Genomic DNA, 57,285 nt, shown 5'->3' on the forward strand with positions numbered 1-57,285 from the left:
GGAAGCTTCCGCCATAATCTGGTTACCCTTGTTCGTGGCTTCGGAAACGATATCGGAGCTTTGTTTTTGGGCTTCGCGGATAATAATTTCAGATTCCTTTTGCGAGTTGGCCTTGACCTTGTCAGCAGCCTCTTGAGCAACCAAGATGGATTGGTTCAAGGAGTCCTTCAAGTCATTGAAATACTTGAGTTTTCCGTTCGCCGCATCAAGTTGTTCCTCTAATTCTTTGTTGTGATTCAACGTGATTTGGTAATCCTTGATCACCTGATCTAAGAAATCATTGACCTCATCAACGTTGTAACCACGCATCTTTGTACCAAACTCTTTATTATGAATATCTAATGGACTAAGTACCATCGCACTGTTCCCTCCGCATCTATTTCTTCAGTACCGCTAGGGTGACCCGAATTTTTTCCTTTTTGGTGCGGCCACCGACTTCATCCAACCGGATTCGGCCGAAGCCCCGTACGGAAACGATATCGGCTACGTCTAATTCATAGTCGGGCTTCATCGTTTCCGCCCAGTTCAATCTAACACGCCCAGCCTCAATCAGTTCCTTGGCCCGGTGTCGTGATAAATGGAAGCCCGTCCCCACGATGTTGTCTAGCCGCAGCGATGAGAGCGATGCGCCCTCTGATTCCCATTCATTCAACGGCGCCACCAAGGTATCCCAGCTCGTCGTCACTAATCGGGATTTTACCCGACCAATGTGATCGACCTGACCAATCAAGTAGTCCGCCATAGAACGTTCCGTAATGACTTGCCAGACTTCGCCGTCCGTCAGGATATCACCCAAGATTTCTCGTTCAATTCCGGCCCCTAACAACGTTCCCAGAATTTGGCTGTGATGAAGGGTCGCAAATTTCACGGGATAATCGACTCGCATTAAAGTGACTTCAAAGTCCTTCTCAGCCGGTTCGTAGTAATCCGGGTAAAATAGTGCGCGCTGCATCTCAGCGTGTTCGTGGCCCCCACTAAACGCCACGTGCATGTCCGCACGCCGCGCCAGAGTGGTCGCAATGTAAACTTGTCGGGGGTTCAAAAAGTGAGTGAGAACTGGACGGTATTCGTCTTGAACTTGCTGGATCCAGCCGCCAATTGCATCAATGAACGGCCCCTCATCAGGCCGAAAATGCTGCAAGACATTCTCATCCACAGTCGTTTCTCCCTTCAGGTTAAGTAAACAATACGCGCAGAACAACCATTTCGATTGCCTGAATCCCGTATTGCACCAGCGATAGGACGATAATGGCCACAACGGGTCCAAAACCAATTGGTCCTAACGCCACAAAATTAAAGTATTTCAAGAATGGTTCCACCAGTCGCACAATGATTTGACCAATGCGAGACTGATAGCCACCAGGTAGCCAACTGAGTAACGCGTAGATTACGATCAATAAGATGTAAGCCGACACGCCCCAGTTCAACGCTTTAAAAAGATAAAGTACAAGTGTTAGCACAACGTCGCTCCTTTACTGCTTAAACTGCGTTCCTAAGTTAGCTGCGACGTCTCCGCTGACCTCAAAATTATGAGGGGTGCACAGAAAAATCTGTTCACCGATGCGTTTGATTTCACCGCCCACCGCAAACGCGGTCCCGTTCAGGAAGTCCACGATCCGCTGTGCTTGCGTTTCATCGACCCGCGCAAAGTTTACCAGAACGGCATCACCGTTAGTAAGCTGTTTGGCAATCGACTTCGCATCTGAGTAAATTCGCGGTTCGCAGATGGCGATGTGACTCGTATTTGGTTTCGCTGTCCGCATGGCAACCACCTTTCGACTATCGTTCGGTCGACTTGGGGCAGCTGATGTTGGCTTAGCTACCGGGGTTGGGTCCTCTTGATAGTCTTCGTCATAATCATCGTTCATTCCGAAAAACTTACTAAGACTAAACTTCTCCGCCATGGTTGGCCACTCCTCTCACAACGAATTTTTTGACGAGGTTACTTGCGCCGCCGCTTGAAGAATGGTGGCGTGTCTTCACCCTTGTTATCATCACTAGCTGAGCTCTCAGTTGATGAGCTAGGGTTGAAAATGTTGAAATCAGGCTTGTCAACACCGGCAAATTCATCATGCCCAGTTGCTTGGCTTTCTGGTGCTGGCCGGTGAGCTGGTTCGCGAATGTCCCAGTTTCCAAATGGATCCTGCTCAGTTTTCTGAGCAGCTGATTCATTGGCTTGGTCTGCTTGCCGTGGTTGGCTGGCTTCACGCCGAGCAACCCGACTGTGTTGAGCAGCTTCACGTTCTTCCTTCTTCTTATCGATCCCGGTAGCAATTACCGTGACCCGGACTTCATCGCCAAGGTCTTCATCGATAGACGTCCCGAAGATGATGTTGACATCGCTGGTAGCAGCGTCAGACACAATCTGTGAAGCAGCTTGGGCTTCAAACAAGGACAGGTCCGGTCCACCGGTAATGTTCAACAGAACTTGTTCGGCACCGTCGATGGAAACTTCCAACAATGGTGAAGAAATTGCCTTCTTGGTAGCATCTTCCGTCCGGTTTTCACCGTTAGCGGAACCGATACCCATTAAGGCAGCCCCTTGGTCCTTCATAACCGTCTTCACATCAGCAAAGTCCAAGTTAACGTAACCAGGACTCGTGATCAGGTCGGAGATTCCTTGAACCCCTTGACGTAACACGTTGTCGGCTTCTTGGAAGGCTTCCATCATCGGCGTCTTCTTGTCCACGATTTCTAACAAGCGGTTGTTGGCAATGACGATCAACGTATCCACGTTTTCCTTCATTTCCGCAACCCCTTCGGCAGCGAAACGACCGCGCCGTGGGCCTTCAAAACTAAATGGCCGCGTGACGACCCCAACGGTCAAAGCGCCACTTTCTTTAGCGATTTTAGCCACGATTGGTGCAGCACCGTTACCAGTACCACCGCCCATACCGGCAGTCACGAAGACCATGTCGGCACCTTCTAAGGCTTCGGTGATCGCTTCTTCGCTTTCTTCGGCGGCCTTGGCACCAACCTCAGGGTTAGCACCGGCACCCAAACCCTTGGTCAGCTTCGGCCCGAGTTGGATCTTGGTTTCAGCCTTTGAGGCCTCCAGGGCCTGCACATCCGTGTTGGCCACGATAAATTCGACACCTTTGACGTCTTCAGCAATCATGCGGTTAACAGCGTTGTTACCACCGCCACCAACACCGATCACCTTAATGATTGCGCCGTTATTTTGCGCAGAATCTAGTGAGTATTCCATTTGTGTATTCCTCCATCTCGCGTTAGTCGAAGAAGTCGCTGAAGAATTTTTTGAACCCTTCTGTCCGATTTTTCTTCTTCTTTGGTTTTGGTTGCTTACCCTGACTCGAACGTGCCGGATTGGCTACAGGTGACTCTTCAGCCTGCTCACGGTGACGAATCTCGTCGGTTTCATCGGCTAGTTGGGTGGAGCCCGTCAAGGCACTCTTGATGAGCAAATCAATCTCACTCAGCCCCCCAAAGTATTTCACTAAGGCCAACGCCAACGTAAATGACGGGTGGCGTAACCCCATTTGATCTGGCACGTAGACCCGAACGTTAGTATCGAACTCTGCGGTTGCCAGTTCAGTAATTCCTGGTAAGGCGGCGACCCCACCAGTCAAAACGATACCCCCAGGTAGTTCGAGGGCCTGAACCTTGTCGAGGTTCGTCCGGAGACGGCCAAAGATTTGGTCCAACCGGGCCTCGACGATTTCTGCTAAGTATTTTTCTGAAATGGGCGTTGGCTGACTCTGACCGACCACGTCGACCGGAAATTCATCCTCGTCACTTGCTTGAGCAGAATCGGCGTAACCGTAATCACGCTTCAACTTCTCCGCACTGTCTAGTGACGTATTCAACACAACAGAAATGTCCTTTGTGATGAATTGGCCACCCTCCTGATCAACATCAATGTACTTGAGTTGGTGATCATGAATCACAGCAGCAGTTGCTTGACCACCACCCAAATCAATCAGGACAGTCCCAAAGTCTTGTTCACCATCGTTCATGACCATCATCCCTTGAGCCATTGGGTTGATCACAGTCCCGCGAATGCTCAAGCCGGCTTGTTCAACGGCCTTGCGGGTATTATGCATAATGGTCTTGGGACCGGTAAAGAGCGTCCCCCGGAGTTCTAAGCGAACACCGACCATGCCTCTAGGATCTTTGATGCCATCAAAACCGTCAACGATAAATTCGTCGGCAAGAATTTCAACCACTTCACGTTCCGGTGGCAAGCTTTGAATCAAAGCCGCCTGAGCAACGTTCCGTACGTCTCGGCCAGTAATCTCCCGAGACTGATCGTCAATGGCAATCATGCCACTGCAAGGTTCAATTTTTAACATATTTGCGGGTATTCCCACAATCACATCGTGAATTTCAATGCTGGCCTTCTCTTCGGCTTGCCGAACGGCCCGTTGAATTGCTTCAGCGGCTTTGTCGATATCCACGATCACACCGCGGCTAACACCGTTCGAACGTTCGTTTCCCACACCAATAACGTTCATTTGCCCTTTAACATTCTCAGCAACAATGACTTTTATTGAGGTGGTTCCTATATCGAGGCCAACGTACATCCCTGAATTATCCATAGAAAAAGGAACCTCCTAAGTTAATCTATCTATAACACTGCATGAATTCGCTTTTTCCCTAATTATTTTACAGTTTACCACATTTACTAGGGGTTAAAAAAGCCTTTATGACGCTTTTTCTTTGCTGCAATCAAAATGAAATTATTTTTTAAAGGCGTATGAGTAAGCGCCCACTTCCAAATTGACCACACCCTTGTGTTTCATCTTGGCCGCAATGCTTGGATAATAGGCCATTTTCTTGGCAAAACTCGGGATGCTAGCGTAGACCTCATTGCCGTCATTCATGAAAAGATGGATACGGTTGGGGTTGTCTTTGGTTGGGGAATCTTGAATCTCACTGATACTACTTTTGATTTCACTATCTAACTTTGCATACTGCAGAATCATTCGGTGCAGCTTCTGGGTCCGTTTAAAACTGCCGTAGACTGGCGTACCACTCTTGGGTTGGGTCACGGACTGTTGACTCACAATGCCGTTCTCCAACACTTCATAGTACCGGTCCTGCTTCATCACGTACCCCGCCGTCGCGTACTCCACCACCCGAATCGTGGCGTGATTAGGCTGCCGAAACTGAATCTTGACGGTTTTTAACCGTGAATTCCGTTTAACTGCCTGCCGGGCGAGTTGCTGCTGATGGCCCACCACATTGTAAATGGAATCGCCGGGACGTACCCGCACAGCCTTTTGTACCTGCTTGCTCGAGAGCGCCTCGGCTCCCATCACCCGTACCGTCTTGAAATGACTTAACGGTGACACCAGATAGACCATGGCCAGAATCACCACGGTGAATGTGGTGAGTAGAATCGTCATGCGGCGAATGAGTTTCCGGTTACGCTGGTGCTTTAATCGGGGCAGTTTATCCCCAATTCGTTTGGCCTTGTGCACCCACTTAGGGGCCTTGTCCTGCTTACGCTTCCGTTCCGCCTGGGCTTGGTACTCCTCCCAGGGCGTCATCGAACGCTGTTGTTTAGAATCGTCACGGTTTAACCGAAATTTCATGGCTGCACACCTCCCATTCGCTGGATTTGCGTGCTAGTCACGCTTGAGTTCGAGAACCACGTCCAAGACACGATCAGCTGCATCAGGAACACCCAATTGTTTGGAGGCCGCTGCCATATCCTGACGTAAAGCGTCGTCGTTCATCAGTTGGTCAGCCTTCTTAACTAACGTTTCACCAGTCAAATCAGCTTCCGTAATAATCTCGGCGGCACCGACCGTAGCCAAGGACTTGGCATTCTTGGTTTGGTGATCGGCCGTCACGTACGGACTAGGAATCAAAATTGAAGGAATCCCATCCGCTGTGATTTCAGCCAAGCTGGTTGCGCCAGCCCGACCCACAATAGCGGCCACCTTTGGTAAGACCTCAGGCATGTTCGGAATGTAGGGTTTAACCACCACATTGGCCGCAATCTTCGTATCCTTCAGTTGGTCCATAACGCCATCATAGCGCTTCTGACCCGTGACAAAGACGACCTGGTACTTACGGTCATTGAACGCGGGAATCGCTGCGACGGTCGCTGAATTGATCTTCAAGGCCCCTTGGGACCCCCCGAAGATCAATAAGGTTGGGACGTCGTCTTGCAACTGGTATTCGGACCAGCTAAAGTGACTCACGACCTCGGCCGCTTCTTGGGCCCGAGGATTCCCAGTCTTCACCATTTTATTAACTGGTAGTTGATCCAAAGCGGCGTCAAAAACGTACGCAATCCGGTCAACGTAACGACTGAGGAAGCGGTTGGTCACCCCAACCACACTGTTTTGTTCATGGATCAACGTTGGCACGTGTAACCGAGCAGCGGCATAAACCACGGCGCCAGAGACGTAGCCCCCCGTTCCCACAACAACATCGGGCTTAAATTCCCGAATCATTTTCTTGGCGGCGTGCACGCTCTTCAAGAACAAGTAGACCGTCTTGAAGTTTTCTAACGACAGTGAACGCTTGAAGCCTTGAATTCGGGTGGACTTGAACGGAATCCCCTTAGCTGGGACGATGGAACTTTCCAATCCCCGTTCGGACCCCACGTACATGACTTCAGCGTTTGCGTCGCGTTTCTTTAAAGCTTTGATGAGGGCGAGTGCCGGGTAAATGTGCCCCCCGGTGCCGCCACCCGATACCATTAATCGCATTACTTTTCCTCCTGCTGACCAGTGAGCTGCTCAACGGCCTTAATAAAGAGGTCGCCCCGCGTTTCAAAGTTCGGGTATTGATCCCAGCTGGCGTTGGCTGGTGATAGAAGAATGATATCGCCCTCATCACTTAAGTCGTAAGCCAATGGAACGGCAGTTTCAACGTTCTCAGTCATTTTAATTGTTTTAATGCCAGCCTGCTTGGCCGTATCTTCCAGTAACTTCGCTGTCTGACCAAACAGAATGATTGCTTTGACGTGTTCCTTGAAGGATGGAATCATCTTTTCAAAGGTGTATCCCCGATCCAAGCCACCAGCTAATAACACAACTGGTGCCTTGAAGCCCTTCAAAGCCATTTCAGTGGCTTCCATATCCGTTGCCTTGGAGTCATTGTAGTATTGACGGCCCTCAGCCTCTAACACGAATTGCGTCCGGTGACGGACCCCACCGAATGACCGCAGGACAGCGACGATAGCCGCCGTGCTGACACCCTTGATCTTAGCTACTGCAATGGCAGCCAGGGCATTTTCAACGTTGTGGTCACCAGGAACCTTAATCTCACTGGCAGGCATGATTTTTTCACCCTTAAAGTACAGATCGCCATCTTTTTCGTAGGCCCCATCTTCCGTCACATCTTGCCGGGAGAATGGGACCACTTGAGCTGCCGTTAGCTTACTCAAATCACGCCATTCCTGCGTGTCGTAGTTAATGACAAAGTAGTCTTCGGCCGTCTGGTTAGCCGTAATCTTCATCTTGGCTGCAACATAGTTAGCTCGCGTCTTGTGATAGTCCAAATGATTGGAGAAGACGTTGGTTAGTACAGCAATGTGGGGATGGAACTCAGTTGTTCCCACTAACATAAAGCTGGACACTTCCAAGACCAGCGTATCGTCAGCACTGACTTCTTGGGCTACCTTGCTAGCTGGAATGCCAATGTTCCCGGCGTAAACCGACTTACCTGCCTGACGGTCGTGCGCTAACATCTTTTGAATCATGGTCGTGGTCGTCGTTTTCCCGTTACTCCCGGTCACGGCAACCAGTTCAGCCTCGGCCACCTCACTAGCCAATTCCATTTCACTGATAATGGGGAGCTTCAACTCCTGAGCCCGCTTAACGGCGGGAACGTCGTAAGTGATCCCAGGGTTTTTGACCATGAGGTCGTAACCAGCATCCAAGAGGTCAGCGGTTTGTTCACCTGTGATAACGGTGAAACCGGCTGCCTGCAAGTCCCGCGCATCCTGATTGTCGGCCAACGGCTTCACGTCGCTGACGGTCACTTGCGCCCCCAAGCGTTTCAAAAGTTTGGCCGCGTTGACCCCACTCTTGGCAAGTCCGAGGACTAATACCTTTTTATCCGTATACGTTGTGATCTGCTTCATGATTACCGTTCGCTCTCCATTCATTTCTGATTATTTTACTAGTTTTAATTTGGTCGACCCCACTCCAACCGGTAACCCGGCCAAAGGACAAACAAAAAGGCCAACTTGACCCGTCAACGAGCAAGTTAGCCCATTAGTCGGTCAGACCTGTTACTTTGCTAAGATGACCCACACACCACTTAACGCGGTTACCAAGCCAATTCCCCAGAAAGTGAAATCAATCTTCCATTCACTCCACCCCTTCATTTCGAAGTGGTGGTGAATTGGACTCATCAGGAAAATCCGCTTACCCGTTAACTTGAATGAGGCAACTTGCAAAATAACACTCGCCGTCTCAATCACGAAGACCAGTCCAATCCACAGTAAGGATAATTCGTGGTGCAACAAAATCGACACTGCGGCAAGGGCCCCACCTAAAGCAAGGGAACCCGTGTCACCCATGAAGATTTTGGCTGGTTTGTGATTAAAGATGAGAAAGCCGAGCAGACTGCCAACTACGGCAAAACAAAAGATTGCAATATTTAGTTGCATTTGGTGCCAGGCAACAACCCCGTACGCCAAGAATGCAATGCTAGCTAACCCGCTGACCAGCCCATCCAAACCATCGGACAGGTTGACCGCGTTACTGAATCCAACCAGCCAGATGATAATGAAGACGGCATACCAGCCACTCATATGCCAGTTACCCATCCCCGGAACGTGCAACGCCATTGGGAGATGTTCGTGGGTGTAGACCCAAAATAGGATCAACGCCCCAACGATTTGACCGAGCAATTTTTGCCAAGCCTTGAGGCCTTCATTTTGACGGTGGAACAGCTTGATGCTGTCATCCCACGCGCCCAAGGCCCCATACAGGACCAAGATGAAGACCAAGATCCAAGTGGTCGACAGAACATGGTGTGGGGCTAACAGCCAGCTAGTTGCTAGTGTCATCACAGCAATGGCAATGATGAATAACAGACCGCCCATCGTGGGTGTCCCGGACTTTTTCTCGTGCCAGGTCGGACCTTCGTCACGAATCATTTGCCCTTCGTGGCGGGCTCGGAAGTACCGAATCAGTGCTGGCATAAACGCCGCGGTAATTATAAATCCACCCAATAGTGGCAGAATCACATTCATCATTTTCTTACTCAATCCTCATTCTCATTTATTTTGTTTCAACGTTACAGACAGCGTGGCGCCAGAACCAACAGTGGTTCCCGCCTTCACGCTTTGCTTCGTGACGTACCCATCACCGGAGACAGTTAGCTTCAAACCTTCTATCTGAGCTAATTTTACCACATCACCCTTGGACCAGCCTACCAAACTTGGCAGAGAAACGGTCCCACCGGTCGTTAAGAACACACGCTGAGCTTGATATAACGTTGTTCCAGTCGAAACCGATTGTTTTTGAACCTTACTGCCAGTTCCTAGGGTGGTCACGGTCGCGCCGGCCTTCTTCAAGGCAGCGGTCGCCTGGGTCACACTTTGACCGGTGACATCTGGCATCTTGCTGATGTTGTTAGATTTTGTCTGGACGTCCTCTTGGAGGGCTCGTGCCATGACTGGTTTCATGATTGAAGCCAGTAGCTGCGTAGCCGTCTTGCTGCCCAGATGTGGTTGTTTCATGGTGATGTACATCACGTACTTGGGATTGCTGGCGGGTACCATAGCAGCCACGGAGTACAGGTAGTTATCATCCCCGGAAAGATACCCGGAACCATTGCTGACCTGCGCGGTACCAGTCTTAACGGCCACCCGCTCGCCACTCATCTTATAGTCACTCCCGATACCGTAACTCTTGTACACGACGTCTTCCATGTGCTTGCGAACAGCCTTAGCCGTTGATGCCGCAATGGGATGACCAACTGTCTTTGGTGAATACTTGGCGACCGTCTTGTTGGTATTCGGGTCCGTAACCTTACTGATCACGTAAGGCTTCATCATTTTACCATTGTTGCTGACGGCCGTTAAGCCTTGTAGCATTTGGAAAACGGTGACTTGAATCCCTTGACCAAACGACGTGTCGGCCTGTTCAATCGGCCGCTTGAACGCAATGCTCCCGGACATTTCACCTGGCAAACCCGAATTGGTGCTCTTCAGGAACTTAAAGCGGTCAATGTACTTCTTCCAGGTCTTGGCACCCATTTGTTGTTCCAAGTGGGCCATGGCCACGTTACTGGAGAGAGCAAACCCTTTGTTGTAGGTAATGGTCCCCCACCCGGAGGTGTTCCAGTCAGGGACAGTTTGATTCCCGATAGCGTATTTCCCGGATTGATAAGTCGCATTCCCATTGTAGTGACCACTATCAATGGAGGATGCCAGTGTGAAGACCTTCATGGTGGACCCTGGTTCATAAGCATCTTGAACCAAGGTGTTCCGCCAAATTTGGCTTAGCCCTTCCTTGGTAGAAGCGTTAAACGTTGGCCGTTGCGTAGCGGCCAGAATAGCCCCAGTTTTAGCATTCATTAACACAGCGTTCATTGAGTTGGCCTTGACCTGACTCTGAACGCTACTCATTTCGGTTTCCAATAAAGTCTGGAGACGGGTATCCAACGTGGTGTAAACGTTGTCGCCATCCTTAGCCTTCTTATACTTTTGTTTCGTGCCGGGTAATTGGTATCCGTACATATCTTTTTTAATCTTTTGCGACCCATTAGTCCCGGTCAGTTGCTTATTGAAAGCCTGTTCGAGTCCCATGCTTCCTACTAAGGAAGTCTGACCATTCTTATCCGTCTTTTGCTCAGCCAACCCTACCAAGTGAGAGGCAAAGATACCGTTAGGATAGAGGCGGGCCTCCTGTTGAACAAAATTGACCCCAGTCAGATGGGCTTTTTGAATCTTCTGCTTAGTCGTCAGTGAAATGTTTTGCCCCGCCGTCCCAAACTCAACCTGGAATGGATGACCCTGGCTAGGATTCAGCGTGGTTAACACTTTTTTTCGACTGATGGGCAGGTACTTTGACAATACCGTCGCCATTTTTTCTTTGTTCGTGGCGTACAATTTCTGACCGTTTAGCCCCACCTGACGCTTGTCCAGCACCACGTATATAGAATACACACTGGTATCCTCAGCAATGGCCTGGCCGTTAGCGTCGTAAATGGTCCCCCGCTTGGCCTTGAGGGTCTCGTTGGCCGTATATAGCTTCTGGGCTTGCGCGCTCAGATTAACGTTCTGCACCCGCTTACCGATGGCGATATACGAAAAGCGACCAACGATGATCACAAACACCAAAAGGAAAATGAAAAACAGAAACTGGCCAAAATGCTTCCGGTTTCTGCGTGGTTGCTTATTTATCGTTTGTCGCTCTTGGGAATCTTTCATTATCTGTTAACATTCCTTATTCTAGCATTTTCTAAATTGAGACCTTGCTTTTTGGCAATTTTATCAAGCCGACTCCGACTCTGCAACTCATTTATCTGTTGTTGGTCGTTTGTGTTGTGGTTTTGATAAGTGGTCACTTGGCTGTTAACACTTTGTAAGTTGTGTTGCGCATTGGAAAGAGAAATCTTGGAAGACACGACCAGTACCATCATGCAAGCTAGCACGAGGCCCAGGACGGTCATTAAGCATTTTTCGAATTTAGAAACCGGCAGCTTGTCCCCCCGTGGATTTTGTTGGGGAGCACTTTGCGGTTGAACCCGCCGCTGTGGTTGTTCTATGTTTGGGCGTTGTTGGGGTTCCTGCGTGAGCGGAACGGCTTCAGCTAAACTATTTTGCGCCATAAATAATCATCTTCCTATGTCGATATTTATTATTTGGTTTAACTACTTAATTTTTTCTAAAATTCGTAACTTTGCACTATGTGCCCGGTGATTCTCTGCCAATTCCTCTTCTGAAGGAAGAATTGGTTTGCGATTAACTAACTTGTAATCTGGTTGCAGATTATCAGGAATTACGGGAATACCGTGAGGAAGTTCCGGTAAGGACGATTGTTCGCGGAACATGGTCTTAACCAACCGATCCTCTAGGGACTGGAAAGTAATGACGCTGATTCGGCCGTTCAAATCGATCAGGGAGACAGCTTGTTCCAAGGAATCCTCCAGGGCCCCTAATTCGTCGTTAACGGCGATTCGAATGGCTTGGAAAACCTTCTTAGCGGGATGACCACCGTGCCGACGAGCGGCAGCGGGAATCCCTTCTTTGATGATTTCAACTAACTGGCCCGTGGTATCAATGGGTGCCGTTGCTCGGTGCCGTTCAATGGCCCGGGCAATTGGCTTTGCAAATTTCTCTTCGCCATAGCGATGGAAGATCCGCATTAAGTCGTTGAATTCCCACTCATTGACCACAATCCAGGCTGTGAGTTTTTGACTTTGATCCATCCGCATGTCCAGCGGTGCGTCGTGCTGGTAACTAAACCCGCGGTCGGCTTCGTCGAACTGTGGTGAGGAGACTCCTAAGTCGTACAGAATACCGTCGACCTTGGTAATCCCCCGTTGTGCAAGTTCTTCTTTAATTTGGCGAAAGTTACTCTTGATAAAAGTTAACTTGCCTTCGTCTAAGTACTTTTTTAAATGTTCCTCGTTATACGTAATTGCGGTCTGATCCTGGTCAAACGCGTACAGGTGACCAGTTGTCAGCTGTTCCAGGATACGTTGGCTATGGCCACCACCGCCGAGAGTGCAATCAACGTAGACTCCCGTGGGGTCGATATTCAAGCCAGCGACCGCTTCTTTAAGTAAAACTGTAACGTGATGAAAGTCCTCCATGAACACTCTCCTTTCCTGGTTCTACATCCCAAAATCAATCAGATTTTCGGCAATATCATCGAAATCTTCTTCTGCTGAGGTGGAAAAGTCCTGCCACCGCTCTGCGCTCCAAATTTCAAACCGGTTAGCCACCCCGACAATCACGCACTGTTTAACTAACGCTGCGTGGTCCCGTAATGACTTAGGTAAATTGATTCTTCCCTGTTTGTCGAGCTCACATTCGGTCGCTGCGGAATAGAAGAACCGGACAAAGGCCCGGGCATCCTTCTTATTAACTGGCAAGGCTTTCAATTTTTCTTGCAAGGCAGACCACTCGGTCATCGGGTAGCCGAATAAACAACCATCCATCCCCCGAGTAACCACAAACTGGTCGCCCAGTTGATCTCGAAATTTGGCGGGAATGATTAACCGGCCTTTGGTGTCAATTGCGTGTTCAAATTCGCCCATAAACATAGCCAATCACTCCCATTTGTAACTATCACCAAGTTTACCACATGCCCCCACTTTCTACCACAACGTTTCCGAATTTTTATAAATTTCCCCACAAAGGCCAAAAAAGCCGTGGCGAACAAGTGTTCACCACGGCTTAACGGCCTTCACAGCGCTTACTAAAAATGAGTCAAAAGTCAAAATAATTAATATTTATGCATAAAATCAGCTGATAGCCACAATGAAACAGACGACGAATCCGATAATCCAATAAAGATCTGTCAGCCGCCAAAATGTCCGAAAAAATGTGGGATAAAGCAACTCTTTGTTGTGAATCGCCTGAATAAGTGTCACCATGATGCCAATTGCCATCCAACCGATGACTAGCCATGGTAATAGCGTCCCCGCCCCATGCGGAATCAAGAGCAGTGAACATAGCAGTAGTAACGGCGTCATCAGGTCCCACGTATTCACTTGTGCTGGCCAGTGTTTGCCAAATACCCGCTTCACCAGCCGAATCAGCAACCATCCCACTGCTAAAATCGCTAGTTGGGCAACGGGTGAGTCCCAGAACGCCATTTAACTTCCCCCTAATAACTCGTTTTTTTCTAATTATAGAGATTTCTTTTGGGAGTTGCAATTCTACTTCAAAACCTTAAAACCAAGATGGCCGCCTCCGGCTGCCAGGGGTGAGGCCTGCTGTGGGGACCGGAGAAAGCCACAGCCCGGTCTTTCTCCTGGACTTGAAACCTCGGCAACCCACCGAGTTTTCAAGCTCCTCCCACGCTGTAACCAGGCTCAAAACCGCCTGCTAACACCGTCGACACGGCCGGCCCCACCCCTGGCAACCGCAGGCTACACTGCAGTTTAACCTCACTCATGGTTTCGTAATTACCGAACGTCCCTATCGTAAAACTGTTCGCAATTCATGTATCGTGGGATTAAACGATTCTACGGGATTTGGCACACAGGCTCGCTCCTACTTGGAAATAGTCGCTTAGCACTGCAAGTCTTTTTGACACAATAATTCTCCAGCTAATTTGCCGTCAAATATGAACTTGTAACCTACCACAACTAAGTCTTCATAGGCTAGCCCGGCATCTATGATGCACAACGCTCCCCTATTTTTAAAAGCCGTCACCCCCACACAATGGTTCAAAACAAAGGTAGTCATCAGTTGGCAGGAACAGAACCCCATGTCGGTCCTCTTAGACTGGGCGGGCTTCCCAGACTTAGAGGACGGCCGTCTTTGAAGACTCGGGGTTTGAGGCTTCGAAGCGCCCTGGGGACCGCTTCTCAGGCCCCAGGTCTGCCCCACCGGGTGGCGTTCCTGCCAACTGATGACGGACGGCCCGGACTTAGAGGACGACCGACTTTGAAGACTCGAGGTTTGAGGCTTCAAAGCGCCCTGGGGACCGCTTCTCAGGCCCCAGGTCTGCCCCACCGGGTGGCGTTCCTGCCAACTGATGACGGACGGCCCAGACTTAGAGGACGGTCGACTTTGAAGATTCGGGGTTTGAGGCTTCGAAGCGCCCTGGGGACCGCTTCTCAGGCCCCAGGTCTGCCCCACCGGGTGGCGTTCCTGCCAACTGATGACGGACTCAATCTGACAATTACTCGTTAATCCATCATGGGTATGAGCAGTTCAATCATATTTGTGACAAGCAGTTGACAAGTTACACCAGCCGGTTGCAATTCTCCCCTTGCCACGGTAAACTAATTGAGTAGAATGCACGCAAAGAGGTGGCTATCCCCGCATGGAAAAAAAGAAAAAATCAACATTTCAAAAAATTACGAACGTATTTGTTTGGATTATGATCATCGCAACCATTGGCTCCTTAATCTTTGGTGCCGTTGCGTCACTGATGCAATAAATTTTGATTTAAAAGACGTCAGCTGTTCTTGATGAACAGTGGGCGTCTTTTTTGTGTGTATTTATCTTACGCAAAGCTACTAATTATTCATCACCAAAATCAGTGTGATGCACCCGTAATTGCCCAAGGCGTTGGTTAGGATACTTACTAAATACAAAGACTACCAACGCCTTTGTACGATTGATTTCAGTAAAATTTTGAAGCTAGCATCAGCCAACCAGTTCGTGACATCCCCACTCAAATTATTAAACCGGCTAATTTTGTATCGGAGCTACCCACGGCCCTGACCACCGTAGTATGCGTTACCGACATGCTGCCAGTTTGTCTAACAGCTCCGTCACACGCTGGCTATCTGGTTCAGGTGCCTTGAGTAGTACCAATAACTCCTCACCAATTGCCACGATGGGTTCCCCCAATGGATCAGTCAATAGACCGCCGTACAACCGAATCATCACCTGCAGTGTTTGGTAGCTCGCCGAACGTTCATCATTATCTCTGGTCATTTCCGATAACTCCAAGGTCAGTCGGTAAACGTTTTGTTTGATGCGTTTGCGCGTCGCCCGCCGGCGTTTTCGTGCTTCGACCATTGGGAGAAAAAGTGCGACACACACAGCCAACAACTCCGCCACCGCTTCAAACCAATCTGAGACTGCTCCCCATTCAATCAAAAAAATCTCCCCCATTCACCCGTAGCGTAACACGCTGGGTGATGCCAGCCAAAGATAATGGCGGCAAAGGGAAGATTTTGTAAAGTTATCGTTAATCGTTCTGGGATGGGTCGGCATTGCTATCAGGCTGCTTGTAAACCTGACGCGGCTTACTGCCCTCTTGGGGCCCGATGTAGCCTCGCTGCTCCAGGTCATCCATAATACGGGCAGCCCGGTTGTAACCAATGCGGAAGCGTCGTTGCAGTAATGACGTGCTGGCCTTTTGTTGCTCGACCACAAACTTCAGTGCGTCGTCAAAAAGCTCATCATCGCTATCACCAGCATCCTCCTGTTGCAATTCCTCATCAGTTACCATCATGTCCTCGTCGTAGTCCGCAGACTGTTGTTGCTTGATGAAGTCAACCACGTTGGCCACGTCATCGTCCGGAATGAAGGCTCCTTGGACCCGGACCGGTGAGTTCGCATCGACCGGCTGGAAAAGCATGTCCCCCCGACCGAGCAATTTTTCGGCACCGTTTGCATCCAAAATAGTTCGGGAGTCGATTCCACTGGAAACGGCAAAGGCAATTCGGGACGGCACGTTAGCCTTGATCAGGCCGGTAATGACATCTACGGAAGGCCGTTGCGTGGCCAAGATCATATGAACACCGGCCGCCCGGCCCATTTGCGCCAGCCGAATAATGGCGTCTTCAACTTCATTAGAGACCGTCATCATCAAATCAGCCAGTTCGTCCACCACGACCACAATATAAGGCAACGTTGGCCGTGCTTGGTCATCCTCGGCATTTGCCTTTTGAACAAAGGCATTATAGCTGGAGATCTTCCGTTGACCAAATTGAGAGAAGAGCTCGTAGCGTCGTTCCATTTCCGCCACGACCTTGTGTAAGGCCCGTGCCGCTTTCTTAGGTTCGGACACCACTGGTGTTAACAGGTGTGGAATCCCATTGTAAACACTCAGCTCCACTTTCTTGGGGTCAATCAACATAAGTTTCAGCTGATCTGGCCGTGCGTTCATCAGCATACTGGTAATGATGCCATTGATAGCCACGGATTTACCACTCCCCGTCGCCCCCGCGATCAGGAGATGCGGCATCTTCGTGAGATCCATAGTCACCACTTGACCAGTCACGTTACGCCCTAGCGGAACCTCCAACGGTTTGTTGGGATGAGCTGGTTGCGCTTCAACCACATCTCTAAAGGAAACGGTTGACACTTCCTTATTAGGAACTTCAATACCAATCAAGGATTTTCCAGGAATTGGTGCTTGAATCCGAATCCCTTTAGCTGCTAAAGCCAAAGCCAGGTCATCCGCCAAATTAACAATGCGGGAGACCTTGACCCCAATGGCCGGATGCAATTCGTACTCGGTCACGGACGGTCCCAGGCTAACATTCTTGACCTCGGCGTCCACCCCAAAGCTGTCCAACGTCTGCTTTAAAATCTTAGTGTTGGCATCAATGGCGTTAACTTCCTCGGTCTGGTCGGTCGGTGGTACCTGCTTCAACAGGTCGGCCGTTGGCAACTGATAGTTGGGATCGACCGGTGTGCTGCTGGCCAAAGCTTCAGCGGTCGCATCCGCCGTCTCCTCTGGTTCAGGAGTTGGCGCCGGTTTAGAATTTTCATTGGCCGCCACGGTAATGTGGTAGCTCGGTTCATCCTTTGTTTTGGCGTGCGGTTCCGGCAAATCCTTGTCGTTCGGATCTGCGGGCAGGCTTGCTGCCGGTTTGTCGTTAGTCGTGACGGAGACTGGTCGGGACTTGGCCCGTTGGTCACGATGTTCCTGAACCTTTTCTCCGCCCCGTTTCAGCGCTGCACCGCTAGCCTGAGCGCCCCGATGAAGCGTTGCCCAAGTCGTTTGCAGCCACGACTGAATCGTACTGAAGGGAATCTGGAAAAAGACGATTACCCCACCAGCCATCACTAACCAGGCAGCAATCTGAGATCCCACCAGCGCAATCAACCAGGCCACAATGCTCAACTCAACGGCGCCAATGACCCCACCACCCAGTTGAGCAGTCAGTCCACCAGTCCAAAGATCAGACAGGCCGTCATGCCAAATTGTACTTAGAAATTGACTGTGTTGATCCACCTGTAAAAAATGATTGGCGGAGATCCATAGCAGCCAACCGCCGTAAATCAGGCCACTACCCAACCAGTAATGACGCGGCAGTCGCGGTAGTTCTCCCGTGACAGTGAGGGTGGCCCCCAAAGCGGCCACCACGATGAGCCCAAACTGATAGGTGTCCCCCACAATCAAGCGGACTAGGTTCGCAAAGAGCGTTCCCAGCAAGCCTAGATTGAACAGTCCTAAGGCCGCTAGGGCAATCAGAACTAACCCAATCACGTTAGCGGTGTATGGAAACGGCTGCTTCTTGGCCGAAGTTTTCCGGCGTTTCGTTGGCTGGCGCTTCGCCGTTTTCCGGCGCGTTGTTTTTCGTTTGGTAGCCAACGGTGAGCCTCCTTTCACTCTTTATTTTAATTTGTCGTGTGGGTAAGTATGTACCCGTTCCAGGTTAGGAAAAGCCTGTTGACGCATGACTTCGTAAATCACAATTGCCGCACTGTTGGACAGATTAAGGGCCCGAATATGCGTATCGTCTTGTGGAATCCGAATGCACTTTTCACTGTGTTGCCGCATGAATGGTTCTGGCAACCCCGTCGTTTCCTTCCCAAATAGGAAGTAGTGATCATTCTCGTTCACACTGTAGTCTGGTTCCGTATAATCTTGGTCGGCAAACTTGGAGACCAGGTAGAGTTGCGTTGGATCCGGAATCGTGTCTAAAAAGGCCGGCAGATTCTCATGATACCGGACGTCAACCTTATCCCAGTAGTCCAAGCCGGCCCGTTTTAAGTGGGCGTCGTCGACGGAAAAACCCAGGGGCTTGATCAAATCTAAAATCGTATCCGTCCCCGCACAGGTCCGGGCGATGTTCCCCGTGTTGGCGGGAAATAGCGGTTCAAATAACGCAATGTGGTTTGCCATAAAATTCTCTTCTCCGTTCTGTTATCAAACATTCGTTCTGTCCCATCATTATAGCCATTTTCAGTGGGTTTTGACAAGAGAGTAACGGGGTTAAAGCCAGATTATATTCCTAGAGATTTTTTGGATGAATACCGCGCGCTCCGGCAGTCAGGGCGGGAACCAGCTGTGGGGACGCTTCAGCCAAAGACCGGGCTTCTCGCTCGATTTGACCCCCCGTAAGTTCACGGGTCTTCAAATTCGCCCATGTCGTAACCTAGCAAAATACGCTAGCTAACGACATTTTCACTGCTGGCCCCACACTGACCGCCTCCGACTTAAATTGATGACTTCTTACAATAAAGTTTTATCAAATTATGCCATTGGCCCTACTGACCTTAGCTGATTTCAACCTAATACCTACTCAATTCAGAAGCTCAAAAAAATCTGTCACTGGATCAAGTCAAAAGCACCGCACAACTCCCTCGCCCATCTAAAAAAAGGACAAAATAAAAAGCAGTTCCTCGGTGTGGGCACGGCGAGGAACTACTTTAGTGAAGTGCTACTTGTCAGCCGCTAACAGTTATTCACTGATGTCGACCGCCAAACGATTTCTCATAGGTCAATATAACACTCCCCCGTTAGCTGTTCAAGAACTTTACATAAGATTTTTTAACGTTTTACTAAATCCCTTGTGCCGTTAAGAGGGTCACGTCCACCGTGATTTCTGGGAATGGATTGGCCTTAACTGCGGCCAACCGGTCTTCCGACGCTCCCCAGTGCATCGGTGTCATCAACATAAGGTCACTGAATAGCTCAGCTGGGACCGGTACCTGGTAACGGATCCGTTCAACACTTGAATCCGGATAATGCTGCTGGAACAGGTTCAAGACGTTGCTATTGTCATAGGTCGCATGGGTACTGCCGGCTGGGAAGATGGCTTGCCGTAACTCAATTAAGTAATCGGCATTGGGAATCACCTTTAGGAGCTGTCCTCCAGGCGCTAAGACCCGGTTGAACTCATTATAGGCGGATGGCGAGAATAGGTCTAAAATCGCCGTAAATTGGCTGTCAGCGAAGGGCATCTGGGCCAGGTCAGCCACGCAGAAGAACGCGTTGTTCTCAAGCTGCGTGGCGAGGTTGATTCCTGGCTTAGACAGGTCAAACCCAACGGCTGTATCCTGCCCGTCACGCTGGGCGAGAACGTCGTCTAACGGTGTCCCTTCCCCACAGCCAACGTCTAAGATTGTTTGCGGGGTAGCTGGCAGTTTAGCCGCAAAAGCATCCGTGATGCCCTTAAACAAGCCAGCCTGCAGCATCCGCCGCCGGGAAGCTAACATGGCATTGTCATATTCGCTAGCTACCGCGCGCTGCATGAAATACAGTGTCCCCTTCTTAGAGAGGTCAACGTTGTGGCCATTGGGACAGATGAGGCTGTGCCCCTCGACCGTGGCGTACGGTTCCAGACAGACGGGACACCGAAATAGTGTGGGACGAGCGGCCAGAAAAGCCGTCGCTTGATCAATTTTCTTCATTTTCACTGACTCCTTGTTCGACAACGGGTTCTTCATAGCCACCCGCAAATTTCTGATACCAATGGAAGATCTCCGTGGCAACGACCCGAATGACGGCGTAGCCTGGAATTCCCAAGACGACCCCGAGCACCCCAAATGCTTTCCCCGCAATTAGCAGGATAAAGATAATGGTCAGTGGATGAATCTTGAGTGAGCTTCCTAACACAATTGGCGAAATGATTCGCCCTTCTAACGTTTGTTCAATAACAAAGACGATGAGCACTTTGACCAGCATCCACGGTGAAATGAACGCGGCTACCACAACTGCCGGTACCATGGCCAGAAACGACCCCAGATACGGGATCAGATTCAGTACGCCAGCAACGATACCTAAGAGTAAGGCAAACCGTAGGCCGACAATCAAGAAACCAATGTAGAAGAGAATGGCCACAATGAACGCCACAATCAACTGCCCCCGAACGTAGTTACTGACCTGCCGATTCATTTCTCGCAGCAGGTGAACCACGGAGGCCCGTCGCTTAACTGGTAAGATTTTTGCCAGATAATCAGGCAATTGGTGGCCATCCCTCAAGAGATAGAACAGAATAAACGGTGCCGTTACCACGGCTACCACCACGGAAACGACGCGACTCACGATTCCCCCTACTGAACTGACCGTGTTCTTGGCGAACGCGGAGACGGCGGTCGACGAACTAGATGAAAGTTGCTGGTTGAATTGGTCCAGTTGGCTGCGAATGCCATTCAAACGGTCGTCTTTCAGCCAGGTCATACTGGTCTGCGTAATCTGGTGCCAGTAATGCGGCCACTCTGTGATGAGTGACGTCATTTGCCGCTGAATCATGGGAATCAGGCTGAGCAGTCCCCAGGCAATCAAAAGGGCCACAATAATAAAGAGTCCAATGATGGACCAACTGCGGTGAATCCCCCGTTTCTCCAACCGATCAACCACGGGATTTAAGAGATAATAACCCACGCCGGCCAGAATAATGGGAAGTCCCAGAATCTGTCCCACCAAAACAAACGGCGTTGCGAGCCATGGGACTTTACTTAGGACAAGTAAAATGAGTAAAATAAGGAGCGTGATTGTCAGGATGGAAACTAGGCGGTTATTGACGACCCAGCTCCAGAACCACGACCGATGCTGCTTAGATTCCGGTTTCAATAGTTTCACTCCTAAAGAAATAAAATGGTGCGTACATTGTACCATACTGTTCGCCGCTGTAACGCAAGCGGCCAGAGAAAGGATGACGATTTTGCTGTTAGTTGAACCGTTACTAGAAAATTATACTGAATTACCCGCTGCCATTAGAGCGGGTGCCAAACGGGTGGCCCTCGCTGATAACTTGGCGGCTGGTGGCACCACGGTCAGCAAGGGCGTCATGGGTGAAGCCGTGCGTTACGCCCATGAGCACCAGGTAGCCCTCGACTTGATCATCGCGCCACGGGGTGGCAAAGCGCCCTACAACGGCGTTGAAATCAAGATGATGGAGGCGGATTTGTTAGAGGCCCAACAATTAGGGGCTGACGGCGCCATCTTTGGTGCCCTCACCGACCAGAACCAGTTGGATGTTGAAGTCCTCAGTACGCTAATTGCCGCTGCTGGTGGCATGACGTTGACGTTTGATACGGCCTTCGATCAGATTCGACCACAGGACCGCGGTGCGGCACTGGATTGGTTGGGTAGTCAGGGTGTCGACCGGGTCCTGAGCACGGGCAAGTACGGCGACGACCGTGAGGCTGACTGGATTGCCAGCAAACGCTTGGCCGATGCAGACAGCGTGGTTCTCGTACCAGCTGGCGTAACGGCTGACGAAACAGCTGGTGTGGCTGATGCGTTAGGTGTTAAGTTGGTTTATGGAGAAAATGTGCTGTAAGGATTTCTACTCGCCTATCAGCACACATTCAACTGTAAAAAGCAATTTTTTCAAGACACATTTTATTTTCAAATATATGTGCATATCTATAAGTTACACATCACTGTATTTGTTGATAACGTCCATCATAAGTGAGCCATATAACCGGGAAATTATACTGACAACTTCCACACAATGCGTTAATATATTAGTATATTAACGCAAAAATAAACGATTTTGCCTGTCTATTTAATTAAGGCATATTCGATATCCAACATTTTATTGTAAAGGAAGCATCCGGAAATGACATCAAGAATCAACGATATTACTTTCATGCCAAATGGCCTAGTTGCTACACATTCTCACATGGCTGAGCAACTTAGGATTAATCAGCCAATGAAAAACCTACTCTCAGAAAAGCACATCTACAGTAACATCAAGGATGATACTTCCAAACGACTACCTGGAACCATGGAGTTTCCAGTTAATGTTCAAATAGAACCTTACTCACAATATTTGGGAGGTCGTCGTTTCTTTTCAATGGGTGCCTTCAGCTTGACTGGCAATAACTCACTTCCCATTAACACAGTAGTTGGACGTTACTCTTCCATTGCAAGCGGTGTAATACGGATGCAAGGTAGTCATCCAATAACTCGTTTCACATCATCAATGGTGAGCTATGATCCACGTAACCGGGCTTTTAACGATTATCTAGAGACTTCTAAAAATGCTTTTCAGCACGTTGGAAGCCCCGTCAGAAATGGTGGTCCAATTATTATTGGGAACGACGTTTGGATTGGTCAGGATGTGAGATTTGTTCCAAAGGGTGTTACGGTTGGTGACGGGGCAGTGGTTGCCGGCGGCGCACTAGTAACAAAAGACGTTCCACCATACGCTGTCGTTGGAGGCGTTCCTGCCCGAATCCTCAAATTCCGATTTCCACAAGAAGTTATCCAACGTCTCTTAAAACTTCAATGGTGGCAATATGGGTTTGGTGACTTTACAGGCGTTCGTGCCGATGACAAGATAGAAGATTTTATTTCTAAGGTTGAGCACCTAGTGCAGATGGGTGATATTCAACCATTTATGCCTAAACCCATTGATTTCAGCGAATTCAAAAAAACCCAAGAAAATGATTAATTAATTGTGAATTCCACATGCACACTAAAAAAAGAGGTTGCTGATCAAACATCAGCAGCCTCTCTTTTAAATAGCTAAAATCATTTTTCATCTAAACCGTCGAAATCCGCCATCGTAACAATTTCAGGTTCATAAGTCTTAAGCTTACCAGCTGCTTGCAGACTCTCAACCTCGTCCAAAAATTTGTCAATTGGATCATCAACTTTAATGTTTGTAAATTGTCCGAAATCATATTGCCACCACTTCAATGCCATTAATCTTTTAATGGTTTCAGGGTCAAAACGATATTTAATCACATGGGCTGGAACACCAACCACCACTGCGTATGGTGGAACATCTTTGGTAACTACTGAATCAGCGCCAATGACGGCACCATCATTGACCACGATTCCCTTAGAAGAAAAGGTCACATTCTCCCCAATCCAGACATCATTGCCAATAATGATTGGATACTGCTTTGTCAAATTGCTGCTAACTGGATCAATATGTACGTCAACATCTTCCTTGTACGCATTAAGAGCAACATTGTGTGCTTCGTAGGTCAAAGTTGACGAGGTAAAACGATTAGCTGGATGATTAGGCCCCATCTCCCCCACACCAGCAGAAATAACTGAATATCGACCGATAATCGTATGAATTGGCAAATTACTTTGAGAATAACTGAATGCGCCCATTGAAAACACATGTCCACCTGAAGTAAAAATAGTGTATGGTTCTACTGACGCGTTCCGAGCCACATCAAGTCGTTCATTCAATCTGAATCGACTATCCGCAGACATAAAATGAGTGAAAATTCTGTGAGCTTTAAACATCTTGCCAGTTTCTGACGTAAAACTAAATCGTTTGCTAAAATGTTCCTTCTCATAAACTAATCCCTTTTGAAAAAAAGTAACGCCTTTTATTTCTGTTGCCATACCGCACTCACACCCCTAAGTTATTCATCGAAAGCTATGTATAACGCTTTTGCCAAAATTCATCTCTAAAATATTAACTGTTTTCACTATACCACTTCTCTTAATAATGATTAAGCTTGATTCAGTCCGACGCTTTTTAAAATATCCTTACGAATCATTCAAATCGTAACAAAATAATTGTTAACGAAATGTATTTCAAAATCTTTTTGACCAGCTAACTGTTTCTGAGCTTCAAATGATGTATGATTTCAAAAAAATGGGATGCTGAATTCAGCATCCCATTTTCCAACCATAACCATGGTAAAGTGAAAATAAACATTCTCAATAAACTACTTAGCAGTTATCCAAAAGCCCCAACACCCACGACATACTGTTCATTTGCAACCTCAATCCGATAGTAATCATTATTTCGATTACTTGTATACTTTTCAATCACGTGAACTGACTTTCCCACTAACCCAAGTTTTTCAGTATTGTCAATTTGGGTTGCCTTTTTATGTCTCTTCTCATCAATAACTGCATCGTCGAATTGATAAGCATTGTACGTTTTAACTATCACCATCCTTTGGTCTACTGACTGCCTAGTTTGCAACACCTCATCTGCAGAGTTTATTTCAACACCCCAGTTTTCTGAATTAAAAGCCCTACTATTAATGACATATTCTTTTCCCGAATCCAAGATTCGATAATAGTCATACCCTTTATTGCTTGTATATTTCTCTATAACGTGAACCTGCTTATCAAGTAAGCCCATTTTTTCTGCTGTACCAGCTTGTGTGGCATTTGCAATTGCTTGTTGAGACAAAACGACTTCGTTAAACTGATAAACATTGTACGACGCACCAATAGTGAGTTCCTTTTCAACTTTCTGTCCCTCTTGAATAATTTCACCTGGTGAATTGATTAAAACTCCCCAATCGGTCAGATCAAACGAAGAGGCCTTAGTAACATAGCTCGTTCCTTCGCTTGAAATGCGATAGTAGAGATACCCTTGATTACTTATATATAGTTCCGTTGCCTTGACCGATTTCCCAATAAGCCCTTTCTCAACCGTGGTTCCCAACAGCTCAGCTTTTTTGTTCAATTTATCATCAATAATCTTGTCATCAAAATCGTATAAATTAGAGTTGCTTTTTATTCTTAGAGTAACGCTAAGTGGCTCTCGTGATTGAAGAACATTGTCGACATAATCTAGTTCAACTCCCCAGTGCTTAGAATTAAAAGCCGTTGACTGGATAACGTACTCCAGTCCGTCAAAGTTAACACGATAGTAGATATAACCTGCTGAGCTCTGATAACGTTTAATTATTTTTACCTTCTGATCAATCAGTTGCAAAGTATCTGTCGTACCAACTTTTTTGGCGCGAATCGTTTTCTTCTGATCAATTATGTCATCACTGAATTGGTAAACATCTTCCGTAGCACCAACCGTTAACTGAGTGTCTTCACTCGGTTCATACGCTTGTATCATGTTACCGCTTTGACCAATTTCAACACCCCAGGTATCGAGGCTGAACGCTCCCGATTGAATAACGTACTCTTGGTTTTTAGCCTTGATTCGATAGTATGTGTAACCTTTACTACTGATATACTTCTCAGTAACTTTCACCTGTTGATCAATAAGATTCTGCGTCCGAGTATTACCAGCTTGAATTGCCTTCGCCGTCTCTTTATTATCAATAATTGAATTATCGAATTGATAAACATTATACTGCCTTAACACTGGCATCGTTGTCTCATAAGCTTCATAGCTTTGAAGAACTTCATCTACTGAATTGATTTCTACGCCCCAATTTTCCGAATCAAAAGCATTTGCCATAACAACGTAAGACGTTCCATCAACCTTGAAACGATAGTAGGTATTCCCTTTAGAACTTGTATAAGACATCGAAATATTAACATTCTTACCAACAAGATTTAGTGTTTCAGTATTTCCTAAGAGCGTAGCTTTTTGCGTTCCCTTATCATCAATGACTTGGTCATCAAACTGATAGACGTTATATTTACTCCCAATTGTAAGCTGTTTATCTACATTTTTTTTACTTTGAATAACTTCATTCTCAGAATTAATCTCTACACCCCAGTTAGCACTATTAAAAGCACTCGAATGAAGAATATAGTCTACACCGCCTAAATTAATTCGATAATAGATGTACCCATTCGTACTCACATACTTAATGAGCGCATGTGCCTGCTTACCCACAATTCCAAGAGCCTTCGTCGTGCCCACCTTGGCTGCCCTGATAGAGGGTTTCTGATTAAAGTCTTGTTGCTCAAATTGGTAAACACTCGCATCGGCCCCAATCGTTTTCACTTCATCTACTTTTTCCTGACTTTGAAGCAAATTATCTGGTGTATCTATTTCTACACCCCATTCAAAAGCTTTAGCATTCACGACGTAGTCTTCATTGTTAAAATTCACCCGATAATATGAGTCACCATTTTTAGTTTGGTATTCAGTTCCTACAGTAACTATTTGATCGAATAAACCCATATGTTCTACGGATCCCATATTCTTTGCCACTTCTAGTTGTCCAGTTTCCAAAACCTTATCATCCAACTGATATACATCATAATTTTTATCTTTTACAACCAAGTCACCCGAGCAATTCTTTTTCAATTGAATATAATCACCCATTGATCCAATCTGCACACCCCACGGAAGTGTTGCACTTACAAGTCCAGTAAAATAATTGACACTTTCCGAACTTCCCGAAAATATCCATTCTGCAACTTTCCTTGGTTTCTGCCAGGTAGTCGCGGCCATTGCGAGTGCTGCAGCATCCATTGTTGTACTGGTTATCCCCTTCATGTTCACTAAGGGAGCTCCAGCAATTTCTGTCGTCCAGTAGGCCATAAATTCACTTGAACTCACACCAGAATTACTGGCATTTAAACCATCAAGGCCCCCACCCAAATGTGGAATACCTAATGCATGGCCAATTTCATGAATAACCGTTGCCTCTTTCCAATTCTGCTGAGCTTGAGTAGAGATACCTAAACTTTGAAGCTTCCAATTATTCGGATAAAATTTAATTCCATTCCCGTCATAACTTTGACCGCCTAAGACCCCAGGGTTACCATCCATAACGTCATGGATGACTTCATCACTTTTTTCAGCGGAATCAACCACCTCAACAATTTTTTGACCAGCGATAATATTCCAATACTTAGCGGCATCCTTAATCATCTGTGTCGTCATAAAACTGGATTCATTATATAACTGAAGAACACCATCGGAACCCGTAAAGTTTTTTAAATTGCTACCCATCAATTGATAGACATAATGTGAAGAGACACTATCTAAACTTAGATTTCCGGAATAATCAGTGCCATGTGTAATTGCCGTTAGCTGATTCAATTCACCTTGTGAGTAAGCACTCTTATCTATGACACCCCCTGGATTACAGAACGGGAGCGTATTTTGATAGTTACTCGCCCTAGCTATACTGGATAAACCAAATAAAACGCCAACTATGGAAATGACTGTCAGAAAAATACTTGTGGCTAATCTTTTCATAAATTTTGTCCTCTCTGTCGTCAATTACTTTTAACTTGTCAGGGTATTTCCGAAATTATAAATTTAAAGACAGCCCACTTTAGAAGAAATACTAGAACGGCCTGTCCTTAATGAGTTTCCAACTTTTAGTAAATCACCCGATTGATACCTCTAAAATCCCTAAATCATTAATTACTCTCTTAACAACAGAATTAATATACTTGCTCAGAAGACAATTATAAAACCCTTTAACTGTTGTTGTCTTACTCGAACCCATCATTACATAGTCGATTAATTGGAGCGTGTGTGGGTGCACTAACAAATATTCCCTCTGAGGAGAAGATAAACAACAATAAATCCAAGATATTTCCAATCATACCGGATTCAAGATCAATAGCATCTAATTCAATAACCACGAGGCCACGTATTTACCTTTAGAACGTTAGCTAAACATATTTCCCTGAAAACCCTAGCTTACCCTTAAGTTTCAGGTCACAAAATTTTGCATATGCCAACCTAAGAATCACAATTTAAAACCTGCAATTTTTCCCTGAACATTTTCAATTACATCAATTTAATGTGACTTATATTAATAACCCTAAAGCAGTTGCCATTTTACACCATAACGATATGAAGCCAAGTAGTTATAGAACTTCGGCTGATGACTTATCATTGGTTCAAGCTGTTGCCAATATTCTTGCCGATGCGTAGTCTCTAACGCCATTTCTAAGACACGTTGCCGCGCAAAATCCTTAGTTTGTTGTTCTACCTGGTTATCCCAGAAAGTCATTAACTTTTGTGGTTCACTAACAAGCTGACTGAATTCACTGAACTTTTCTGGCAAAAATCTCTCAAAAACATATTCCGCTTGAGCTGTCGTCGCGCGAGAAATTTTCATCTTATGCTCGTTCAAATACATATACCTAGCCAAAATATAACAAGCAATTTCTGCATTCATTTCATGATGATGAACATGAAAACCAGCAAAAAAATTATTGATTCGAAGTATTTCTGAAGTCTCACCTTCATTCAAATAACCAGCTTGTAGAAGCCTCGTTCCAGTCAAAATGCTAAAACGGTTATTCGTTCGAGCACTGCTCATCAGGTAGGGCGCGCTGTATTTAGGCGCCACATCATGTGAAATCCAGAATTTAAATAAGACACTACTTGCACTAAGAGTACTCTCACACTCCTGCCAGATGGCCTGACGCTGCTCATCCGAAATACCTGGCAATTCAAATTTCAGTGATGTTTTATAAGAAATATCTTGCTCAGCCAACGTAGAAGTATTGGTTCTCAACCAATGATTCGGTGAAAAATCTTTATTCTGTGAAAAGCTTTTTAATTCGGCTAGTTCAGTATTAGTAATGCGGTCAAAAATATCGGTATGCTTTGATTTCAAGATTGCTAAAACGTTCTTTGTCGATCTTTCATGTACCACTACGGACTCGCTTGTGGGTTCATCGTTCCTTTTGCCCCACCTATGAAACAATCCTTTTTGTGTGACATTTTTTTCTTCAATCGATTGCTTTAAAAATTCATCTAAAATCAATTGCGAGTTAAACGTAACACCCAATGCATCGTGTACTAAAAGCTTTTTATGACCGGAATGAAAAAGATCACTAAATTCAATAGGTAGCTGTGCATCTTCGAAAAATCCTTCAGGTTGAAAACTACTAATTCTAAAGTGTATTGCTAATATCCCAAAATAAACTGCATAAAGTCTTTCAAGAAAATCTGGAAATTTAGTTCCACCAGTCTGTGTATAGTCCTTTAAATCTGTGAGTAACGGGTAAAAATCAACTACCCGATAGTAATCCCTGATGATTGGATATTGTCGAATGAACGGATAAATAAAGAATTGAATGTTAGCGACTAATCCCCTAGTGAACGAAAATTCTGCAATATCAAAGTTAATTAACTTGCGAACATCTGCGCTATAACCCATAAATGCAAAATCTGAAAACTGAAGAATTCTACCCGTGCGTGCTTTAAAGATTGCTATTTGATGTTCAAAGACTTGTGGGAAATTTGGTAGATTCCATTGTTGCACTTTATCAGCCACCCTTGGGAGTGGATTGGGTTCATCAAGCATCGCTACCAATTTACGTGTACTTGGCAATGCTCGGTCAGTTCTCGTTTTTAAAACGATAGCTTCAGCTGGTATTACATCCAAAGCCGCTTGCATTTGCTTAGCCTGACGCCAGTAGTTCACGGAACCTGACCGCATCCCCGCAACCAAATGATCATTCTGCTCAGATTCTACAATTGCGATGTCATTCTCTACCAGCTTTTCACGGAGCGATTTCAGATTTGCGAACTCATCTTTCCATGTAGTTACCACGATACCTTGGATGATTCCTTTCTGCCTGGACTTCAATAAGAAATCCATGATCATACTAAAATCAACCTGATCTCTAACTGTTCCACAAACCATTGCCCATACTGTCCGCAAGTGAATCCCCTCCACAAAGATTTAATGATTTAGAATCCAAAATAAATATGCCGAATTGTTTATTTTAATCTATTTTTTTGATAAACGTACTGCAGCGTTTGATTGTCAATCTTCCAGTTATCTAATTGACTCCCATTTGACTTCAAACCTAGAATCAACTTGGAAAACTCATTTTCCGTGACTGCTCGTGGTTGAAACTTGGTCTCATGATTTTCAGCGTTCATAAATCGGACAGTTAACAACATACCACCCGCACTGGCACTTATTTCGACGAATCCACCAAAAGGTAATGAATGAGGATATTTCTTAAATTCTCCTTCACTGTTGAAAAAAGCATTCCCAAGACCATAAAAAACTGGATGACCCGAAATCAACTCAATATCCTGTAATGCGTGTGCCCCATGGCCTATGATGATATCTGCCCCTGAAACAATCATTTTCATTGCTAATTGTTTTTGACGTTCAGCCACCGGTTGAAAATCCGTACCCCAATGTGGGGAAACAACTATCAACCTATCTGGATTCTGGAGTCGTTCCCGAGCAATTTTATGAAGTAGTTCTTCACCTAAGGGTGATACACCCATCTTGCCAAACAACGAGTAAAACTCGTAGTCCCGATAATATCTCCTGTTGTACCAATATGCATTAAAGAGGGACATATTGACACCTTGTCCATTTATTCGTATGGGGTTTGTTGCCTTATCAATATCCTGTCCTACCCCAATATGAGGAATCTTTGCTTCTTCTAAATACTCGATGGATTGTTCAAATCCATTTTCTCCATAATCCCCACCATGATTATTGGCCAACAAAGCCAATCCTAGATTTGCTTTCTTAAGAGCCGACAATGTTTTTCGAGGCTTACTTCCAAGTACAAATGTCTTTGAATTCAATAATTTTGAGCTTTCAAAATCATCCACTAAGACTGATTCCAGATTAAAGACATTAAGACTACTTTTTTGGAGAAAGGACTTCATCCCCAAAAAAGTATAATCATACCCCTCATCCGAAAGCGGATCCCATTGTTGACGTTTCAACCGCCGCTCAGAATAAAATTCACCTGGATAAACATCTCCCCAAAAGCTGACGACTGGTTGATCAGACTTTAGATTCAATTCATCGATGGTATAAGCAGACAACTGCGAGCCAGAAACTTCATTTACATCTTCAACCAGTTTTGAAAGAACAATATCGCGCTGATAACCATTCTCTGCACCCAATATCACATACATATTCGTATGATCGAATGCAATAGCATCACCATTGTTTGGTCCGAAAAAGTAGCCACCTGTCAATTCACCATTTTTCACTAACATCGTCGAATTGTAAAAGTACTTGCCTGATTGAACACAATCAGTTTGATGCATCAAATCCCTATACGACAACTTTAACTGTGAGAAGGCTACTCCTAAGCAGCGAAGCATTTTAATATCATATCTTTGCTTAACAGAACTCCGGATTCGCCCTGTTTGATTTGCCAGAGCTCCTTCCAATTTATTTATCCAAGGAAGTTCTCGATAATGTGCACTCATTTTTTTATGCGTTTGTTCACGAACCATCTGACAAATTGCGAGTGCCACAGCCGGATTAGACGTAACTAACATCAAGTCAACTAACTGCTGTGCACTCAGCACCTCTTCCTCTTCAAAAAATTTATGACTTGGATCATTTTCCTTCACAAATTCTTTCGATAATTGTGTCATCGTATTAGGTTTGATTTTTTGGATGCTCATCAAATTCAGAAAGACATACAACGTAACCGCATTCCCAATACCAGATTCAACTTGAGTGTCTGAATTTCCTATACTTCTCAAAATTTGATTGTGTTCCAGCAAAATTTTTTGAGCAAACATTGCTTCAATCAACTCCCAACAGCGAATTTCGAATAGCAAATTCATAGTTTGCCTTATTTTTCGGTTCTTTTATCGTAAAAAGGCCATTTAAAATATCCCAGTATTTACGCTTCTTCGTTAATTCTAGAGCTAATTCTACTAGTCGACGGTAACGGACTTGATGCTCACCATCGTCAGCCTTGTATAATTGTTCGTCAAAGAACAGCTCTAATTTTGTAGACTCCTTTGAAGCCAGCATAAATGCCTCAGCTTTCCCCGGGAGATAACGGTTCAGTACCGCATGAACCTGCTTCGAAAGCTCAGGCGTCACTTCCTGCTGCTCCTGACAGACATATGCCCAATAGCTTAAGATATAACAGCTTACCTTGACGTTGATTGTTCCGTGAAGACGATGCATGCTCGCCCGAAAGTTATTGATACGTACTACTTCCTTTGCAACCTCATCACTCAATTTATGCTCTCTTAATAATCTGGTCAAAGTCAAGATACCATACTGGTTACCAGCCTTCGCACAACTCAACAGGTATACTGGCGTATCAATTGGTGTAAGCTGATGCTTACACCAATATTCAAATAAAAAGTTTGGTACGTTACTTGATTTTGAACATGCAGTCCAAATTTCGGCTTGCTCCTCAGCTGAAACACCTGGAAAAGTAAATGACATTGGAACACTATATTTCGATTTTGTAGCCTTTACCTCAACCCGCGTTCTGCGAAGCCAATGATGAGCTGAAAAAGCTTCATCTCTTTGAAAAGCTTCGAGCTCATCCACTTCTTTTGGAGTAGCTCTCTGCAAATTATCGGGCACAAATGTTGAAAACAATTTAAGTACGTTCTTTGTACTCAAATTGTTTTCAACTCCAGTTTGCTTCACGAAGTCTTCAAGTATCTTTTTTGAATTAAAAGATACTCCTAATGCATCATGAACAAGATGACCGCTATGCCCAGTTTTGAAGAAATCAGCAAACTCAATTGGTTGCCCGGTAGGTCCCAACTTTTCTGGATTCAAACTTAGTAGTCGAAAATGTGTCAATAAGATTTGAAAGAAGGCAGCATATACCCTTTCAAAAAATTGTGGAAATCCCTCCCCCTCATGCAACGTATAATTTTCTAAATCATCAATTAGCGGGCGGAAATTGATCAGATGGAAATAGTCTTTGATCACAGGAAAATCTCTGAAAAATGGATATATGAAGAACTGTGTGTTAGCAACCAAATCCCTTGACAAATAAAACTCGGAAACATCAAAATTTATCAACTTTTCAATGTCATCGTGGTAGCCCAAGAAAGCATAATCTGTATATTGCATAATTCTACTGGAACGAGCCTGTAAAACAGCAATTTGATGGTCAAACTCAATCGGGAAATTCTTTAGATTAAAGTTCTCAGTAGCATTTGACACTTTTGGTAACGGGGTTGCATCAGACAGTATTTCAACTAAACGCTGGGTAGCTGGTAATGCTCGATCTGTACGGGTTTTTAGAACAACCGTTCCACGTGGAATAACATCTAAAGCAGCCTGCAGTTGCGTAGCTTGTCGCCAATAATTTATTGAATTGCTTTTTAATGTTCCTACTCTTGAATCATTAGGCAACGACTCTACCAACTTCACATCATTTAACTTTAGTTTCTCCTGTAATGCCTGCTTCTCACGCAGTTCATCCTTCCAGGTTGAAAAGACAATTCCTTCAATCGTCCCCTCTTCTCTCCACGTTAACAGCCGATCAATAATCAAACTAAACTCAACCTCATCTCGGAGCGTCCCACAAACAATCGCCCAAACATGTTTCATTTGGCTGCCGCCTCCTTAAAGACCGCCAATTCTTCCGGCGTTCCAAGCACATGGACAACATCAAATGGGATATCCGTATAAGTTATCTTGGCACCCTCCTGAAGCAAGTAATGGTACATTGGCGCCACGTAAACCTCGCCGTACTCCTGTTTGATGGCCGCTCCATACCGTTGGTAGATGTCCGCAAACTGTTGAAAGCTGGCAAAATAGTAGAACCCCACGGACGCGTGGTCAGAGACCCGCCGCTTTTCCACGACATCAGTTACGTGACCGCTTTCATCCAGTTGAACAAAAGACCAATGATTCCCTGGCGCCGTGAAGGTCGTCAGATTACCATCGCAATCTGCCAAGTCCGCCTTTAAAATATTGTTCGGCTCAACGTAAGTATCAATATTGTAGACGGCAACCCCCGCCTCTGGCTTGAGTACATTCTTAGCAGCCATGACCGTCGATGCCTGGCCAGAGGTTAATTCGTCAATTTCAACTAACTGAAATCGGTGAATTCCTGCCTGGTCAATCAGCTTCTCCAATTTATCACGGTCATACTGATTCTTTCTAACGACGAAGATAAACTCCTCATCCACGAAGTCTTTCAATGACAGCATGGCCCATTCAAACAGACTCTTACCACGAACTTCAATTTCATGCTTAGGAACTGTATAGCCAACTTTTCTGAAGCGGGACCCCTGTCCAGCCATCGTGACAACAATTTGCAATATTACCCCTCCAAAGTCTTTTCCATAAATGGTGCGAACTTAGTGACTCCCACTGCCAACATGGCCTTTTGCCGTTCTGGCTTATCTTTGTGCAGCGGAATCATACTCAAGAATAACAATGATTCAATCAATTGAATTTGCTCGTAGGCAACGGCATCGTTCAAATGTTCTTGCAGCATCGATTCAAACAACTGGCCAATCTGTTCTTCATTTCCGGAAACACTCAAGGCATAGTCCAGATGACCATCTGTATCCGCCTCAACGTGGAACATGTCCGAGATAATGCAATCATACTTACCGGAAAAACTATGCATCATCTTAGCGTAATCATACTTAGCGTCACCGTAAATATCAAACTTCCCGAACTTCCCTCGTGGATCGATCAACCGCATCACATGTTTAGAATTATCATACAAAATATTAGTCATACAGAAGTCACCATGGATAACCGCAAAATTCTCACCCTTGAGAACGCCGCTATCATCGAGCACCTGTGGCAGCGCTTCAATAATTGCGTTGATGCTCGGGTATTGCTCACCATTAATAGTCAGTGGTTTATCAGCAATCTTGGCGTAGAACTCATCTTCTTTAATCAACCGGTGTAACCGATCCACCGTCTTGTTCAAGTACATATCCGCAACCGTCTTCTGATATTCATCGTGGTCGACTGTCACCTGATACTGATTCATTTCGGAACGCAGGAAGAACATTTCGTCAATAATTTCTCGCCAAAATCCCAGTTCAAAATTCCCATACAGAAAGAGATTATGCAGACTCTCATAGGAGAAATACTCCATCTCAACGAACGGTGCATTATAGTTCAACGAATAATCAAAGATCCGTGGGGCAATGTAGGATAACCGCTTAGGTAGTTTCAAATACCACTTAACTTCACCCAAGAACTTATCAACATCCGTACTCTCTTTCCGGATAATCCCCCGTTTGAAATCAATATTGGTTTTGTTAAAGAACCTCGCTTCAACTTGTTTCGCCTCGGCATACTTGTCACTATGTCCAAAGTCCAACCATTGCTCCGTCCCGGCCGTGGACAGTGGGTACTGCTCATCATAAATTTTTAAGTTTTCGTAGAATGATTTAGCACCCTGCCAAGCTTCCGCCAAGTGCTGACCAGCACTGAAATTGAACACCCCAACGGCCGCCTGATACTCAGTCTGGTCGTCTTGAGGGACCATCTTATCCGTAAATTTCACGTGTTGCTGATCATCAAAGGTTACAGTGGTCCACCGGCCAGCATCGGCTACGTGATGCGTGAAAATTGTATCCGGCTTCGTTAAATCAGCCGCTTCAACGACCGTATCACCAAAGATAACGGTCAGCTCTTGCAGGTCACCCTTCTTGCGGAGCGTCTGCATTGATTGGGCCACGGCTTCACTTAGATTCAATCCACTGGCTACTTTGATGGGCTGAATGGCTAAACTTTTCTTGCTAATATGATTTTCAACGCTGTCGTCGCTAGCACTCACGGCAACGTACATTTGATAATCGAGTGGTGCGTACTGCTGGACGGTTTTATCAATAATCAATTGCCCATCTGTCACCGGAATCATAGCTGGGTAGATATCCCCAAAAGTCACTTGCATATCGTCGGCAATTTTAGCAGCTGAAAGCATAAGTAATGTCTTAGTCAATGTACGTCACGCTCCTTATCTACTAACGCTTCTAATTCTTCGGGAGAACTCTTAAGGAACTCACTCGGCCGAAACGCCCGATCATCAATATAATAACCACCCCGGCCAGCCCAAGGCTTACCAAAAATAATTTCATCATACGGAACACCATACTTGGCTAACCACTTCTCAGTGATGGGTGCCGTATACTTATTGATCTTCCCCAAATTTCCTTCGTAAGTTCTCATCTGACGAGACGTGAATAGAATGATTCGATATCCTAGCTTCTGCCATTCTCGAATTTTATTGATGACACTCGTCTTAGGTGCAACGTCCAAATAACTTTGGTCACTTGTTTTTAAATCACACAAAGTTCCATCAATATCAACGACTAAACTGGTTGTTTTATCCATGTCATATTCCTCCTCAAGTGATGCCTTACCCTCATCAACAGATTATCTAAAACGCCATTACACCAGCTCAAAGAAAGAGCTAGCGCTTACAAGTTCATGTTAACACAAATTTACTGTACATACATTATTTTACTATAACTATTTTATTGTCGTCCTGGTTAGTTCTAAGTTACCCGATTGTTGTTCCTGAATTCTCACCAATGTGAGCTTTAATCGTAGTGCTGGTGGTGGGTAGCTGGTTTATTAGGGTTTTGAATAAGTTAGTCAATTTGCCTTACTTCAAAAAATTAAGCCACTTATAACTTCTTTCAAAATTCAGCAAAACTGCACATATTTATACATATGTGCAGTTTTGCTTGCTACCAACTATTTACCTGAAACTTTCAGCCCTATTCTTCCCAAGGATACTTGCCATCCGCATTCTTTGGCGTATGCTTCATCATACGTTCAGTCCGCTTATCCAATCGCTTACGGGTTTTCTTTTTATTTCTAAATCTGACGAATAATACTGCCACTCCCAATACCACATAGATACTCATTCGAACAAAGAATTGGACCTTCTTGTAAGCGAAAAAACTGGTTAGGATTATCATCAATTCTCACTCCCCTTAGTATTTGTAGTTATAGTAGTTAATTAAGCCGGACAGAAAGTGCTCACAATCATCGATTCGCGTTCTAAAGTGATCATGCCGCGCAAAGAAAGCGCCAACAAACTTTTCCGGATAGTAGAAGTACATTGCCAACTCCGGCTCAAACGTTCCCGTCGCCATTTCGTGTTCAGCTCTTTGACGCCAAACTCGCCGTAGCCGCACCAAATCATACCCTTCCATCAAGTCATCATTGCCAGTGGCTTTAATTGTGTCCGTCATTTTGACGGCTGCATTCAACAGCTCTAATAACGTTGGATAAGAAGTATCTCGTTTCTCGATAAAGTCCAGATGATCAAAAACGTTCTTCAAGCCCATTGCCATGTAGTCACGATTCGTTGAGAAAATCTGGAGTGCTTCATTCACAGCATAGGAAATCCAATGATCGTGGTACTGACCATAATTATTAGCAACCATGAAATCCAACGTTTCTTGGATAAGCTGCTTGACCGTCTCATCACCAGTCAATTCGAACAAACGAGCCAAGGCAAACGTAATTTCGCCTTCATAGTAAATGATTCGAAAGGCATCCTTAACACTCAGATCCACGTTCAATACGTGATTGAAGCGACCTGACTCTTGGCGGAACGCCGTGACCCCCTTGAACGCCTGCTGTGCATACGTTAAGAAAGAATCGTCTGACGTTACCTCTTGGTATTTGCACAATGCCAATATCAACATCGCCTGGGCACCAAGCTTAACCTCATCATCGGCTTTCTTATTGTGTTCAACAGCAAACAATGCATCACCTTTAGTAAACGTAAGATGGTCAATCCCCCATTGAAGGGCCAACTTTACTTTTTCGATATCTTCGTTTCGATTGGTAAAATCAATTGCTTCCAACAGTGCGTAGATAGAGGAAAAATGGCGCACACTATTGTAATTGGTCAGAACTCGCTGCAGAGCTGGATAGTAACCGTAAATAAATTGCCCATCATCTTTAATCTGCCGCATCAAAAACTTTTCACCCGCCTGCAGGTAGGTATTGATTTCCTGTCTTGGATTTGTGAGCTCTCTGACACCAATTCCCCGGCTTTCATCCTCACGTAATGACCAAATCTCTGCCCCATCTGAAAAAACACCTCTGGTAACAAACGTCCAAACGTACTGGGTATCTTCAATATTTGGAACTGAACTATCAGTTCGAGCTTGGAGGTACTTTTTAATTTGCTCAAAATCAATCCAAGACTCTGAAGCGTTCTTGCCAACTTTATGTTGCTTACTTGGTTTGAAAAACTCGTGACCATTAATTTCCATTTCCAACAACGCCGTCTTAAAGTCGGGATCAAAACTGACTCCTCGACGCCAATAATTCATGCGGAACATATCATTTAAATTCTGTTTGAGGCTAATTAGTTTTTGCCTTTGAACTGACTCAACAAGTTCGATACGTACCCAGGCATGCTGTGGTGCTGAGGCCAAGATACTCTCAACCTGGTTCCAAACCCGTTCAAAGCTACTATCCCGAATAAAATGAACCTTAGCCCGGTGGCGTCGATCCGACACAGATAAAGCCAGCGTAACTTTGCCAGTCACCTTATCTTTAACGTTGCCAAGATTGGTAATAGCCACCTGATACTGTTTGATTACTGACTTCTTCATAGATTGAGCCGCCTTTCCTACTAACTTCTTTTTAATAATAAGGGTCCCCCCAGTTTGACCCGAAGGGGACCCGCTGAGCATAAATTGATTATACCCACTCTTGGACCACATTGTTGCTTTTGTTGATTTGTGAGGTAATTTTCGAAAAACTATTTACTTAGTCATTCTTCTTTCTTTTACCTCCGAAGTACCACCATGAACCACCAGTTACTGCAGCAATGGCAGCTAAGATTGATCCCCAGAGAGTCCAATCATTACCATCGTCTGCTTGTGATGCCTTATCAGCATCCGCAGTCTGGTTAGTTACGCCATTTGCAGCACCACTCTTCGTCGTACCTGACTTGTCAGTCGACTTATTGTCCTTGTCGTTGGCCTTGTCATCAGAAGAGTTATTGCCATCTTCACTTGTTCCGTTAGTGTTATTCAGGTCCGTCACAGCGGGTTGCGTGTAGCTTGTAGCAGTTGGCGTCACAGCACCATTGTTCCCTGCGTATGCAAGCGTTGTAGCAGCACCACCGTTTGAAGTTCCACCGTTAGTACCAGCAGATGCCCCGCCATTGGAATTGCCTGAACCAGTTGTTCCAGATCCACCATTGTTGGAGTTGCCGTTACCACTACCGGATCCTGTGCCTGAGCCACTACCAGATCCTGATCCTGAACCTGAGTCACTGTCGCCTTCAGAACCGTTTCCATCTCCTGCCCCACCATTCGTATCAGAATCGGAGTCACTGTCGGAGTCGGAGTCGCTGTCGGAGTCTGAATCGCTGTCGCTATCGGAGTCACTGTCAGAATCTGAGTCGCTGTCGGAGTCGGAGTCGCTGTCAGAATCGGAGTCACTGTCGCTGTCTGAATCGCTGTCGCTATCCGAGTCTGAGTCGCTATCGCTATCGGAGTCACTGTCGGAATCTGAATCGCTGTCGCTATCGGAATCGCTGTCGCTATCGGAATCACTGTCAGAATCGGAGTCGCTGTCGGAATCGGAGTCACTGTCGGAGTCTGAGTCGCTGTCGGAGTCCGAATCACTGTCGCTATCCGAGTCACTGTCGCTATCCGAGTCACTGTCGCTGTCGGAATCGGAGTCACTGTCAGAATCTGAATCGCTGTCAGAGTCGGAGTCTGAATCGCTATCGGAATCGGAGTCACTGTCGGAGTCCGAATCGCTGTCGCTATCCGAGTCGCTGTCGGAATCGGAGTCGCTGTCGGAGTCCGAATCACTGTCGCTATCCGAGTCACTGTCGCTGTCGGAATCGGAGTCACTGTCAGAATCTGAATCGCTGTCAGAGTCGGAGTCTGAATCGCTATCGGAATCGGAGTCACTGTCGGAGTCCGAATCGCTGTCGCTATCCGAGTCGCTGTCGGAATCGGAGTCGCTGTCGGAGTCCGAATCACTGTCGCTATCCGAGTCACTGTCGCTGTCGGAATCGGAGTCACTGTCAGAATCTGAATCGCTGTCAGAGTCGGAGTCTGAATCGCTATCGGAATCGGAGTCACTGTCGGAGTCCGAATCGCTGTCAGAGTCAGAGTCGCTGTCAGAGTCGGAGTCGCTGTCGGAGTCAGAATCACTGTCGCTATCCGAGTCGCTGTCGCTATCTGAATCGCTGTCGCTATCCGAATCACTGTCGGAGTCGGAGTCGCTGTCGGAGTCCGAGTCACTGTCAGAATCGGAGTCGCTGTCAGAATCAGAGTCGCTGTCGGAGTCAGAATCGCTGTCGGAATCAGAGTCGGAGTCGGAGTCGCTGTCAGAGTCACTGTCGGAATCGGAGTCACTGTCAGAGTCCGAATCGCTGTCGGAGTCCGAGTCACTGTCGCTATCTGAATCACTGTCGGAGTCCGAATCGCTGTCGGAGTCCGAGTCACTGTCGGAGTCCGAGTCACTGTCGCTATCTGAATCACTGTCGGAGTCCGAATCGCTGTCAGAATCGGAGTCACTGTCAGAGTCCGAATCGCTGTCAGAATCGGAGTCACTGTCAGAGTCCGAATCGCTGTCGGAGTCCGAGTCACTGTCGCTATCTGAATCACTGTCGGAGTCCGAATCGCTGTCGGAGTCCGAGTCACTGTCGGAGTCCGAGTCACTGTCGCTATCTGAATCACTGTCGGAGTCCGAATCGCTGTCAGAATCGGAGTCACTGTCAGAGTCCGAATCGCTGTCAGAATCGGAGTCACTGTCAGAGTCCGAATCGCTGTCGGAGTCCGAGTCACTGTCGCTATCTGAATCACTGTCGGAGTCCGAATCGCTGTCGGAGTCGGAGTCACTGTCGGAGTCGGAGTCACTGTCGGAGTCGGAGTCACTGTCGGAGTCGGAGTCACTGTCGGAGTCGGAGTCGCTGTCGCTATCCGAGTCACTATCAGAATCGGAGTCACTGTCGGAATCGGAGTCACTGTCGGAGTCGGAGTCGCTGTCAGAGTCTGAATCGCTGTCGCTATCCGAATCACTGTCGGAGTCCGAGTCACTGTCGGAATCTGAATCACTGTCGGAGTCCGAATCGCTGTCGCTATCCGAGTCACTGTCAGAGTCTGAATCACTGTCGGAGTCCGAATCACTGTCGCTATCCGAGTCGCTATCGCTATCCGAATCGGAGTCACTATCAGAGTCTGAATCACTGTCGGAATCAGAGTCACTGTCAGAGTCGGAGTCCGAATCGCTGTCGGAGTCCGAATCGCTGTCGCTATCTGAATCACTATCGGAGTCTGAGTCACTGTCGGAGTCCGAATCGCTGTCGGAGTCCGAATCGCTGTCGGAATCAGAGTCTGAGTCTGAGTCGGAATCGCTGTCAGAGTCACTGTCGCTATCCGAATCGCTGTCGCTATCCGAGTCGCTGTCAGAATCAGAGTCGCTGTCGGAGTCTGAGTCGCTGTCGGAATCAGAGTCTGAGTCTGAGTCGCTGTCAGAGTCACTGTCGGAATCGGAGTCACTGTCAGAGTCCGAATCGCTGTCGGAGTCCGAATCGCTGTCGGAGTCCGAGTCACTGTCGGAATCGGAGTCACTGTCGGAGTCTGAGTCGCTGTCAGAGTCTGAATCGCTGTCGCTATCCGAATCACTGTCGGAATCTGAATCGCTGTCGCTATCCGAATCACTGTCGGAGTCCGAGTCACTGTCGGAATCTGAATCGCTGTCGCTATCCGAGTCACTGTCAGAGTCCGAATCGCTGTCGGAGTCCGAATCACTGTCAGAGTCTGAGTCGCTGTCGGAGTCTGAATCGCTGTCGGAGTCTGAATCACTGTCGGAATCGCTGTCGCTATCCGAATCACTGTCGCTGTCAGAATCACTGTCGGAATCGCTGTCGCTATCTGAGTCACTGTCAGAATCTGAGTCGCTGTCGGAGTCTGAATCACTGTCGCTATCCGAGTCGCTGTCGCTATCCGAGTCGCTGTCGGAGTCCGAGTCACTGTCGGAATCGCTGTCAGAGTCCGAGTCGCTGTCGCTATCTGAATCACTGTCGGAGTCCGAGTCACTGTCGCTATCCGAGTCACTGTCGGAGTCCGAATCACTGTCGCTATCCGAGTCACTGTCGCTATCCGAATCACTGTCGGAGTCCGAGTCACTGTCGCTATCCGAGTCGCTGTCGCTATCTGAGTCGCTGTCAGAATCGGAGTCACTGTCGGAGTCTGAATCGCTGTCGCCATCTGAGTCGCTGTCGGAGTCTGAATCACTGTCGGAATCGGAGTCACTGTCAGAGTCCGAATCGCTGTCGGAGTCTGAATCACTGTCGGAATCGGAGTCGCTGTCGGAGTCTGAATCGCTGTCGCTATCGGAGTCACTGTCAGAATCGGAGTCGCTGTCGGAGTCCGAATCGCTGTCGGAATCTGAATCACTGTCGCTATCCGAGTCGCTGTCGCTATCCGAGTCGCTGTCGGAGTCCGAGTCACTGTCGGAGTCCGAGTCACTGTCGCTATCTGAGTCACTGTCGGAGTCTGAGTCACTGTCGCTATCCGAGTCACTGTCGGAATCTGAATCGCTGTCGGAGTCGGAGTCGCTGTCAGAATCGGAGTCACTGTCAGAGTCCGAATCACTGTCGCTGTCAGAATCACTGTCGGAATCTGAGTCACTGTCGCTATCCGAATCACTGTCAGAGTCGGAGTCGCTGTCGGAATCGGAATCACTGTCAGAGTCCGAATCACTGTCAGAGTCCGAGTCACTGTCGGAATCGGAGTCGCTGTCGGAATCGGAGTCGCTGTCAGAGTCCGAGTCACTGTCGGAGTCTGAATCGCTGTCGCTATCCGAATCACTGTCAGAATCTGAATCGCTGTCGGAGTCGGAGTCGGAGTCGCTGTCAGAGTCGGAGTCGCTGTCAGAATCGGAGTCACTGTCAGAGTCCGAATCACTGTCGCTGTCAGAATCACTGTCAGAGTCGGAGTCGCTGTCGGAATCGGAATCACTGTCAGAGTCGGAGTCACTGTCAGAGTCTGAATCACTGTCGCTATCCGAGTCACTGTCACTATCTGAGTCGCTGTCAGAGTCGGAGTCACTGTCAGAGTCTGAATCACTGTCGGAATCTGAGTCACTGTCGGAGTCCGAATCACTGTCGCTATCCGAGTCACTGTCGGAATCTGAATCACTGTCGGAATCTGAATCGCTGTCGCTATCCGAGTCGCTGTCAGAGCCAGAGTCACTGTCGGAGTCTGAATCGCTGTCAGAATCTGAATCGCTGTCGCTATCCGAATCACTGTCAGAGTCGGAGTCGCTGTCGCTATCCGAGTCACTGTCGGAATCAGAGTCGCTGTCGCTATCCGAGTCCGAATCGCTGTCGCTATCCGAATCACTGTCGGAGTCCGAGTCACTGTCGCTATCGGAATCGCTGTCGGAGTCCGAATCACTGTCGGAGTCTGAATCGCTGTCAGAGTCCGAGTCACTGTCGGAATCGGAGTCACTGTCGGAGTCCGAATCGCTGTCGCTATCCGAGTCGCTATCACTGTCAGAGTCCGAATCGCTGTCGCTATCTGAGTCGCTGTCGGAGTCCGAATCACTGTCGGAGTCTGAATCGCTGTCGGAATCGGAGTCACTGTCGGAATCGGAGTCACTGTCAGAGTCCGAATCGCTGTCGGAGTCAGAGTCGCTGTCAGAATCGGAGTCACTGTCGGAGTCTGAATCGCTGTCGCTATCCGAGTCACTGTCGGAATCCGAATCACTGTCGGAGTCTGAATCACTGTCGGAGTCTGAATCGCTGTCAGAATCTGAATCGCTGTCAGAATCTGAATCGCTGTCAGAATCTGAATCGCTGTCGCTATCCGAGTCGCTGTCGCTATCTGAGTCACTGTCGGAATCAGAGTCGCTGTCAGAGTCAGAGTCGCTGTCAGAATCGGAGTCACTGTCAGAATCGGAGTCACTGTCGGAGTCCGAGTCACTGCCAGAGTCTGAATCGCTGTCGCTATCTGAATCACTGTCAGAATCTGAATCACTGTCGGAATCCGAATCGCTATCGGAATCGGAGTCACTGTCGGAGTCTGAATCGCTGTCGCTATCTGAGTCGCTGTCAGAATCGGAGTCGCTGTCATCAGTTGCTACAATCGCTTGGTTTGCATAAGAATGTGCATCTGATGCTGCACTTGATGCATGATCCTTAGATTCCTTAGCAGCTGAGGCCGCTGCGGAAGCTTGTTTTGCGTAACTAGAGGCTGCGGAATTGTCAGCTTCAGCTTCAGCTGATGATGCTGCAGAGTATGCTGCGGAAGCTGCATCAGCTGCTGACTGCGCTGCAGAAGCTGCGGAATTAGCTACTGATGCTGCCGAAGTAGCTTGTGCGGCATACGAACTAGCGTTTGAACCATTTTCAGCATATTGCTGTGCCACGTTCCCGTAAGAATTGGCAACACTAGCATATTCTGCTGCATCGGTTGCTGCATCAGTTGCGAGACTAGCTGAAGAAGAAGAACCTTTCGTGTAACTAGAATCAACCGTCAAATATGCCTGACCTAACGTACTGATCGAAGTCTTACCATCAACAGTGGCTGTTACAACCAACGTGTAGTAACCCTGATGAGCAGCAGTAATTTCATCAATGTTCAGATTAGCATTTGTTTGACCATCAATTGCAGTTCCTTGGCTACCCGGTGTTGCAGAGTAATACCATTGATAAGTCAGGTTGGAACTAGCTCCATCTGTTTCCATTTCTGGCGACCAAGTGAATTGATCACCAGTATTAGCATTCTGATCTGCCAAACCATTTCCAACCGTCACTACTTTACTTGCTGAATAAGTGGTCTGGTCAGCGTTCGTAATGGTTACAGTAATCGTTACCTTACCTGCAGACGTTGCCGAGGTTGGTGTAACCGTCCCATCGGAGTTAACCGTCGCAATTGATTCGTCACTACTTGACCACGTAATGTCACCGGTCGCATTTCCAGGATTGGTTGTTGCCGTGTAGTTTCCAGAGGTATGCGTATCTGAACTGTTCAGAATGTAGTCATCCCCGTCAATGCTAATATCAGTGGCCGGAATGTCACTGTCATAAACATCAACCGCAGACAATTTACTCCAGAAAGACCCGGTAATCGTACTCGTCCCCGTGTAGCTAGCAGATGACTGGAATGCTAGTGATCCCGTAAAGTCATCAGCAATTGTGATTGACAGGGTACTTGCGGCAGTCGCAGCACCTGAGTACCATGGCGTCGTATCTGTCAACGTATAATCAGCAACAACTTTCCCACTGGCATCCTTGATTGACCCGCTCTCAGTTGAAGAGTTCAGCAAACCACTACCAACGGAATTAACTTTTTGCCAGGTTCCGTTGATCTGAACGTACCAGGTCGCGGTATGTGTTGCGTTGATGGCACCCAATCCAGTAGTAGCACTGTTACTAAGCGTAATCGTCTTACCTGAAGTCGTAGAGGTCGTCTGCGTTGCCTGTTGGGTAAAACCACCAGAGATAACTACCCCTAGCAGCGACCAGGCGTCTGCACTTGGCTTGCCTTTGTATGAACCCAAGTTGTTAGAGTACTTCACAGCGTACTTAGCATTTTCAGCTGCGGCTGAAGCAGCCACCGCAGCAGTTGAAGCTAATTGTGATGCAGCAGCTAATTCTGCATCAGCTGCGGTTGAGTATTCACTAGCCGTGGCGAAGCTACCAGCAGCAACTGCTGAGGAAGCCAACGCCATGTAACTGTTCGCATCATTGGTAGCGGCATCAGCTGTAGCTGCAGCAAATTGTGCATCTTGTGCGTAGCTTGCGGCCGCATTCACGTAGGAAGCACCCAAGCTCGTGTTCTGCGTCATGGTTGCCGCTAAGGAAGCAGCCGTTGAGCCAGCATTTTGGGCCAACGCCGTTGCTGCAGAATCAATCGCAGCCGTTGAAGCAGCCGCCGTGCTGGTTGCTGATGATTGGGCTTCCACAATTGTCTTAGTGGCTAAGCTAGCAGAACTAGCAGCAGTATTCGCAGCGTTTGTTGCCCATTCTAACAACGTCAACGAGTTGTTAGCTTGTGCCTTGGCATTAGTTAAATCATTATTCGCGGCAAACGATGCCGCTTTCTTTGAAACTTCGATAGCAGAGCTAGCGTACATAGATGCTTCCGCATTGGCAGCGATTGCTGCGGCATTAGCTGCAGAAGCAAGATCCTGATAGTTTGGCGCTGACGCAAAGGCGTTCGCTGCATCAGCAGCGTTTGAGTTCGCAATTTCTGCTTGAGCACCTGTTTTAATGGCTGCGGACGATGCGGTTGCTGCATAACTCGACGCCAAGTATTTTTTAGCACTCTCTTGAGCCGTCGCTGAATTGTATGCTTCGTCAATTTCTCCAGCAGCAATTGCAGCAGCTGAGCTAGTCAGAACACCGTACGAGCTTGCCTCATTTTGAGCAGTGAGTGCTGTCGCTGCATAAGAAGAAGCATCAACATAGTTGTCATTGGCCTCATTGACTGCGGCCAAGCTGCTTGCCTCGGCAGCTGCACTTGCTGCTGCTACAGCTAAGGCGCTGTACGATGAAGCATTTGAAGCAGCGGCCTCAGCCAGCACAGCATGGGAGTAAATCGAAATATCGTTGTCCATACTGATATCAACCGTGCCTGCTAACAAATTGTAACTGGCGTTAGCCGCACTCGCCATGGAAGAAGCTAACGCAGCAGCCGTATTGGCAGCCGCAGCAGCGCTCGATGCCTGATTCGTGTAATTGCCATCAGCGTGTGAAACCACAACAGTAATTACGTTAGAGGCAGATTTGAACGTCGCTTTGTTTTGGGTAATTCCCAGGGCTGATTTAGCCACTTTAGCGCCGGTAACAACTAACTGATAGTAGTAGGTTCCAGCCACTGTATAGGTTGGCGTATAGGTCGTACTCGTCTTGTTCCCAGTACTTGTGTTATCAACCGTCCAATTCTTACCATCGTTTGAAACATACCAAGTGTACGTTACATTACCGTCCAACTTATAGTCGTAGGTTCCACCAAGAAGGCCACTTTCCTTGTACTTACCAAGGTTCATCGTGTTAGAAAGTGTTGTTGAACCATTCTGTTCGGAACCAATCGTTACGGCATCGCTTGTCGTGACAATAGCATTCGTTGTCACACCCGTAGCACTCGTATCCGAATCTTCTGAAGTTTGAATGTCCTCAGTGTCAGTGTTGTATGCTGCGGCCAACGAAGCAGCACTAGATGCTCCCTCTAGTGAAGCACTAGCATCATTTGCCGCTGAACTTGCAACCCGTGCCAAAGATGCGGCATCTGCAGCGCTCGTTGCTGTTACAGCAGCTGAGGCTGCTGAGCTGGCCAACGTAGCACTTGAAGTAGCCAAAGTTGCGTGTGAAGCGGCACTACTTGCGTACTGTTCCGACTGGTCCCCATGGTAACTCGTCGCTGCAGTCGCCAAGGAACTTGCTACACTGGCTGAACTAGCTGCCAAGACAGCACTAGAACTGGCTTTCGTAGCTGCATCGCTAACTGCAATCGATGTTGCCGTCTCAGCTGCTGATTGTGCTGTTGAGTTAGCGGTGCTGGCTGCTGAGTACGCTTCTAACCCCTGAGAAGCTAAGCTATTGGCTGCGACCAGAGCGTTACTTGCTGCTTCGTAGTCACCACTTAATGCTGCGCTGGTCGCCAAGTTGTATTGTGCCTGTGCGTCAGCCGCTAAGGCAGCGGCCAAGGAAGAAGCATTGGCTGCATCTGCAGCGGCACTATTGGCAGTTGCATAAGCAGCAACAGCAGCGGCATTACTCGTATCGTATTGCGTAGCGTTGTACGCGCTGCTAGCTGCGGCTGACGCCGAAGCAGCTGCTTCACTGGCTGCAGCGGCGGCTGAGAATGTTGGTTCATTAGCACTGCTTACCAGGTCTTTCAATCCAGTAGCGGCAGCTGACTTAGCAACCGCAGCAGCACTAGAAGCAAGATCTGCATATGAAACAGCATTGTCAGCTGCGGAGCTGGCGTATGAAAGGGCATTGGTGTATTTCTCGATGTTAGTATCGGAATCACCCTTACCATCTGCGACGGCCTGCTTGAATGCAGAGGCTAAACTGTTGTAATACTGTGCCAAGTCAGCAGCGGTCGTCGTTTTAGCTGCGTAACTACTCGTTGTAGCATAGGCGTTTTCAGTGTCAGTGGTTGGCACTAAACCTGCATAACTACTTGCGTTGCTGGCATTTTCCTGCGCAGCTGCGGCGGCACTAGACGCTGTACTAGCTGCAGTACTGTCCGCCCCACTCCCAGCGTTTGCACTGGAACTAGCGGCTGAAACCATGGCAGTTTCAACCACAGGGGTCGTAACTGCCTTTTTAGTGGTTGCTACCTTAGTAACCGTCTTTGTCACGTTTTCACTTAACGTCACGTCAGTGTGAACAGACTGGGCTGCAGTAGCAGCAACGTTAGCAGCATCGACTGTTGAAGCACTGGTAACTTCGGCATTCGTGGTAACTGCACTGGTAGTACCAGCTGTCTCATTGCTTAATGATGAATCTGATGAACTACTGGATGTAGACACGCCAGTTGATTCAGCAACTGGCGCTACGTTAACATCAGTTGAACCTTCTGAATTTACCGCTGAACTTGCAGCACTGGATGAAACAGCTGAAGAAGCCGCCGCACTGCTGGTTACAGTACTGGTGGCTGGCTGACTTGCATCAGAGCCTGATGAACTACTTGCACTTGAAGCGACCGTTGAGCTACTAGTAACACTATCTGCTTTGCTGGTAGAATCAGCACTTGCAGAAAGAGTCCCCGCGCCCAATAACGAAAAAGAAGCCAATGCAGCGAAGACCCAGGTCTTCCCTACTTTGTACATCTTGTAACGTAACTTGGGATCGCCATTAAAAGCTTTGTTCCGCATGAATTTCACTTTTAATCGTCCTCCTTGAAGTTGACTGTGATAGATATAATTGCAAGCGCTACATTAAATAATAATTTCGCACCCATGTTAGGCCGTAATAACAACTGGTCTATACATGTTTCCAGTATGAAGCATTCCATGTATAAATGAACATCGCCTATAAACGAACGCTTCAACACAGTCATCTTATCATAAATTTACTATACATACTATTGTAAAAGGGCATTTATAATTGGTCTATCTGAGAAAACGGCGAAAAAGTTTCTTTCGTTAAAATTATCACATTATTTTTACTTACGCTCATCTCAGTTTCAAGACTTTAGCATAGGGTATAAAACAGATTTTTTACTGCTTCCATCAGTTTACAAAGGCCGGTATAACAGCAAACGTCAGATATATGTATATGTTAATCGCTAATACCATCTTTCTGTACAAGCCCGTAACGATTAACAATTCATATCCAGATATTAGTGGAAATTCCGTCCTCAAATTAGAATTTGATTAAATTATCTGTCTGGCCAGCAAAAATGGTACCGATTACATCAGCCATATTTAACTACATAAATCAAGCCTTTTGTACCATTAGTTTGTTTATTAAAGAATCGTAGGTGTTAAAGCAAACACATTTTTACTCCATAACTTAAAAAGTGTAACACAACTGAATTTGACTAATCACTGTCCTAACTGACTATTGAGCCCCACTTGAACCATCCGACAAGTTTTCATTTAACACTCTTTTTTGAGAAAGCATTTCATTTATCTGCTTTTTTACGCTACATTTAGAACAAGTCTTTAACATTTTGAAGTTCTTTGGGAGTACAACATCTTCAAAAATCTCAATTAATTAGGACGACCTCATTAGTCCATCGCAATTTTTCAGATCGAATTTTGCTTATACATGGGTTTCTTAATTTAACAAACCATGTGGCAATAAAAAAACTCCTTAGAAAGTGGTCTAGTATGCTTGAAGTCAGCATAATCACATTTCTAAGAAGCTAATTTTTCGTTTCAAAATCACTTAATTGTTGAGACAATCTTGCCATTATCATAGTTCACGTAACTATTGGGCATCTTTAAGACCCAACCGGCCAATCGCTGGGGCTTCTCCCAGCTGAGGCCCGCCAAAGCTAATGCCGCAGCATCGACGTCTGTACTACGGACGCCCAAGTTATTTTGCTTCGGTGAGTTTGGTTTAGCAACCGTCCATGTCGCCATCAGTTCTGTGGTTGAAATTCCATCAGTATTAGCATTCGTTCCGAGGACTCCCCACCTAAGTGCGGAACACCCAGCGCGTGACCAATCTCGTGAATGAGTGCCGCTTCCTTCCAATTGTTTTGATTTCTTTTAGACAAGGTACTAATGCGCCAGTTGCCAGGATAGAACTGAATCCCCTGGCCATTATAGGTCTGGCCACCCAAAACAGCTTGGCTCTTCTGACCATCGTGGATTACCTCATCACTCTGATACTGTTTGGATACTACCTCAACGACCTTTTTACCAGCAAGCTTGTTCCAATACTTAGCTGCTGCTATGACCATTTGATTAGTCATAAAACCAGACTAGTTATATAACTGAAGCACCCCATCAGGTCCAACGATATTCGGTAAAGGTTGTCCATTGAGCTGATAAACATAGGCAGTGGCTGCACTGTCTAAACTGGTATTACCGGAATACCGACTACCATGGGTCATTAACGTTAGCTTACTCAGCTCAGACTGCGCGTAGAGGTGCCGTTTAATTTTCCCCTTATTAAAGGTCTTCGTTCGCTGATAATAATGGTTATTGGGACCTTCAACAAGATCTCGATGATAGCTTTTTCCAAAGTAAGTCATCCCACCAAACAGAATGGTCACTAATACCACAGCGACTAAAGTTTTAATTTGCTTCTTATATTTCATTACGTCCCTTCCTTACAAAAAACTCTCTGAGGGTGTCGCTTCGCTCTACCCTCGTAACCATATAGTGAAATGAACCGCCTTTCCCATTATACTTATGGGGAAGGCGGTTCACTGTTCATCGTAGCTTTATTGGCGCTGTCCCTAAGCCCGTACAAAAAACCGATGGCCTTTAGCTCCTGAGATTAACCAATTGTTGCCTTGAGCACGAATATAAAATTTCAATCCCTCAATAGCTGAAGGTGAATGGCCTACTAAACATTCTAGGAGGTATTCCCCATGGAAGTTGTCGCAGAGAGTGTCGCTGGAATTGACGTTCACCAAAAGCAAGTAACCATTACGGTTTTGATTGGTTCTTCTAGCGTTCAAAAACCTAAACGGTTTTCGAACAGATTCGGAACGACCACTAGTGCTTTAAAAGCTTGTGGTGAATGGTTAGTTGAAAAGAATGTTGAAAAAGTTGCGATGGAAAGTACTGATCAATACTGGCGACCAGTCTGGCAGGTATTAGAATCTTTCAACTTTGATATGATTTTGTGTAATCCTCGAATCATTAAAAATATTCCAGGGAAGAAAACTGACCAAAAAGATTCAGAATGGTTAGCAGATCTAACCCGTTGTGGTCTTGTCTCAGCAAGCTTTATACCCCCACGCAATATCCAAGAATTAAGAGAATCTACCAGATCGCGAAAGAAGCTAATTCAATCAAGGACTCGAATTCGAAATGAAATTCATAACATTCTTCAACGATCAAACATTAAATTAACAAGTTTCATAACAGATATTTTCTCTGGTTCTGGTCTGAGACTTTTGAACCTAGTTATAAATGGTGAGGTAATCACGTTACGTAAAGTAAGCTCATGTATGACTAAGCGACTAAAGTCAACGCCAGAGCAAATTTTCGAATCGTTAGACGGCGTTCTAGGGAAAAATGATCTCAGCCTAATGGTCATTCAAATGAAACTACTTGATGACTATGGTCGAGCAATCACTGAATTGGATAATCTAATTGATGAGCAATTGGCAGATCAAGCTGATTTACTACATCGTCTTCAAGAAATTCCTGGTATCAGTGATACAACCGCTCAGACCGTCATCGCCGAGGTTGGCCCGGATGTAAGTCCGTTCGTCGATGCTCACCACCTAGCATCTTGGGCAGGCCTTTGCCCAGGTAGCTACGAATCTGCCGGTAAGAAACATGGTTCCGCGACTTTACATGGTAATGGTCATCTAAAAGCGGCCCTAGTGACCGCCGCAATGGGGGCCAAGAGGACCAAGAAGTCCGGACTAAAAGATTACTACTGGCGGCTAAGCTCAAGGATGGATAAACAAAAGGCAGTTATAGCACTAGCACATAAACTCTTGCGAATAATCTATGCCTTGATTCAAAACGGATCAACCTATCAAGAATATAAAAAAGACCAACGCAAGACAATTACGTTGGCCACAAACAATTAAATACTAGCTAGTATCACAAGTATACTAGATTTTTTTCGCAGATTCGAGCGTTATGGTTTCGTGCGCTCAAAAATCTCTTTATTTCATATAAAAGGCCACCAAAAACTCTACCAGTTCTTAGCGGTCTTTTTAATGTTGATTGGACTAAACTGCTGTCTTTTCACGAATCAAGCTATCAAAATAATTGATCAATTTTTGCCACTTCTCAAAGATGGCATCTTCTGAATACCGCTTAGCATTCTCATAAGCAGCGTTACTGTACTGTTCAAGGAGTTCTTGATCACCTAACAACTTGATTAAGCCGGCAGCGAGTTGCTCTGGATGGCCATCTTCAGTCAACAACCCAGTCTCACCATCTTGAATAATATCGCTAGGTCCGTACTTAACGTCGTTAGCAATCATGGGAACTCCGTGTGATTGAGCTTCCAATAGGGTCAGAGAAAAGCCTTCTGCCCGACTTGGAAGTACCCCAATCTCAGCGCGGTCATAGACGGCTGCGATGTTGTTCGTGTAGCCCTTGAACAAGACTACATCGGTCAAGCCAGCATCCGTCACCTGTTGCTTAAACTTCTTTTCGATATCGCCGTTGGCATAACCCCATAATTCAAGTCGTGCGTTGGGAAATTGTTTGTGGACTTCAGCAAAGGCTTCAATCGAATGATTTTGTTGCTTTTCTGGGGCTAACCGAGCAACGTGGACCACTAACCCCTTTTGACGATTAGCAAAGTTCTGATGCTTCTCAGCAATTTCTTCGTCCGTTACGTAACCAACGGGAATCGTGAAGGTCGGAATATCCTTCCCAAAACGGTCCTCTACATCTTTAGACTGTTCTGGCGTCGACGAAATAACCGCATCCCACTGAGACCAATTATTTAGGGCATTTGTGTAATTGTTGTTCAGCGGTGAATTGATCATATCACTAGGGTCAGACACGTGATCGTTGTGAAGGTGAAGCACCTTAAATGCCGACGTGTGCATATGGAACAGCGCCCAGTCACATTCAACGGTCCGGTCACAGATATAAACGTTGTGATCATCAAGCGCGTTCAATTCATCATAGAAGAACCGCGTCAGCTCATTCATCCCAGCGAAGACCCAATCACTATTTTTGTAGTTCAGTACTCGCCAAGATAAACTTTCCTTACCAGCACGGTTGAGAAAATGGTTCTTTTCAATATGCACACGCCCATCCGGCCCAGAATACAGTTCTTGTGAGATTTTTCCGTCCCAGTCAAAGAACTGTTCCAAACACTTGAATCCACGAACGTCCCACCAAACCATTGAGACGGTCCGACCATTGATGTCAAAATATTGTACGTTACTAATTTCTTCAGTGTTACCACGGAAGTAGATAATCATCAGCATTTTTCCTTGGGCAAAAACCTGTAATTGATTATCCTTACGCGTCGTTGTCGTGTTCGCAGGCAGTGGGAAATCATTCAACATGAATGGCCGACTCTCAACGTCGCGACTGCCACAGAAGTATTCAAACAAATTCACAAAATTATCACGATCAATCTTGGCGTCCTTTAAGACATTGGTCAAATCCATAGCAAAAACCCGTGTCACAATTTTGGCTGGAATTTGGTGCTTTTCAAATAAATGAAGTCGATTTATTTCAGATTGTTCAATCCCAGATTTTGAAAATTGCATGTTGTCGTTTAAAAAATAGTACATTCTCGGATCATCCTTTCTTCATCAACCTTAGAGATCTAGCTCTTTTTGCCAACGATTCCAGACTTTCCGTCGTGTCCAACGGGTATGTGCTGAAGCATAAGCGGCATCACTAAATTTGGCTAATTGCTCATCATCATTAAACAGTTTTACAACATCTTCAGCCATGGCCAAAGTTTGTCCAGAGTCAACCAGGAAACCATCATTGCCGTCCTTGATGTATTCCGCCGGACCATAATTGAACTTGTAACTGATGACTGGAATCCCGTGAATCATAGCTTCCTGCATTGCCAGAGGACCACCATCGGCCATAGACATGTTCGTCATAACTTGATATTGATCGTAAAGCTTGTCCAAATCAGGCACGTAATCCATAAACGTCACGCTACCATCGAGCTTCAGTTCCGTGACCAACTTCTTCATTTCTTCAAGGTATTTAGGAGCACCATAGCCAAATAACGTCATCGTTGCATCGGTAACCCGATCCTTAACCAACGCAAACATCCGTAACTGTTGGTCAATCTGCTTGTCTGGCGCGATTCGACCGACGTAAACCAAGCTGTGTGGCTTCCGGCTAGTAACTGCCACGTTACCCGTCCCTTCCTTGGAGACCGGTAACGTCGATGCCCCTGAAATTGAGAAGATGCGGGCTTTAGGATAACGCGTCTGTAAATGCTCCGCTTGTTGTGGCGTTGCCGTAATAAACCCGTCAAATTGATTGAAGTGCTCAAACGCTGGCTTCAGGAATCCGTCCAGTTCTGCAAAAACAGGATCATTAGGATTTACCCCATGATTGATTGGAATGTACAAGTATTTCTTAGAAGCATCGTTCAAAGCCAACATTGGTTGAACCCCAGTGCCTGGACGGTCAACAATAAAGGTTGTATTGGCATCTTGTTTACTCAGTTCATTCAGGAAAAAGACAAATAGATCGTCCACATTCTGGAAGAAGAGATCACCTTTATTTCGATAATTTTTCAAAATTAAGCGGGAAGGAAGTGGCTTTCCTTCAGTATCTGGTGCAAAGTATTCTTCTAATACCGTCGCTCCTGAGACACTGTAATACCGTTGCGAGATCAGTTGACCGTTCTGTCCAAAATATTGGGTGGCTGACTTAAACCCACGCCAATCCCAAAGATCAGTGCCGACTCGATTGCCTTGCTGGTCGAAAAATTCCTGATAGAAGACCCGACCAATTGTACCAGGAATAAAGCCGACGTTCTCCACCAACCGGTCACCATTAAAAATCCCACTGAAGTTGGCGCCAACATTAATTTCGTATTCAATCGGAATGTTCATGTCTTCAGTCTTTAAGAACTTATCAGTAGATAAAGTGGTTGCTTCTTGAAAATAATCAAACATATTCAAGACTTGATCGTCATCAACACCAAACTTCTTAATCGTTTGGTGCAATAACCGATCGTAAATCTTGGTGACAATCTTAGCGGGTGTTTTATAGTGATTAAACAGCTTAACCCGTTTCATTGCTGTATGTTCAACACTAGAGTTTTTTTGGAGAATATACTCGTTAACAAAATAATACACAGCCCGACACTCCCATCATTTTTGTGAAAGGAAGCCCTTTCACTTAACCTTTGACTAAACCATGATTTATCACTCGCACACGTTTAGTATACCTAATTTGGTTTACAATTAAAACCGGTTATTTAAGTAACTATACAGTCCAGAGATAATTCCTTCATGTTTAGCACGGAATTCATCTATTTAGGAATCGTTGAGGTAATTTTACCATTGTTGTAAACCATGTGGGCAGATGGCTTGGTGAAAACCCAGTTGGCCAGTTTACGAGGCCGTGACCACGCAATTCCGGCAATTTTTAGAACTGCACCATCCATTCTTGTCGTTTCGATTCCCTTAAGGTTAGACTTAGGCGCATTGGTGAGTTGAACGCCCCACGCACCCATGAAATCAGCATTCTTTAAATTTGCAACTTGATCATTGGTTCCCATCAAACCGCCGCCCATATTAGGCACACCCAGAGCATGCCCGATCTCTTTAAGTAAGATGGCTTCCTTCCAGTTCTGTTTGTTTTGTTTGGTCAGCCCAGTCACCGCCCAATTGTTGGGATAAAATATCATACCCATACCGTCATAACTTTGACCGCCGACACCATACTTCGTTCTCTTTTGGCTGTCATGAATCACTTCATCAGACTTGCTCTGCGAATCAACAACCTCAACGATTGTTTGTCCAGCTAACGTATTCCAAATTCTGGCTGCATCATGAACCATCGTATCAGACATAAATTTAGACTTGTTATATAGTTGCAGGACGCCATCATGACCCATAAAGTTACTGATATTATCTTTCTTAATCTTGTAATGGTAGGTTTCTGAAACACGATCAAGGCTGGTATTACCAGTATATTTTGTTCCATGGGTAATCGTCGTTAACTCCTTCAGCTTCGCCTTGTTGTAGATTTTCTGGTTTACCAAGCCATCGTTTGTACTAGCGGATTTAACGCGTTGATAATAATGCTTATTACCAAATTTAGAAATATAAATTTTATTCATACTTTTGACAGTAACGAAAACCACCACACCAACTACGATTAAAAATAGAATTCGTACAACAATCTTAAAAAAATTATGCTTCTTCAAAATACAGGTGCCCCTCGTCTTTAGGTGTTGGCCCAATGGCTAAAGTTGGATAGTCTTAAGACACACAGATAAGACTAAGCTGACTTATCAGCTACTTCTTATCTACACCACTAGTAATTTTTTCATCCTTAATGAATGTTTGCCACTTTTTGGTAATCTCAGTCGGAGAAAATTTCTTCAATACGGAAATAATCTAAGCCCTTATAGAACAGAATCACCATGACATCACCCACGAAGAAGACTCAGACTACGAGCCTATACAAACATCTTCCCGACGAATTGTCAAACTAAGCGACGTACTTTATCGAATAAAATCTCTTGAGAACATGGTAACTCAAGACGGTGATTTAGTTGCTATTAACAATATCTCTTCAAAATTAATACTACTGAGACTTCTACCTTTAAGAAAAGACTTTTGAACTAAACCATTAGTATTTTCAGTGATTCTTCGTTACTCAAGCGAATAAATGCCAGTAACACACAGTGCGTACTCCTGAGCTTTTCTTGGTCGTTAAGTAATTGCCCCCCCGCTATGGGTCTTTTTTTAGTGTTGCACTTTAATTGTAAATTCATTGCCCGACGAATTTACAATTGAAGTGCAACAAGTAAGAAGAAAATAAAAAAGAACTCATAGCCTGAGTCCTGTAAAATGAAG

General features: G+C 46.2%; 41 protein-coding genes (1 of these 41 cut by a window edge). 4 read left to right on the forward strand and 37 right to left on the reverse strand.

The genetic code is table 11. The features are described from left to right. The 15 genes from EKM87_RS05355 to EKM87_RS05425 form a co-directional block, all read right to left on the reverse strand. Positions 1 to 357 carry the 5' portion of a DivIVA domain-containing protein gene (locus tag EKM87_RS05355; protein WP_125682631.1) on the reverse strand. The gene continues 345 nt to the left of window position 1, outside the view, so 357 of the gene's 702 nt are visible here — the first part of the coding sequence; its start codon is at positions 355 to 357; its stop codon lies off the left edge, out of view. A gap of 19 nt (positions 358 to 376) precedes the next feature. Then, entirely contained in the window at positions 377 to 1,156 is a 780-nt protein-coding gene (locus EKM87_RS05360) for a YlmH family RNA-binding protein (RefSeq protein WP_125682633.1), read from the reverse strand. 19 nt (positions 1,157 to 1,175) lie between these two features. Next, entirely contained in the window at positions 1,176 to 1,460 is a 285-nt protein-coding gene (locus EKM87_RS05365; protein ID WP_125682635.1) for a YggT family protein, read from the reverse strand. Positions 1,461 to 1,472: 12 nt separating this feature from the next. Then, positions 1,473 to 1,904 carry a cell division protein SepF gene (locus EKM87_RS05370; RefSeq protein ID WP_125682637.1) on the reverse strand — a complete coding sequence of 144 codons (432 nt, stop codon included), beginning with the start codon at positions 1,902 to 1,904 and terminating at the stop codon, positions 1,473 to 1,475. Between the two features lie 38 nt (positions 1,905 to 1,942). After that, the gene (ftsZ, locus tag EKM87_RS05375) at positions 1,943 to 3,208 is read right to left on the reverse strand and encodes a cell division protein FtsZ (RefSeq protein WP_125682640.1); all 1,266 of its coding nucleotides are present in this window, start codon (positions 3,206 to 3,208) and stop codon (positions 1,943 to 1,945) included. Between the two features lie 22 nt (positions 3,209 to 3,230). Beyond that, on the reverse strand, positions 3,231 to 4,559 hold the full coding sequence (gene ftsA, locus EKM87_RS05380; RefSeq protein WP_125682641.1) for a cell division protein FtsA: 1,329 nt from the start codon (positions 4,557 to 4,559) through the stop codon (positions 3,231 to 3,233). 141 nt (positions 4,560 to 4,700) lie between these two features. After that, positions 4,701 to 5,558 (reverse strand): cell division protein FtsQ/DivIB, encoded by an 858-nt coding sequence (locus tag EKM87_RS05385; RefSeq protein WP_125682643.1) that lies wholly within the window; start codon positions 5,556 to 5,558, stop codon positions 4,701 to 4,703. Positions 5,559 to 5,591: 33 nt separating this feature from the next. Further along, positions 5,592 to 6,686 (reverse strand): undecaprenyldiphospho-muramoylpentapeptide beta-N-acetylglucosaminyltransferase, encoded by a 1,095-nt coding sequence (murG, locus tag EKM87_RS05390; RefSeq protein WP_125682645.1) that lies wholly within the window; start codon positions 6,684 to 6,686, stop codon positions 5,592 to 5,594. Next, positions 6,686 to 8,089 carry a UDP-N-acetylmuramoyl-L-alanine--D-glutamate ligase gene (gene murD / locus EKM87_RS05395; protein ID WP_225428401.1) on the reverse strand — a complete coding sequence of 468 codons (1,404 nt, stop codon included), beginning with the start codon at positions 8,087 to 8,089 and terminating at the stop codon, positions 6,686 to 6,688. The genes murG and murD overlap by 1 nt, the downstream gene beginning before the upstream one ends. A 126-nt stretch (positions 8,090 to 8,215) precedes the next feature. Further along, a complete protein-coding gene (gene mraY, locus EKM87_RS05400; RefSeq protein WP_164506437.1) occupies positions 8,216 to 9,187 on the reverse strand; it encodes a phospho-N-acetylmuramoyl-pentapeptide-transferase in 972 nt (323 codons plus the stop codon). 21 nt (positions 9,188 to 9,208) lie between these two features. Continuing rightward, positions 9,209 to 11,368, reverse strand: coding sequence for a penicillin-binding transpeptidase domain-containing protein (locus EKM87_RS05405; protein ID WP_125682650.1), 2,160 nt, complete (start codon positions 11,366 to 11,368; stop codon positions 9,209 to 9,211). Then, on the reverse strand, positions 11,368 to 11,769 hold the full coding sequence (ftsL, locus tag EKM87_RS05410) for a cell division protein FtsL (protein ID WP_125682652.1): 402 nt from the start codon (positions 11,767 to 11,769) through the stop codon (positions 11,368 to 11,370). Before ftsL ends, EKM87_RS05405 begins: the two co-directional genes overlap by 1 nt. 42 nt (positions 11,770 to 11,811) lie before the next feature. After that, positions 11,812 to 12,756, reverse strand: coding sequence for a 16S rRNA (cytosine(1402)-N(4))-methyltransferase RsmH (gene rsmH, locus EKM87_RS05415; protein WP_125682654.1), 945 nt, complete (start codon positions 12,754 to 12,756; stop codon positions 11,812 to 11,814). Positions 12,757 to 12,777: 21 nt separating this feature from the next. Beyond that, positions 12,778 to 13,209 (reverse strand): division/cell wall cluster transcriptional repressor MraZ, encoded by a 432-nt coding sequence (mraZ, locus tag EKM87_RS05420; protein WP_125682656.1) that lies wholly within the window; start codon positions 13,207 to 13,209, stop codon positions 12,778 to 12,780. A gap of 201 nt (positions 13,210 to 13,410) precedes the next feature. Then, positions 13,411 to 13,764: a DUF3397 family protein gene (locus EKM87_RS05425; RefSeq protein ID WP_125682658.1), complete on the reverse strand. Its 354-nt coding sequence runs from the start codon at positions 13,762 to 13,764 to the stop codon at positions 13,411 to 13,413. Positions 13,765 to 14,942: 1,178 nt separating this feature from the next. On the opposite strand from EKM87_RS05425, the gene EKM87_RS05430 reads away from it, so the two are divergent. Next, positions 14,943 to 15,059: a DUF4044 domain-containing protein gene (locus EKM87_RS05430; protein ID WP_125682660.1), complete on the forward strand. Its 117-nt coding sequence runs from the start codon at positions 14,943 to 14,945 to the stop codon at positions 15,057 to 15,059. A 302-nt stretch (positions 15,060 to 15,361) separates the two neighbouring features. Here EKM87_RS05430 and EKM87_RS05435 read toward each other — a convergent pair whose 3' ends face one another. From EKM87_RS05435 to EKM87_RS05455, 5 genes are all read right to left on the reverse strand, one after another. Further along, positions 15,362 to 15,727 (reverse strand): hypothetical protein, encoded by a 366-nt coding sequence (locus tag EKM87_RS05435; protein WP_125682662.1) that lies wholly within the window; start codon positions 15,725 to 15,727, stop codon positions 15,362 to 15,364. 91 nt (positions 15,728 to 15,818) lie between these two features. Continuing rightward, positions 15,819 to 18,176 (reverse strand): FtsK/SpoIIIE family DNA translocase, encoded by a 2,358-nt coding sequence (locus EKM87_RS05440; RefSeq protein WP_125682664.1) that lies wholly within the window; start codon positions 18,174 to 18,176, stop codon positions 15,819 to 15,821. 21 nt (positions 18,177 to 18,197) lie between these two features. Continuing rightward, entirely contained in the window at positions 18,198 to 18,710 is a 513-nt protein-coding gene (locus EKM87_RS05445) for a tRNA (cytidine(34)-2'-O)-methyltransferase (RefSeq protein ID WP_125682666.1), read from the reverse strand. Between the two features lie 659 nt (positions 18,711 to 19,369). After that, the gene (locus EKM87_RS05450; protein ID WP_125682668.1) at positions 19,370 to 20,221 is read right to left on the reverse strand and encodes a methyltransferase domain-containing protein; all 852 of its coding nucleotides are present in this window, start codon (positions 20,219 to 20,221) and stop codon (positions 19,370 to 19,372) included. Further along, a complete protein-coding gene (locus EKM87_RS05455) occupies positions 20,208 to 21,383 on the reverse strand; it encodes an AI-2E family transporter (RefSeq protein ID WP_125682671.1) in 1,176 nt (391 codons plus the stop codon). Before EKM87_RS05455 ends, EKM87_RS05450 begins: the two co-directional genes overlap by 14 nt. Before the next feature lie 82 nt (positions 21,384 to 21,465). Between EKM87_RS05455 and EKM87_RS05460 the strand changes: the two genes are divergently transcribed. Both EKM87_RS05460 and EKM87_RS12670 read left to right on the forward strand, forming a co-directional pair. After that, positions 21,466 to 22,095: a copper homeostasis protein CutC gene (locus EKM87_RS05460; RefSeq protein ID WP_318530963.1), complete on the forward strand. Its 630-nt coding sequence runs from the start codon at positions 21,466 to 21,468 to the stop codon at positions 22,093 to 22,095. A gap of 282 nt (positions 22,096 to 22,377) precedes the next feature. Then, the gene (locus EKM87_RS12670) at positions 22,378 to 23,214 is read left to right on the forward strand and encodes a CatB-related O-acetyltransferase (RefSeq protein WP_318530964.1); all 837 of its coding nucleotides are present in this window, start codon (positions 22,378 to 22,380) and stop codon (positions 23,212 to 23,214) included. A gap of 80 nt (positions 23,215 to 23,294) precedes the next feature. On the opposite strand, the gene EKM87_RS05470 is transcribed toward EKM87_RS12670, so the two are convergent. The 14 genes from EKM87_RS05470 to EKM87_RS05535 form a co-directional block, all read right to left on the reverse strand. After that, positions 23,295 to 24,128, reverse strand: coding sequence for a CatB-related O-acetyltransferase (locus EKM87_RS05470; RefSeq protein ID WP_225428402.1), 834 nt, complete (start codon positions 24,126 to 24,128; stop codon positions 23,295 to 23,297). Between the two features lie 340 nt (positions 24,129 to 24,468). Continuing rightward, positions 24,469 to 27,648 (reverse strand): GW dipeptide domain-containing protein, encoded by a 3,180-nt coding sequence (locus EKM87_RS05475; RefSeq protein WP_125682675.1) that lies wholly within the window; start codon positions 27,646 to 27,648, stop codon positions 24,469 to 24,471. A 577-nt stretch (positions 27,649 to 28,225) separates the two neighbouring features. After that, positions 28,226 to 30,082: a hypothetical protein gene (locus tag EKM87_RS05480; protein WP_125682677.1), complete on the reverse strand. Its 1,857-nt coding sequence runs from the start codon at positions 30,080 to 30,082 to the stop codon at positions 28,226 to 28,228. A gap of 59 nt (positions 30,083 to 30,141) precedes the next feature. After that, positions 30,142 to 31,947 carry a CapA family protein gene (locus tag EKM87_RS05485; protein ID WP_164506435.1) on the reverse strand — a complete coding sequence of 602 codons (1,806 nt, stop codon included), beginning with the start codon at positions 31,945 to 31,947 and terminating at the stop codon, positions 30,142 to 30,144. After that, the gene (locus tag EKM87_RS05490; protein WP_125682680.1) at positions 31,940 to 33,727 is read right to left on the reverse strand and encodes a hypothetical protein; all 1,788 of its coding nucleotides are present in this window, start codon (positions 33,725 to 33,727) and stop codon (positions 31,940 to 31,942) included. The genes EKM87_RS05485 and EKM87_RS05490 overlap by 8 nt, the downstream gene beginning before the upstream one ends. Next, positions 33,724 to 34,443, reverse strand: coding sequence for a glycosyltransferase family 2 protein (locus tag EKM87_RS05495; protein ID WP_125682682.1), 720 nt, complete (start codon positions 34,441 to 34,443; stop codon positions 33,724 to 33,726). Before EKM87_RS05495 ends, EKM87_RS05490 begins: the two co-directional genes overlap by 4 nt. A gap of 2 nt (positions 34,444 to 34,445) precedes the next feature. After that, on the reverse strand, positions 34,446 to 36,092 hold the full coding sequence (locus tag EKM87_RS05500) for a hypothetical protein (RefSeq protein WP_125682684.1): 1,647 nt from the start codon (positions 36,090 to 36,092) through the stop codon (positions 34,446 to 34,448). Next, on the reverse strand, positions 36,089 to 36,484 hold the full coding sequence (locus EKM87_RS05505; protein ID WP_125682686.1) for an HAD family hydrolase: 396 nt from the start codon (positions 36,482 to 36,484) through the stop codon (positions 36,089 to 36,091). Before EKM87_RS05505 ends, EKM87_RS05500 begins: the two co-directional genes overlap by 4 nt. 389 nt (positions 36,485 to 36,873) lie before the next feature. Next, on the reverse strand, positions 36,874 to 37,077 hold the full coding sequence (locus EKM87_RS05510; protein WP_125682688.1) for a hypothetical protein: 204 nt from the start codon (positions 37,075 to 37,077) through the stop codon (positions 36,874 to 36,876). Positions 37,078 to 37,092: 15 nt separating this feature from the next. Continuing rightward, positions 37,093 to 38,733 carry a glycosyl transferase family 1 gene (locus EKM87_RS05515; RefSeq protein WP_125682690.1) on the reverse strand — a complete coding sequence of 547 codons (1,641 nt, stop codon included), beginning with the start codon at positions 38,731 to 38,733 and terminating at the stop codon, positions 37,093 to 37,095. Positions 38,734 to 38,890: 157 nt separating this feature from the next. Further along, entirely contained in the window at positions 38,891 to 48,982 is a 10,092-nt protein-coding gene (locus EKM87_RS05520) for a KxYKxGKxW signal peptide domain-containing protein (RefSeq protein WP_318530965.1), read from the reverse strand. Positions 48,983 to 49,996: 1,014 nt separating this feature from the next. Next, positions 49,997 to 50,197, reverse strand: coding sequence for a hypothetical protein (locus EKM87_RS05525; RefSeq protein WP_125682694.1), 201 nt, complete (start codon positions 50,195 to 50,197; stop codon positions 49,997 to 49,999). Then, entirely contained in the window at positions 50,197 to 50,532 is a 336-nt protein-coding gene (locus EKM87_RS05530; RefSeq protein ID WP_125682696.1) for a zinc metalloprotease, read from the reverse strand. Before EKM87_RS05530 ends, EKM87_RS05525 begins: the two co-directional genes overlap by 1 nt. Before the next feature lie 9 nt (positions 50,533 to 50,541). Continuing rightward, on the reverse strand, positions 50,542 to 50,880 hold the full coding sequence (locus EKM87_RS05535; RefSeq protein ID WP_125682698.1) for a hypothetical protein: 339 nt from the start codon (positions 50,878 to 50,880) through the stop codon (positions 50,542 to 50,544). 276 nt (positions 50,881 to 51,156) lie between these two features. On the opposite strand from EKM87_RS05535, the gene EKM87_RS05540 reads away from it, so the two are divergent. Continuing rightward, positions 51,157 to 52,335, forward strand: a complete 1,179-nt coding sequence (locus tag EKM87_RS05540; protein WP_125682700.1) for an IS110 family RNA-guided transposase — start codon at positions 51,157 to 51,159, stop codon at positions 52,333 to 52,335. 144 nt (positions 52,336 to 52,479) lie between these two features. Here the strand turns inward: EKM87_RS05540 and EKM87_RS05545 are convergent, their stop codons facing one another. From EKM87_RS05545 to EKM87_RS05555, 3 genes are all read right to left on the reverse strand, one after another. After that, a complete protein-coding gene (locus EKM87_RS05545; protein ID WP_125682702.1) occupies positions 52,480 to 54,012 on the reverse strand; it encodes a glycosyltransferase family 4 protein in 1,533 nt (510 codons plus the stop codon). Positions 54,013 to 54,039: 27 nt separating this feature from the next. Further along, positions 54,040 to 55,554, reverse strand: a complete 1,515-nt coding sequence (locus tag EKM87_RS05550) for a glycosyltransferase (RefSeq protein WP_125682704.1) — start codon at positions 55,552 to 55,554, stop codon at positions 54,040 to 54,042. A gap of 176 nt (positions 55,555 to 55,730) precedes the next feature. Beyond that, positions 55,731 to 56,630: a hypothetical protein gene (locus EKM87_RS05555; protein ID WP_125682706.1), complete on the reverse strand. Its 900-nt coding sequence runs from the start codon at positions 56,628 to 56,630 to the stop codon at positions 55,731 to 55,733. Positions 56,631 to 57,285 lie beyond the last annotated feature (655 nt).

The organism is Levilactobacillus yonginensis (assembly GCF_003946265.1).
Taxonomy (GTDB): Bacteria; Bacillota; Bacilli; order Lactobacillales; family Lactobacillaceae; genus Levilactobacillus; species Levilactobacillus yonginensis.

What these genes read in the sequence shown, in the direction of transcription:
- EKM87_RS05510 (WP_125682688.1), bottom strand. Translation starts at nt 37,077, where the DNA reads ATGATAATCCTAACCAGTTTTTTCGCTTACAAGAAGGTCCAATTCTTT.
- rsmH (WP_125682654.1), bottom strand. Translation starts at nt 12,756, where the DNA reads ATGGAGGACTTTCATCACGTTACAGTTTTACTTAAAGAAGCGGTCGCT.
- EKM87_RS05470 (WP_225428402.1), bottom strand. Translation starts at nt 24,128, where the DNA reads ATGGCAACAGAAATAAAAGGCGTTACTTTTTTTCAAAAGGGATTAGTT.
- EKM87_RS05460 (WP_318530963.1), top strand. Translation starts at nt 21,466, where the DNA reads ATGACGATTTTGCTGTTAGTTGAACCGTTACTAGAAAATTATACTGAA.
- EKM87_RS05490 (WP_125682680.1), bottom strand. Translation starts at nt 33,727, where the DNA reads ATGAAACATGTTTGGGCGATTGTTTGTGGGACGCTCCGAGATGAGGTT.
- EKM87_RS05450 (WP_125682668.1), bottom strand. Translation starts at nt 20,221, where the DNA reads ATGAAGAAAATTGATCAAGCGACGGCTTTTCTGGCCGCTCGTCCCACA.
- EKM87_RS05425 (WP_125682658.1), bottom strand. Translation starts at nt 13,764, where the DNA reads ATGGCGTTCTGGGACTCACCCGTTGCCCAACTAGCGATTTTAGCAGTG.
- EKM87_RS05545 (WP_125682702.1), bottom strand. Translation starts at nt 54,012, where the DNA reads ATGTACTATTTTTTAAACGACAACATGCAATTTTCAAAATCTGGGATT.
- EKM87_RS12670 (WP_318530964.1), top strand. Translation starts at nt 22,378, where the DNA reads ATGACATCAAGAATCAACGATATTACTTTCATGCCAAATGGCCTAGTT.
- EKM87_RS05405 (WP_125682650.1), bottom strand. Translation starts at nt 11,368, where the DNA reads ATGAAAGATTCCCAAGAGCGACAAACGATAAATAAGCAACCACGCAGA.
- ftsL (WP_125682652.1), bottom strand. Translation starts at nt 11,769, where the DNA reads ATGGCGCAAAATAGTTTAGCTGAAGCCGTTCCGCTCACGCAGGAACCC.
- mraZ (WP_125682656.1), bottom strand. Translation starts at nt 13,209, where the DNA reads ATGTTTATGGGCGAATTTGAACACGCAATTGACACCAAAGGCCGGTTA.
- EKM87_RS05535 (WP_125682698.1), bottom strand. Translation starts at nt 50,880, where the DNA reads ATGAAATATAAGAAGCAAATTAAAACTTTAGTCGCTGTGGTATTAGTG.
- EKM87_RS05370 (WP_125682637.1), bottom strand. Translation starts at nt 1,904, where the DNA reads ATGGCGGAGAAGTTTAGTCTTAGTAAGTTTTTCGGAATGAACGATGAT.
- EKM87_RS05430 (WP_125682660.1), top strand. Translation starts at nt 14,943, where the DNA reads ATGGAAAAAAAGAAAAAATCAACATTTCAAAAAATTACGAACGTATTT.
- murD (WP_225428401.1), bottom strand. Translation starts at nt 8,089, where the DNA reads ATGAATGGAGAGCGAACGGTAATCATGAAGCAGATCACAACGTATACG.
- murG (WP_125682645.1), bottom strand. Translation starts at nt 6,686, where the DNA reads ATGCGATTAATGGTATCGGGTGGCGGCACCGGGGGGCACATTTACCCG.
- ftsZ (WP_125682640.1), bottom strand. Translation starts at nt 3,208, where the DNA reads ATGGAATACTCACTAGATTCTGCGCAAAATAACGGCGCAATCATTAAG.
- EKM87_RS05445 (WP_125682666.1), bottom strand. Translation starts at nt 18,710, where the DNA reads ATGGCAAACCACATTGCGTTATTTGAACCGCTATTTCCCGCCAACACG.
- EKM87_RS05525 (WP_125682694.1), bottom strand. Translation starts at nt 50,197, where the DNA reads ATGGCGACATGGACGGTTGCTAAACCAAACTCACCGAAGCAAAATAAC.
- EKM87_RS05505 (WP_125682686.1), bottom strand. Translation starts at nt 36,484, where the DNA reads ATGGATAAAACAACCAGTTTAGTCGTTGATATTGATGGAACTTTGTGT.
- EKM87_RS05385 (WP_125682643.1), bottom strand. Translation starts at nt 5,558, where the DNA reads ATGAAATTTCGGTTAAACCGTGACGATTCTAAACAACAGCGTTCGATG.
- EKM87_RS05520 (WP_318530965.1), bottom strand. Translation starts at nt 48,982, where the DNA reads ATGCGGAACAAAGCTTTTAATGGCGATCCCAAGTTACGTTACAAGATG.
- EKM87_RS05475 (WP_125682675.1), bottom strand. Translation starts at nt 27,648, where the DNA reads ATGAAAAGATTAGCCACAAGTATTTTTCTGACAGTCATTTCCATAGTT.
- EKM87_RS05540 (WP_125682700.1), top strand. Translation starts at nt 51,157, where the DNA reads ATGGAAGTTGTCGCAGAGAGTGTCGCTGGAATTGACGTTCACCAAAAG.
- EKM87_RS05530 (WP_125682696.1), bottom strand. Translation starts at nt 50,532, where the DNA reads ATGACTAATCAAATGGTCATAGCAGCAGCTAAGTATTGGAACAAGCTT.
- mraY (WP_164506437.1), bottom strand. Translation starts at nt 9,187, where the DNA reads ATGATGAATGTGATTCTGCCACTATTGGGTGGATTTATAATTACCGCG.
- ftsA (WP_125682641.1), bottom strand. Translation starts at nt 4,559, where the DNA reads ATGGATAATTCAGGGATGTACGTTGGCCTCGATATAGGAACCACCTCA.
- EKM87_RS05515 (WP_125682690.1), bottom strand. Translation starts at nt 38,733, where the DNA reads ATGAAGAAGTCAGTAATCAAACAGTATCAGGTGGCTATTACCAATCTT.